Genomic DNA, 57,671 nt, shown 5'->3' on the forward strand with positions numbered 1-57,671 from the left:
GGATTATCAATCGTTGTATAAACGGATTGTGTCTCAAGTGAACCGACAAGCTCATCCATATCATGAAATCGCGTCAGTAAATTAGCCTTACAAGATAATTCCCGGGCATGAAGCAGCCTTGAAACAACTCGATTCAACCCTTCATCCTCGCTTTCCCTGCTGCTTGTTTCCAATTGTTCCTGAACGAGCTGTAACAGGGTTTTCTCTGATACTAATCCTTCCGTACCAAAATTATTGATTAAGCCTAATAAGTGATTGAAAAAGAAGTAGTATTGAAGTCTTTCTTCAGCGACTTCATCAGAACAAGTCGTGAAGCTTTTTTCACTTAGTTCAGGCAGGATATTCAACAACCTGTCTACTTTGGACTCGCAATAGTAATACCCTTGATTATCACGATAATAAAAAGTGGATGGATAGCCATCTTGAAGTTGAATGATTGAATTTTGCTGGTGGGCTTCTAAAACAATTCCATACTCTTCAAATAGCCAAAGCATCGGTTTTAATGTCATTGAAAGATAAATTTTGAACCATTCCTTACTTACTTCTTCGGTACTGCGGTTTTCATCAGCTGCCAATTTGCGGATGATCGCTCCAAGCCTTGATGGTGCACCATAGGCATTATCCTGACATAAGCCTGCAATCAGGCTTGCTTGTTTATCATTTTCATAAAAAGGGTTTTCCCGAATATCAACATCGAAACCTGATTCTTGTTCAGTTGTTTTAATCGTTAGATAAGCAGGGTCCTTAATAACACGGAAGGCGGGATGCTGTTCTTTTAGATCATCGCCCACTTTTGAATCTATTAATTTAGCAATTTCCACACCGCGATCTAGTTCTTTTTGCAAATTCGCACGTAATGAATTCGTGATCTTAACCGGAACGGAAAATTTGTACATATATCTCGATGTGGCACTATATACCGTTCTAAATGAAGAGGTAGCCGTGAATTTTTTTCCAAGCGGTCCTGCATAAACTAGTGTTCCTTGCTCGATTAGCCTCTTAACCTCTTCTTTTTCGATAAGCACTTTTGCCTGGAGCGGATGTGCCGGGATAATGCTGTATCGGCTTTCCTTTTGGCAATACGTGTCACGAAATTCACTGGAAATCTCCAAGTCACCAGCTAATTCTTGTTTAATGATCTCACTTGCCGATCGGACTTCACTAGAATCCTGGATGACGATCGAAGGCTCTGCCAGGAAATAGTGCAGCTGAAACTCCCCTTTTAATTCGGGTGAATAGATCCATTCATCTTTTTCTGAAATGCCCTGCTTACTTTTCGGTGTCGGGTGGAACAGGTGGCCGAATAAAAGCGACTGCTCTGCTTCGATGTATGTAAAATCAGGACTTTGAAGTGCATCAGCGTCTTCTGTCCTCGCTTCCACATAACGTTGAATATTTTGGCTGCTAAGGATGACACGCAGCATCAATTCATCTTCACTATCCGTCCGGCCCTGCTCATTCAATAACTCTTTAGAAACAATCGAGACCATTGTCACATAATCTAATTCACGTACTTGTTTGGATGCTGTTTGGTAGTAAATCGGGAAGGTGAAGATATGACGCCCCGTTACCGACCAATATTTAAGTGGAACAAGCAATGCAATATCTTGGGATCTGAGATTACTGACTAATAATGAATCCGGAATGGAACCCTCCAAATCTGGCCAGTTTCTCGTTTCTTCTAAACTGCAATTCCCGGTTTCCCGGAAATAACAGTTCAGAAAGCTTTGCATCGTTGCCCTTTCAGCTATTTGCTTACCATTCATCTTCATTCCTCCATCATCTTGAACATTTCACCTAAAACTCGAATTTCGTCTAAAATTTCCTCTATGTGTTCAAGCCTTGTCATTGGATTCAATAGTGTCATTTTTAAATATACCTGTCCGTCAAAACGCGTTTTTGCTAAAAATGCCCGTCCGCTTTTCAGTAATTCCTGCTGAATCTGTTTATTTAATAGATTTACTAGCTGATCACTTTCTCCCGAGGGATTATAACGGAATACAACTGCATTCAATTCAGGATCTTTATTTAATACTGTGAATCCATCCGCTTTTTCGATCTTCACAGCCACTTCACGTGCAAGATGACAAGTATAGTCGATCATTTCAGCAAAGGTGTCCAGTCCAACCACCTTCAATGACATCCAGAGTTTCAGTGCATCGAACCTTCTCGTCGTTTGAACCGATTTATTGACTAAATGAACCATGCCCTCCGCTTCATCTTCCTGTGGATTCAAGTAATCGGCGTGATGCTGGATATATTGAAATGAGTTGCTGTCCGAGACAAGAAAAGCACCACAACTGATGGGTTGATAGAATAATTTGTGAAAATCAACCGTAATCGAGTCGGCCCGTTCAATTCCGCTGATTAACTCTTTGTAATCCTTGCTTAAAATCATCGCACCGCCATATGCAGCGTCCACATGCAGCCATATCCCATTCTTCCTAGCAGCTTCGGACAATTCATGTAATGGATCGATTGAACCAAAATCCGTCGTTCCACAAGTTGCAACGATAGCAAATGGAAGTAAATCCTGTTCCTCTAAAAGCAGCAACTGATGATTCAAATCATCCATGGACAGACGATGATTTGAATCCGTTTTAATCGTGATCACTGCCTGTTCACCAAGCCCCAGCTGTGCCGCTGATTTACGAACCGTAAAGTGGGCAGCCTCGGAGCATAGGATCCGCAATTTTTTCGCCTCGACTGGCAAGCCGTGCTGTTGAACGTCCACATCCCAGAAACGCTTACAATAGGCGTCCCTTGCCAATAGCAGTCCCATGTAATTAGATTGGGTACCACCGCTTGTGAAAATCCCATCGGCTTGTTCCGGTAACCCTACCTGACTGCACAGCCAATCTATTAAACGCTCTTCAACGAAAGTTGCCGTCGAGCTTTGGTCCCATGAATCCATGGATTGATTCAACGTACCGATAATCATTTCGGCTGCCACGGCTGGAATTAGTGTCGGGCAATGCAAATGCCCGATACAAGTAGGACTGTGTACATTGATGCTGTCATCAATAATAAACTCTGCCAGCTCAGCCGCAACTGCTTCAATCGTCTCCCCTTTTAGAGAAGCGAGGGTCAGTCCGTTTAATCTTGCTTCTATTTCATACGGATTTTTCCCAGAGTATGGTGAATTGTTCCCTTTTAAAAAGGCCATCAGCTTCTTTTCCATGATTTTTAATGACTGGCTGTAGTTATTGAAACCTTCTTCGTTATTCAAGAACAATGGAGAATAAGCAAAATCCGTTTTATTTATCATTTCAATCATTGATAATTCACCCTCTAGCTACAGCTGCACGAACAGCCTGTTCAAAAATGGCAGTGGCTTCGCGAAGCTGGGATTCCGTTACGATCAATGGTGGCAGGAACCTCACTACACTTCCATGTCTGCCGCCCACTTCCAGAATCAATCCTCTTTGAAAACATTCCTGTTGAATGGTACTGGCAAGTTCCGAATCAGCTGGATAGCTTCCATTCGGATTTTGAGGTTCTTCATGCTTGACCATTTCGACACCGACCATCAATCCACGGCCTCTAACATCCCCGATCTGCTGAATATCTTTTTGCAAATCTTTAAGAATATCCTTTAAGATTTCACCCATTTTAGCGGAATGCTCCACAAGATTCGTCTCTTTCATATACTTTAAAGTCGCTGTTCCTGCTGCCATCGCCAATTGATTTCCCCGGAACGTACCGATATGTGCACCTGGAGACCATAGGTCCAACTCTTTGTTATAAATTACCACCGATAATGGAAGACTTCCGCCAATTGCTTTAGATAAGACAAGAACATCCGGAATGATTCCTGCATGTTCGAAGGCAAACATTTTTCCTGTACGGCCGATACCGGATTGAACTTCATCGATAATTAGCGGAATGCCCTTCTCTTTTGTAATTCTTCTGATTTCCTTAAGCCAAGGAATTGGAGCGGGAATGGAACCTCCTTCACCTTGTACTGCCTCTAAAATCATTCCTGCAGGTGCCAATAATCCAGATTCAGGATCGTTCAGTAGATTTTCGATATACTGGCTACTGATTTTATGACTTTCTTCTCCGCCTATTCCAAAAGGACAGCGATATTGATAGGGATACGGAAGGAAATGTACGTCTGGCATTAACCCTTGTATCTTTTCCTTTGGTTTTGTATTGCCGCTGATTGACATGGTTGCATGGGTTGCCCCGTGATAAGCTCCTTGGAAGGATAAAATGCTTCTGTTGCCTGTGGCTGTTTTTACTAATTTAAGTGCTGCCTCAATGGCATCCCCTCCAGTAGGACCACAGAATTGAATTTTTGCATTTTTCCTGAATTCTTCAGGCAGGCTTTCAAAAATTTCATCAACGAACTGCTCTTTGATTGGCGTCGTAAAATCCAATGTATGTAACGGCCGTTTATCCTTAAGAACTTTTTCCATTGCTTCAAGCACAGCCGGATGATTGTGACCGAGCGCTAATGTTCCAGCCCCGGCAAGAAAATCAATATATCGTTTTCCATCCATGTCTGTTAGGTAAATTCCCTCCGCTTGATCGATGGCTATCGGTAATCTTCTAGGATAAGATCGGGCATTTGATTCCCTTGTATTTTGTTGTTCCAGTAATTGATCATTTTTTGTAAGAGTATTCGTTACCATAGTGAGCCTCCATGTATTGAATTAATTGAGAATAATTATCATTATCATGAGATTCATTTTACTGATAATGATAATTATTCTCAATGAGTAAATCCACTCATTTTTCTTCTAATAAATTCCAATAAAATTAAGAAAAGGTTAAAACTGGGGCCTATTCTCTATTTATCTATTAAACAGAAAATTGCTCTTAAGGTTTTATTAAGATTGTGTTTATAAGCTGAACCTAGTAAAAACATAAAAAAGGAGGAACAACAATGAATGATTTAAAGGGCAGGCGGGAACTCAAGCATGCAATCACCAGAGCAGATTGTTATTTATTAAGAAATAATCTGAAAAACTTCATGAGGCTTGATCCCCATGGGCTGGATGGGAAGTATTTAATTCGAAGTGTCTATTTCGATAACTTTGACAATAAAATCCTGCGGCAAAAAACGGAGGGGTTCTATCACAGGGATAAGTTCAGGGCTAGACTTTATGATCATAATACTGATTTCATCAATCTAGAAAAAAAGAGTAAGCGGGATAACCTTACCTATAAACAGAAGTGCAGGCTGTCTGCCGAAGAATACGAACGAATTCGTTCAGGGGATATAAATTGGATGTCCGAAGACTCAAGGGATATCCTTAGGGACTTATACATTCAAATGACCCTTTTCCAAATCAAGCCGACAACAGTCGTCGACTATGAAAGGGAGGTATTTATCTATGAGTATGGAAATGTGCGGGTCACCTTCGACAGCAATGTGAAAACCAGCTATCGGGATACGGACTTCCTGAATCCCGAATTAATCGTCGTCGATGCACTAGACCCGGATTGGGTCATCCTGGAAATAAAGTTTGATGAGTTTCTTCCGGATATCATCAAACAATTGTTATCCATCATCGATACTAGAAAAACGGCTTTTTCAAAATATCAACTAAGCAGAAGATACGGCTGATTTCAGCTAAACACATAATATTTGGAGGAATGGCACATGGATACGACGACTACTAGCACTTTTAATGATATTTTCAAATCAAGCTTTTTAGACAAGACAGAGAGCTTTTCAATCATTGACTCCCTAATTGGGTTATTGTTGGCATTTGCCATCGGTTTGTTTATTTACGTCATTTATAAGAAGACCTTTTCCGGTGTGATGTACTCACACAATTTCAATATTTCCCTCATCATCATGACAATGGCAACGGCTTTGATCATCATGGGTATTTCAACTAATATCGTTATCTCCCTTGGTATGGTCGGTGCTCTCTCCATCGTTCGATTCAGAACGCCAATTAAAGATCCCATGGACTTGATCTTCCTATTCTGGGCAGCCGCTTCCGGGATTTTATGCGGGGCAGGACTAATTCCACTGGTTATCATCGGTGCTATTTTAATAGGTATTGTCATGCTCATATTTGCGAACCGGATCACTGTAGAAAATCCTTATTTATTTATCGTTAAATATACAGATGCCTCAATTGAAAAAACGTTAGACGAAATGATATCCAATAAAGTGAAAAAGCATTCCATCAAATCAAAGTCGGTCATGCCGGATAATAATCTTGAAGTGACATATGAAATTCGATTAAAAGATAATAATGCGGAATTCATTAATCAAGTCAAGGACATGAATAGCGTTCATTCTGCCATCATGTTGAGTTATGATGGCAACTTCACTGCTTAAGATAGATGGCGGACATAAGATTCCATGGCTTGTCCGCTATATAAGAATGCAGAAGAAAGGAGCCTGGCATGTTAAAGACAAGATACGTCGTAGCGTCGATTGGGTTACTTATCGCCATCTTTATAGCAGTGATGTCTTTCCTTCCCAATCTGACAATTGAAAAGGCCACTAAAGGAAATACATATACGGGGTCCGTGTTTGACCAAAGCAAAGTGACAACCGTTGATATAACATTGGCTGATGATGATTTGGATTCAATCCTGGATAACCCCTCTGAAAAGGAAGTTGTTGCATCAGATGTGACCATTAATGGGGAAAAAGTTGAAAATGTAGGGTTTCGAACCAAAGGGAACCTTTCCTTAAACTCTGTTGTCCAAATGGAAGATTCGGAACGCTACAGCTGGAATATAGATTTTAATTACTATCAGTCAGATCAAAATTTGCATGGCCTGAAAGAATTTGATTTAAATAATAATTATAGTGACCCCACGTATATGAGGGAGTACCTTTCATATGAGCTAATGGAAAAGATGGGCATAGCAACTCCCGGACATTCCTATATGTATGTGACCATCAATGGAAAAGAATGGGGCTTATATTTAGGCGTTGAATCTATTAATGAAACATTTTTGAATAATAACTTTCCATCTGGCAACGGTGACCTTTATTATCCTGATGGCACCGGAAGTGATTTAAAATGGATTGGTGAAAATATTGATGATTATACAGGGTTGAACTTAAAAACAAATGAAAGTTCTGATCAATCTGCGATGATCAAGATGCTTGATGCCATCAATAATGGCGGGGATTTAGAAGAAGTTTTGGATGTAGATGAAACATTGCGCTACTTTGCAGCCAATACAGCCCTCGTCAACCTCGATCATTATCAAGGCACATTAAAGCATAACTACTATCTATATGAGGAAAATGGCGTCTTTTCCATGCTGCCCTGGGACTATAATATGTCATTTGGAGGCTTTTCCGGAGGCGGGGGACGCCAGGAAGGCGCATCCGATAAAGAAAATGAAGTGGCAGCTGAGAGTAACGATACTGCTAACAAGGATGACACGGAGCCCCTTGGAGAAGCACCGAATAAGAACGGTGGCGGAATGATGGATATGAGTTCAAATTTCATGAATGAAAGTAATATCAACTTCAGCATTACCGAACCTGTATCAGGTACAACCCTTGAAGATCGTCCTTTATTGAATACCCTGCTTTCCAACGACGGGTACCGTGAAAAATATTATGATTATCTAGACGGCATTGCCACAGATTTTTTCTCTGAAGAAAATATGACAGCAATGACAACTGATATTTCTACATTAATCACACCATATGTGAAAAAGGACCCGACTAAATTCTATACAATTGAAGAGTATACAGAAGCGACGTCAGGCGAGGAAACCCTGGTTGACTTCGCTGCCCAACGAGCTGAGTCTATCTTAGCACAGCTTTCTGGAGATCTGGTTGTGGAGGCTGAAACAGAAAGCAGTATGGGCGGCAGAGCTCCTAATAGGGGCGATAACGCAAATGCAGGCCAGCCACCACCAAACATGGGCGGCGGCGAGAATGGGGCTGCCTTGCAGTCCCCTACCATGGTGAATGACGAGAATGGAGCACCTCCTGGTATGAACGGGAACATGGGGCAACAAGGGACAGATAACAGCAGCTCATCCAAAAATACGATCATTCTATCTTCCGTGCTCCTACTCTTATTATTTGGTGCAATGGTCTTTGCCCACTTCTTTAAACGGAGAGGTAAAAAAGGATAGACCATGCCCTTCCAATACGAAAAAGGTATCCCAAAATATTCGGGATACCTTTTTTATTGCTTTGGCGTAAAGCCATCCATTATTTTCGTCGATGACTTTAGACCAAGAACTTAAACTATATCGTTTTTCCGCCTTCCTAATACTTTAACCCGGTTATTCCTCCACCTTTTAATAATTTTTAATTGCTAATCAATATAAAATACCCTTATTTGGTATAAAATAGTAAAATAGAGAGGTAAATGAAACTCTATTCAGAGGGATTTGTTTACTTGTTTATCATTTGAAATTAGAGGGTAAAGATTTCCACTATTACTTTATCCGATCGTTCTGCTTCAATTTTATCAAAACGTGTCGGTGTCAGGGGGGGAACGGATGAAAAGAAATCATACGATGATGCAATTTTTCGAGTGGCATCTTGAGGCAGATGGTTCTCATTGGGAAAGATTGAAATATGCAGCCTCCAAGTTGAAGGATATAGGAATTGATTGCGTCTGGCTTCCGCCGGTTACCAAAGGGCAATCCATTGGGGATAACGGGTATGGAATATATGATGGATACGATTTGGGGGAATTTGACCAAAAAGGAACCGTTCGTACCAAATACGGAACCAAAGATGAATTGCTTCAAGCAATAGCCACCTGTCATAACTACGGACTTTGCGTTTATATCGATTTAGTCATGAATCACAAGGCAGGAGCAGATGGAACCGAAAAAATAGAAGTCATTGAAGTCAATCCAGACAATCGTATGGAAGATATTTCAGAACCTTTTGAAATTGAAGGCTGGACAACATTCGATTTTCCAGGCCGTAAAAATAAATACTCTGATTTTAAGTGGAACCATACTCATTTTAATGGGACTGACTACGATGCCGAAAACGACAAAATGGGTGTATATCGAATCACAGGCGAAAATAAACACTGGAGTAAGCATGTCATCGATGAATTCGGAAACTATGATTATTTAATGTTTGCCAACATCGATTACAGTCTGCCAGAAGTTCGTCGGGAAATGATTAACTGGGGAAAATGGATGGTTGATACGTTAAAGTGTGATGGTTTTCGTTTGGACGCCGTTAAACATATTGATTATGAATTCATCAATGAGTTTCTACAAGAACTCATTCCTTATACAAAGGAACATTTCTTCATGGTCGGCGAATTTTGGAAGGCGGATGTTAAAGCATGTCAAACTTACTTAGAGCAAACCAATCATGACCTCAACTTGTTCGATGTTTCCCTGCATTATAAATTTCATGAGGCTTCAAAAGCAGGAACTGACTTCGACCTCTCAACCATCTTTGATGATACCCTCGTCCAAACCAATCCGGCGCAGGCCGTCACTTTTGTCGACAACCATGACTCCCAACCTCATGAATCACTGGAATCCTGGGTAAAGGACTGGTTTAAACCATCGGCATATGCCCTTATCCTGCTTAGACTTTGCGGTTATCCCTGTGTCTTTTACGGGGACTATTATGGAATCGGCGGGCCTTCTCCGGTACCTGGTAAACAGGATATTCTCGATCGCCTCTTATATGCAAGGTATGAAAAAGCTTACGGGGAACAGACGGACTATTTTGATGATCATAATACGATTGGCTGGGTCCGGCTCGGGGTTGAAGAGCTAGAAGGCTCGGGGTGTGCCGTCGTTATCTCCAATGGTGATCACAACAGTGAAAAAAGGATGTTCGTCGGTAAACAGCGGGCTGGTGAAATCTGGAGTGATTTAACCTGTCATCGAGATGACCACATTACCATTGAAGAAGATGGTTACGCGACCTTTCCCGTTCATGGGAAAAGCGTATCCGTATGGGCCTTGAATGATGCACCGCTTAAAGCAACACCACTCTAAAATGACATAGCACCGGAACAGCATGTCGATTGGAGATATGCTGTTCTTTGCTGGTGACAAAGATCTGAATTCCTCCACCATCCTAGTGAAAGATAATTTTTCCATCACGACCAATCATGGTAAGATAAGGGAAAAAGGAGTTGAAGGAAAGTGAAAAATGAAATCATTGAAAGATTCACTTCTTATGTTAAAGTGGATACCCAATCGAATGAGGCAAATCCATCATGCCCCTCTACACCCGGACAGTTGACCTTGGCAAATACATTGGTCCAGGAACTTCAATCCATTGGGATGAAGGAAGTGACAATTGATCAGAATGGCTATGTCATGGCAACCTTGCCAGCCAATTCAAAAAAGGATATTCCGACAGTTGGATTTTTGGCTCATGTCGATACAGCAACGGATTTTACCGGGAAAGATGTAAAACCACAGATCGTTGACAACTATGATGGCAAAGATCTTACTTTACATGAAAAATTGGATGTCATCCTCTCACCTAATGATTTCCCTTCGCTCAAGAACTACAAAGGGCATACCTTGATTACAACGGATGGAACAACCCTGTTGGGAGCAGATAATAAGGCTGGCATTGCCGAAATCATGACTGCCATGGATTATTTGATACAGCATCCGGAAATCAAGCATGGAAAAATTCGTGTTGCCTTCACTCCCGATGAGGAAATCGGCAGGGGACCACATAAGTTTGATGTAGATGCTTTTGATGCCCAATTTGCCTACACCGTGGACGGCGGCCCACTTGGGGAACTTGAATATGAGAGCTTCAATGCTGCATCGGCCAGGATCCTGATCAAAGGTACGAACATTCACCCTGGTACGGCTAAAGGAAAAATGGTGAACTCGGCTAAAATCGCCATGGAACTCCATAATAAGCTCCCAGTGGCAGAAGCACCGGAATATACGGAGGGTTACGAAGGATTTTATCATCTTCTTTCTTTTCACGGCGATGTGGAAGAGACCAAGCTCTCTTACATCATCAGGGATTTCGACCGCCAAAAATTTAATGAACGTAAGGAATATATAACGAAAGTCATCGAAGATTTAAAAGAAAAATACGGGCAGAATCGTATCCAACTTGAATTACAGGACCAATATTTCAACATGAAGGAAAAAATTGAACCCGTGAAGGAAATCGTGGATATTGCCCATGAAGCAATGGAGAAACTCGATATAAAACCAAAAATCTCGCCAATACGCGGTGGTACGGACGGATCTCAATTATCGTATATGGGACTGCCAACACCCAACATATTTACGGGCGGAGAGAACTTTCATGGCAAATATGAATTTATTTCCGTCGATAATATGGTCCTGGCCACAAAGGTGATTGTTGGCATTGCATCGCTTCTTGAAGAAAAAGCGAAGTAGCTTGATACGAACTGTCTTTATTGAAAAAAAAACCCAGACTCCAAGTCTGGGTTTTTTTTTCAAAATTAAGCGCGTGTCCAGTGACGGTGCTTGGCAATTGCCTCGATAAAGGCAGCTACACCATTTTTCTCCGAAACAGCTACAATGCCTCCGGCTGGCTCAATGGAACCTATGCCTGCCTTCGTTAAAATCTCGGCTCCTTCTTTTCCTGCACCAATCGCCTTGAAATGATTGTAAGCTTCATCAACAAAGTAAATTGGTTCCTTGGATGCCTTTAGCGTATCGACACTCTCCTGGCCTCCTGCCACATATACAGCATCGAAAAGTACCGAATCGGCTGTCAGGAATGTCTGATTCACCTCAACTTGCTGTCCTTTTGAACTTGTAATCACTCCACGATTATTACTGATGATTTCAGCAGTTATACCTGTTGATTTAAAGGATTCCAAAACTTGATTAACCTCTGATCCGTTGAAACCATCGGCAGCCAAGATTGCCACTTTTCTTGTTGCGGCCGTGTTCACTTTCATTTGCTCTTGGCTTAAAGCCGGAGAAGCCAAATCCATTTTGACTTCACTCTTGTTTGTTGGAGGATTCACCCCCACTCCAATAGCGATTGTTTCTGCCAGTTCTACATCAACATTACTGAACATCTCGACAATTTGCTGCTGAACGTCCTTACTTTTCACTTTTCCCACTTCAAAGTGGAAAGCTTGAATAATATGCTCCTTCTCCACTTCCGTCATGCTATTCCAGAATAGTTTTGCTTGGCTGTAATGATCCTTGAAACTTTCACTACGTTGACGGACCTTCCTGCCATCGACTTTTTCCTGGTAATGTGCATAGCCGCCTTCCTCTTCTGAAGCAGGTTCAGGAGAGTTACCTGCAAGGGAGTTTTTATGATAACTGACCGGCCCTGGATTTATTGACATTCGGTGCATGCCATCGCGTTGATTATTATGAACGGGGGCAACCGTCCTATTAATGGGAAGCTCGTGGAAGTTCGGGCCTCCCAATCGGGATAGCTGGGTATCGGTGTATGAGAATAAACGACCCTGAAGCAGCGGATCATTTGAAAAATCAATACCCGGTACAACATGCCCCGGATGGAAAGCTATCTGTTCCGTCTCTGCAAAAAAGTTATCCGTATTTTGGTTCAAAACCATTTTCCCGATTATTTTCACCGGGATTTGTTCTTCCGGCCATAGTTTAGTGGGATCAAGGATATCAAAGTCGAATTTGAATTCATCTTCTTCCTTAATCATTTGCACGCCAAATTCAAATTCAGGATAATTTCCAGTATCTATTGCTTCCCACAGATCTTGGCGGTGAAAATCAGGATTTTTCCCTGCAATTTTCTGCGCCTCATCCCAAACAAGGGATTTAACTCCCAGTACAGGCTTCCAATGGAATTTAACGAAATGGGCCACACCTTCTTCATTCACAAATCGGAATGTGTGGACACCAAACCCTTCCATCATCCGGAAACTTCTTGGTATGGCCCTATCAGAAAGATGCCACATGACCATATGTGCCGTTTCTTCATTGTTGGCGACGAAATCCCAAAAAGTATCATGGGCAGACGCAGCCTGAGGTATTTCGTTATGAGGTTCAGGTTTAACGGCATGAATTAAATCAGGGAACTTAATGGCATCCTGGATAAAAAATACCGGAATATTATTTCCCACCAAATCATAGTTTCCTTCCTCGGTATAAAACTTTGTCGAGAATCCCCTGACATCACGAACCGAGTCTGCCGATCCGCGGGAACCCGCTACCGTGGAGTAACGAACGAATACTGGCGTCTTGACTGTAGGGTCTTGTAGAAACTTGGCCTTTGTATATTCGGTCATCGGCTCATATACCTGAAAATATCCATGTGCTCCAGACCCACGTGCATGCACAATCCGCTCAGGAATACGCTCATGGTCAAAATGAGTCATTTTTTCACGAAAATGAAAGTCCTCCATCAAAGTGGGACCGCGGGTTCCCGCTTTCAAAGAATGTTCATCCTCGGAAATACGCAAACCTTGGTTAGTCGTCATCTTTTTCCCATTATCGTCCACTCGATATTGTTCCAATTGCCGTTGCTTACTTTGTTCATCGATTCTTCCGCTTTCATTTGCTTTTGTCATCCCTGTTCATTCCCCTCCATGTTCAAAAATTTCAGTTTAATTCGTGTGGTATGTATTTACTTTAAATTCGTATAATTGCGTTATCCTTCCTCATATACCACTCTATTTTGACGGGTAAACAGAATTCAGAAAAAGAATCTTCCCGTCATCATAAAACAAAAAAATGATTCCAGTGAGGACGGGACCATTTCGAGGGGAGGTTATCAAAACATATAAAAAGCTAAGTCTATCTAAGAGTTTTCCAATTATTATCATTATGAAAGAGCAATTTTATATAGACTAAATACCTAATATTAATATTTTTCATTCATATTTTTATTGTAAATAGAAATCCAGATCCATTTTTTAGTCCAAATGGATTATTATAGTTATTGTAATTTAATAACCTAATTTATTAAAAAGGAGGGTATTATCATATGAGAAAACTCTTTGTACCAAAAGTTATAATTTTCACTATTTTTATTTTTTTATTTCCAACGGTTGGTGAAACATTTTTAGCCTTTGCTAATACAACTGATTCATTAGAAGATTTTAGAGAAAATTTTGAGGATGAATCATTATTAGAAGATTTAACTTATAATGATTTAGATAAGTTAAGTGATACAGAGATTGAAGATTTAGGAGTAAACACAGAAAATGGTGCTGATCAATTTAACCATGAAATACTAGATGAAAATTTTGATTTTGAAGCTTCAGTTGATAATTTAGATATATCAAAAATGAATGAAGTTGAAAAAAAGGAATTTATAAAAACAATTGAAGAAGCAGCAGCTATTTCTGGTACTGAGGAAGTAGAGTTATTAGAAAAAGCACTTATAGGTATTTTTGATGGAAATTCAGAAACATTTAATGATCTAAAGGCTGCTCAAGAGCAATTAGAAGAAAACTATGTAGAAAAGTCAGAATCTGAAGAATTAGCTTTCTTCTCTAAGGCAAAAAAAATTAATTTTTGGCTCAGAAAAAGTATATGCATCTAATAAACAAAAAGGAAAAGTAAGAGTTGGTGTTTACTTTGCAGGTTCTGTTTTCAATGTAGCAATAGGTGGAGTAGTTGGTGGGGGTGTAAGTGCAGTAAAAAGTTATATTAAGAAGAAAGGAAAAAAGGCAGCTACCGAAGGAATATCAAGGGTAGCTACAGCTCAAGCAAAGAAGCTTGGAATTCAAACGGTAAGAGGAGTGGCTATAGCAACAGTAATTGGTGGTGCTGTCAGTTTTGCTTTAGACTATGCAGATGTTGGTGTAGCAATAGCAAAATTTTTAGATTCTAAGGATTGGTATAAAAATAATGGGTGGATTGATATAACAAAATGAAGTATTTAAGATATTTATTATATTTAATTATTACGAGTGTAGCGTTCTATTATGTATCTATGTCCATAACTAAGGATAAAAGTTTGGTAGGAATAATAATAGGTTTTATAATAATGTTTATAATTGTTTTCCCAATGATGTATTTAGAATTTATAAAGTTTCAAAAAAAATAAAAGAAGCTTTTTTTGAAATGAAATATAAGTTAGCAATAAAAAAGTGGTGGAAGTTTTTCTCTCAAAACTTCACCACTTTTTTTGTTCCAGGTATAGAAGTTAACCAATTTTAATTGGTTAACCTTGGTTAGATAAGCTCCCGCTTCTTTTCCACTCAACACCTTTAGTTCTTAAAGGCCTCTGAAACCTTCAAAAGTTTGCCTTTTACTTTCGTATTTTTCATCACTTTCAAGACAAGCGGTCCCTTTTCATTCAATATTTCCACATAAGAAACATTATCCTGAATTGTAATGATCCCGATGTCCTCGGCATTCACACCATCAATTTTTGCGATAGTTCCGACAAAATCAACAGCCCTGATTTTCTTTTTCTTTCCGCCATTGAAATACAGCTTCATGATTTGTTTATTCAATTTTTCACTTTTATCTTTTTTTATCTTTGGACGAGCTTCCAGTTTCGCTTCGAAATCCATTTTTTTATTGGAGACATCCTCTTTTGTCGGAACAGGCATCTTAGGGATTTCAAAGCCGATATAGCCTTGAATCTCAGTAAGGAATTTGTCTTCGTACGGCGTCACAAAAGTAATGGCTTTTCCTTTTTTCCCGGCACGGCCCGTTCTTCCAGTTCGATGTACGTAACTTTCCTTTTCCAATGGCAGGTCATAATTAATCACGTGGGTTATATTATCGATGTCAATTCCACGTGCAGCAACATCCGTCGCAACCAAATAGCGGAATTCTCCTCTTCTGAATTCATTCATCACTGCAAGGCGATCTTCCTGAAGCATGCCGCCGTGAATCATATCACAAGGATATTCCAGATCCATTAGCTGTTCGCATACTTGGTCCACCCGATCTTTCGTCCGACAGAAAATGATGCAGCTATCGGGGTTTTCCGTGATGGTGACGTCTCTAAGCAGGGAAAACTTATCATCCTCTTTCACTTCAATAAGTGCATGTTCTATTTTCTCCGTCGTTAAACCCTTTGCTTTGATTTCAATATCCAAAGGATCTTTCATATATTGCTTACAAAGCTTTTTTATACTCTCAGGTAATGTGGCAGAGAACAGCATCGTTACCCTATCTTTCGGAAGCTCTTTAATAATGGCTTCCACTTGTTCAATGAAGCCCATATTCAGCATTTCATCCGCTTCATCAATAACTAAATGAGTTAAGCGTTCCAAGGCGAATGTCCCTTTCTCGATATGATCTAGAACACGCCCCGGTGTTCCAACGACTACATGGCTTTTTTGTTTCAATTCCGCTTTTTGCAGTGCGAATGGATGTTTTCCATAAACCGCAGTAGCCTTTATCCTTTTGAATCTTCCTATATTCGTGATATCCTCTTTTACCTGTACAGCAAGCTCACGTGTCGGTGTTAAAATAAGCGCTTGAGGCTTATTCTCCTCCCAATCGACCATTTCGCATATCGGTATGCCGAATGAAGCGGTCTTGCCACTTCCCGTTTGGGATTTAACGACAAGATCCCGCTTTTTCAGCGCCACTGGAATCACTTCACGCTGTACTTCGGTTGGATGTTGATATCCCAAGCTTTCTAATGCCCTTACAATTTCATCGCTTAATGTATAATCAGTAAAACTTAATTCATTCATATAACAGCCTCTTTTGTTGTTTAGTATGTTGCTTTATTGTTTCCATAATCGTAATTTCCTTATACAAGGTTCTATTATACGCGATATACATCGATAAACCTTGTAATAACCAAATTCAATTGCCTTATTTCAATATAATGAAACTTCATTATCATTAAAAAGGATGCTAATGATCTTGATTAATCAAAATGGACCATGCTTCTTTCAATATGCTAAAATATGTATGAGATTAAAGCGGAAACAGGGTGTAGATTAAAAACCGATGTCCAAAAGGAGTGCTGATTTATGATAATCGTAACGAATAGAATCAGAGTCAAAAAAGGGATGGGGGCAGTCATGGCCCCAGGATTTACTGCACCAGGTCCACTTGATACAACGGAAGGCTTCGTAAAAGTTGAAGTATTATTAACGCAGAACTTATCGGATCACGATGAATTGAGCGTTAATATGTATTGGGAAAACCTTGATAACTTTACTGCTTGGAGAAATAGCGATGCATTCAAAGCTGCACATAAACGTCCTGAACCTAGTTCCGGTGAAGCTAAAAAAGAATCTCCAATTCTAGGCAGCGAGCTTACTACGTATGAAGTCGCCTCAGTAAAAGAAATAGCTAAATAATAAAATTACACCAAAAGAGGCCGCAAAATATGCGGCCTCTTTTTGATGGAGTTTATGGCTTGGGTCTCTCTTAGTAAATTATTGGGCTTCAGCTTTCTTGATTTGTTTGCTTCTAAGCTGGCCGCAAGCAGCATCAATATCCGTTCCATGTTCTTGCCGGATTTTGCAATTTACGCCTCTCTTTTTCAGCGTATCATAGAACGAGAGAACGGACTCTTTTTCACTTCTTTGGTACTGACTATGTTCATCTACAGGATTATATGGAATCAGGTTGACATAGAGACGATGTTTTTTGTCATCAAGAAGCTCGGCAAGTTGCTCGGCTTCTTCTTGATGATCATTGACATCTTTCAATAGGATATATTCAATCGTAATTCTCCTATTCGTTTTCTCTAAATAATAATCGAGTGATTTCATAAGTTTTTCAATTGGAATACCTCGGTTTATTTTCATAATCCGTGTCCTGAGCTCATTATTCGGAGCATGTAATGAGATTGCCAGATTCACCTGTAATTGAGTATCGGTGAATTCATAAATCTTATTCGCAAGACCGCTCGTCGAGACAGTAATACGCCTTGCAGCGATAGCAAGACCCTTATGGTCCATGATCACCTTCAAAAAGTCTATCATATTTTCAAAGTTATCGAACGGTTCGCCAATCCCCATTACAACAACATGGCTTACAGCATCTTCTTGTTCCAATTTATCCAGATGCAGTTGTACGTTCATGATTTGTTCCACTATTTCCCCGCTGGATAAATCACGGCTTTTGGCCAATAATCCACTTGCACAGAAACTGCAGCCAATATTGCAGCCCACTTGGGTGGTGACACAAACCGAAATCCCGTATTTATGCCTCATCATAACCGTTTCGATAAGGTTTCCATCCTGTAATTTAAACAAGAACTTAATCGTACCATCAGCCGATTCTTGCTTAACGTGCTCAGTCAAAGTCTGGATGACAAAGTGATCTTCAAGTAGTTGTAGGCACTCTTTATTAACATCAGTCATTTCAGAGAAACTCGTCACACGTGTCCTATAAAGCCACTCCCAGACTTGTGAAGCTCTGAATTTTTTATGGCCATGGTCCAAAAGCCATGCTGTCAATTGTTCGAATGTTAAACCATAAATGGACTCTTTACTCATTCGTTACCCTCTTTTCATTACATTAAGATTTAATATGTTAACCTTACGGGGAATTTCCCCGTAATCAGTTCTTTCATTTATGATATGGTTCATTTCTATTTATCCGAAAAGCCCGATATATTTGCTCCACTAGAACCAGTTTCATCAATTGATGCGGAAAAGTCATTTTCGAGAAGGAAAGGGCATAATCACTTCTTGATAATACCTCGTTGCCAAGCCCAAGCGACCCGCCAATAATAAAGGCAATTTTGCTCTTTCCATAAGTGGCGAGCTGATCCATATGAGTGGCCAGCTGCTCTGAGGTAAGTTGTTTTCCATTGATCTCAAGCGTTATCACGTAGGTGTCCGGGCTGACTTTAGCCAGGATCCGTTCACCCTCCTTTTGCTTTACAATGTCCATGTCCGCTGCACTCAGGTTCTCCGGAGCTTTTTCATCAGGTACTTCAACAAGTTCTATATTAGCATAGGCACTTAACCTTTTTGTATATTCAGCAATACCTTGCTTTAAGTATTTTTCCTTTAGCTTGCCAACAGTAATAATCGTTATTTTCATATATATCCTCTAACTTTCATTATGGTTTTACTATCAGTTGTCGGATTTGCCTACCTATTATCATACCTTAGAGTGACCTATAAGCAAAACAAGCATATCCTTTCCAATTTTTAATGAAGGGGTTCCATGACCCTTCAAATAAAAACCGCTGCCCCTGAAAGCGGCAACGGTAAAAAATTTGGATCGATCAAGTTCAGATCCGATAAAGAATAATGGTGGATTTCCAAGAATCCACTTTCCAACAGAGCTATTATTTTGAACAACAAAAAGCTTGAATCTAAACAATTCCACCCTCAGGTTTATTGTTCGAAAAATGTTAAGAACAAGTTAAGAACAGGTTACAAACATGTTATCCACAATAGTTATCCACATATCCACAAAATCTATCCACATCTTGTATGGGAATATTAGTTCCCTACTAGATATATTGCCACGTTTCGACAATATTCACAGGTTGTTGATAACTGATTTTCTTCAGGAACCAGCGTTAAAACAGGATAGGTTTCACATTCGTATACCACTTCATCCAGCGCCATGTCAACATGCTCCTGACAGCAATATAATTTCATCTTTCATATCTCCTTTCTCTCTCATTATTCCAAGTACTTCTGTTCCCAATTATCCACAGGTTGGGTGAACTCAATTAATTTCATTATATATCCACAGGTAATCGTAACAAAAAATAAGAAAATCGCAAGGAAATATAAAGGACAGGAAGCATTGCCCGCCCCCTGTCCGTTTGCGTTTTAGATTTCGCTGCTTGAAAGCGTGACTTCCGTAGTTGCCTTCTTTCCGTCACGGTAATAAATGATTTTAACTTTATCACCGATTTTCTTTTCATTGTAAAGGTATTTTCTTAATTCGACGACATCATGGATTTTTTCATTATCCATTCCAACAACTACATCAAATTCCTTCAATCCTGCTTTTGATGCTGGAGAGTTGCTTTGAACGCCTGTAATTGCAACGCCTGCAGTAACTTTCCTTGGCAACTTTAATGTATTTTGCTGATGGTATTGGGAAATTTCTTCTACAGATGCCAAGTTTACACCCAAGAAGGCACGTTTCACTTCACCAAATTCTTCTATATCATTAATGATTGGAATAACTGAATCAATTGGGATGGAAAGACCGATTCCTTCCACTGCATTTTCTGCAATCTTCATGGAATTTATTCCAATGACCTGCCCTGACATATTAACGAGTGCTCCCCCGCTGTTACCTGGGTTAATCGCCGCATCGGTCTGGATGACCTCCGCATTCCAATCGACTTGTCCGTCCTCATTGATATCCACCTCTATCGTACGCTCCAAACCAGAGATGATCCCTTGTGTGATGGATCCAGAGAATTGGAGGCCTAATGGGTTACCAATGGCAATCACAGGCTCACCAGGTTTCAATTTGCCGGATTTTCCGAATTCTGCAATGGTTTTGATTTTATCACCACTAACGACAATGACGGCTAAGTCTGTCCATGGGTCACTGCCTTGTAGTTCTGCTGGCAATTTAGTGCCATCACTTAATGTCACTTCCAGTTCATTGGCACCTTCAATGACGTGATTATTCGTGACAATATAGGCCTTGCCACCATCTTTTTTGTAGACAACACCAGAACCAGTGCCAGCTTCAGCTGAACTGTCCTCGGCATTGCTCCCTTGACCCCAGAAGTTCGTTTCCTGAATGTTCGTGATGCCTACCACTGCGTCGCTGGCTTTATCAACGGCATTGGTGACGGCACTTGTTACATCAACTGTAAGGTTTTGCTGGGACTGCTCCGTGGACTCACCTCCCGTTGATTTTTCCGTTTTAATTTCGTTATCCTCGTTAGTTAAAAGTCCACTTCCTGGAAAGGCTAATAAAATAAGTAAGGCCCCGATGATGGCGCCTCCCAAGCCAGCTAGAAAATAGCTCGTATGGCTCTTTTTCCGTTTATTTTGGTTCTCCTCATTCTGATCATAATAACCCAAGACCGCTCCATCCTCTCATTTTAGGATTGAATTATAGCAATTCTATTGTTTGGTATCCTCCCTCAATTATACTCAATTACCGAAATTTTTCTAAAAAAAAGCATGCCTTTATTTTAGGGAAAACTTAAAATACTTTTCTTTTTCCTATACAGTTCTAACCAAACGATACCCCTTTTAATCCGAATAGTAACTTACGAATCGAAATTTTAAAAATAAAAAAGAATGAACAAGGTATCCCTCATCCATTCCTTTTTTTTTATAAGGTAACAAGTTCAGTTGGTCTTTTCGGGTCAGTATCATATAAGGAAAATTGATCACCAACGATGATCCCCTTTGTCTTTAACGTCTGTTCTACCGACATTCTCGCTAGATCCTTCATATTGTTATCAAGGCTTAAGTGGGCCAAGTAAATCCGCTTGGTCTTATCACCGGCCACTTCACTCATTGCAAGGGCGGCATCTTCATTACAAACATGTCCGACATCACTTAAAATCCGGCGCTTAATGCTCCATGGATATTTTCCCATCCTGAGCATGGACACATCATGGTTACTTTCGAATACATATGCATCGGCATTCGAGATGATTCCTTTCATGCGATCACTTACGTACCCTGTATCAGTAATGACCACGAGTTTCTTATCTTCATGATGAAAGACGTAAAACATCGGCTCTGCCGCATCATGTGAAACGCCGAAAGATTCTATATTAAGACTGCCGAATGTTTTGACCTGTTCCATTTCAAATGTGAACTTTTGATCGGTTGCAATTTCACCGATTGATCGATCCATGGCATTCCATGTCTTTGCATTAGCATATATCGGGAGTTTATGTTTTCTGGCAACCACGCCAAGTCCTTTAATATGGTCGCTGTGTTCATGGGTAACAAGGATACCGGATAACTTCGACATATCACGGCCTATATCCTGAAACAATGCTTCCAAGGCCTTACCGCTTAAACCGGCGTCGACAAGGAATGATTGATCCTCCGTTTCCACGAATAAGGCATTTCCTGTACTCCCGCTTGCGAGAACACTAAAATGCATAGTCATCTATACTCACTCCAGTATTTTTTCTTCTGTATTCAATTCAATGACCTCTCCATCAAAAGCATTCACGAAGAGATCTGTTTCATCATCAATGACCACCCACCATGTTGGCACAAGTAAATGTGACACAGATGTCGTCTGCAGCGAATTATAAAAACCCAGTTCTACATTCGTGACTGTGTTTTTGGGATTAATATCACCATTTCTATACAATGCTCCAATAGCATTTAAGGCAGATACCAATTCTTTAGGTTTATTGAATTTTTCAATTCCCTCTAAATACATCTGTTCATAGGAAACGATTTCACCCTTCTTGTTCAGATATAGAGTGACCTTCCCCTTACTATTATTATAAAACATCTTTTTATCTGCCACCTGATAGCAGGTGATGGTCTGGTTGATTTGATCATAGCTCCAAAAACGATACTCATTTCCATTTAATATATACTCCTTCAGGAATATATCAACGTCTGCTGCATGAATTTCCGCTTTCATGCCAACTGGTGTTTTAAATGTACCTACAAGCTTCTTATCATCTATGATTTTTGCTTTTTGATTTTTCAGGTACTGTATATCTTTCTTCTCGAAAGTCTTGCTGTTGGCAATCAGGAATTGATCCTTCTTTTGTTTCGGAAGTGGGGTTTCTATTGAAATCTCATCTTCCTTCAAGAGTTCTTCCGTTGTGGACTCTGTGAAATTTTCAATTTGGTAGTCATTTATCTTTTCCAGAAATTGATAAAGAAGAAAAATATTCAAAACGAAGAAAACCATGATGAATATTGATTTTGTATTATTCCAATCCACTTTGATCGCCTCCCGTATCTTCTTCAAAAGGCACAATAAACCATTTATCGCCGATACGATAATACCAAGTGGGTTCAAGCGTAACTAGTGTGACAAGTTTGGAATCAAGGGATTTATGCAGTTTATAGCCAATCGAGATGTCCTCCACGCTCTTGAAGTCGATATTATCTTTCGATTTCAACTGATTCAAGACTTCTCTACCACTTTTTAAAGTCATTTCCGACCCTTCAGACGGAAGGACTGAGGCAAGTGAAAAGTATGGGCGCTCGTAGCTATAAATTTCTTCTTTCCCCCAAATTTGCTCGATTTCGGTCATTCCGGATTCATTGAAGGCCGGATAACCATTTACGAATAAGCGGAATACCACTCGTTGCTCATTCTCCGACATATAGGCAAAGCGGTAATTGTTATCTTCCCAACCAGCATGATCATTGATGAACTCTATTCCTTTTTGGAGAAGGTCACTGGAACTGCCAAATAACTTTCTCTTTTGTGCCGGATTGATATAAGAAATTAGGTAATTCTCTTTATTGACCGTCATGAGTCTTGTTCCATCCGTGTATTCCTCACCGACCGAAACGGAGTCCTGTCGTACATACTTCGGATTATTAAATAGAGCGTTTTTAAGGTCTCCAATATCCAAAGAGTCGATATAATATTGAAATTTGCTGATCGTCACTGGTTTTTCAGGAACGAACAATGTCCTTTTGCTGTTTATGGTTTCGGCCGTATATTCAGGGTGCCTATCGTAAGAACCCGTATAAAACAAATCCATAAAACGCCTTAGTCTTTTAGAGTCGACCATACCTTGATAGATCTTCCCTTGATCGTAGGAAACAAAATAAACGGCAGATTCATTACCACTGATATCCTTTTGTTTAATGATGATTCTATCGAATGAAAATCCAGGCACTTCCGTATCCGTAATACCCAATACCGTTTTATAGAGGGAGATGGGAACCTCATCGGAATATTCGATTTCAATCGACCCATCTTCGTGGACAAAATCATCAAATTTCCTTTGCAGCCTTTTTACGGATATCTCTTTTACGCCGGTAAAATTCCATTGCGAAAATTCTTTTTCCATTCTATTTATCTCTACCGGATTGGAAGTCTGGAAATGTCGACCATTTCCATGAAAAAGGATACTGACAGGTTTAATGACATCACTAACAATCTGGACATCGCTTTTAATCTTTATATAATTCGATTGGTCACCAAATTTATCATATTCAGGCTCGTACGTCCAAATGCTCCAAGTCAAAAAAATGCTTGTCCCAACCAAAATAATCAGTATGATGCTTTTTGCACGTTCAAAATTCATGACCAATCATCCTCTTCTTCCTGTTCGTAAGGAAGTGTAAAGAACACGGTAGTTCCTTTTCCATCCACACTTTCCGCCCATATTTTCCCGCCATGCGCCACGACCATTTCTTTTGCGATCGCTAAACCAAGCCCGGTCCCGCCTAAGTTCCGCGACCTTGCTTTATCCACACGGTAGAAGCGGTCGAATATTTTATCAATGACGTTTTTCGGGATACCCACTCCTTGATCTGTAATGCTCACAATGATAAAGCCATCCGATGCCCTGACACGGAAAGTCACTTGACCCCCTTCAGGTGAGTACTTTAATGAGTTGGAGATTACATTATAGAGAACCTGGGTGATTTTATCCTCATCAATATCCACAAAATAAGCTTCCTTAGGCAAATCACGCTTAAACGTGATATCATCATTTTTCGTCATTTCAAAACGATCGATGATATGGTCATAGAATTTATTGAAATTCACCCAGCCTGTTTTAAGCCTGTAATCTTTACTGTCCATTTTCGAAAGCTGTAACAGATCATTAACAAGCCTGATCATTCGCTCTGTTTCATTTTGGGTCACACTTAAAAAGGATGGAGCGATTTCCTCGTCCTTCCATGCCCCTTCAGCCAATGCCTCCAGGTAACTTCTCATCGTTGTAAGCGGAGTTCGCAGTTCATGTGAAACGTTGGCAACAAATTCCCTGCGTTCACCCTCGATCTTTTCCTGCTCTGTAATATCATGCAAAACAGTAATCAAGCCATTAACGAATCCCGTTTCCTTTTGAATGACCGAAAAGTTTCCCCTCAAAATGAATGGCCGATTTTTTTTGCTGTAATCAAGGATCACGGACTCTCGCTCTTCCAGTAAATCCTCGAATTTATATTCTTCTTCAAGACCCAAAACCTCAATGATTGGTTGATTCATGACGGTTTCACGCGAGACATTCAATAATTGTGCCGCCGGTTCATTAATCAAGTTCACCCGACCGCGCCTGTCCGTTGAAATTACGCCATCCGTCATATTGGCAAGGACAGATGAAAGCTTACGCCGCTCTCCTTCTGTACTTGATTGCGATTCTTGAAGCTTTTTGGTCAAATTATTGAAAGTGACGGCAAGCTGACCAATTTCATCATCGCCATATACCCTAACTTTTCTGGAGAAATTCCCTTTCGCCATCACCAGGGCCTGTTTTCTCATATCAGACATGGGCCTGGTGATCGTTCGTGCGAGCAGGATCCCTAAGATGGCCGTAATCACTAGGGCAATGGCTGTGCCCGTCATGAAGATACTATTGATTTCATCCATCTGCTCAAAGACATTTTCCATCTCTGCAATTACATAAACGGCACCAATGACCTCCTCATTTGCTTCAATGGGTGTCGAAAGGACCCAGAGCCGCCTGCCGGTTTTCTGATCTCGAAAAACATCACTATCTTCTTTTCCATAAATCAGCGTATTTTTAATAAGGGCTTCCGTAGTCTTCTTTCCTACGATACCTTGGTTACTTGGGACTGAAGTTCCGATCACACGCCTGCTGCGGGTGTCGATGACACGTACTTCCGAAATATCATTCGATGAGTTATCCCGGTCTTTCAATATCGTATAAATCGCTTCTTCGAGGGTTGGATCTTCCTCTCCCCTCTCTTTTTCCATTTCTTCACCAATACTGTAGGTAAGAAGGTTAACGTGACCTTTTATTGATTTCGTGAAGTTCCCGACAAGATTTTCTTCCAATTCCCCAACAAAATATACCCCGATTATTTGCATCGCTACGAAAATGAGCAAAACATAAATCAGAACAAATTTAAAATGAATTGAGCGAAAAAAACCAACCTTTTTCATAAGGACTACTCCTGTTCAGGGTTACGCAGGTAATAACCGACCCCTCTTCTAGTTACAATCCAACCAGGATGGCTTGGATTGTCTTCAATCTTCTCACGAAGACGCCTGACCGTTACATCGACTGTCCGTACATCACCAAAATAATCATAGCCCCACACGGTTTGTAATAAGTGCTCCCTTGTCATGACCTGACCGATATGCTTCGCCAAGTAATGAAGCAATTCAAATTCGCGATGCGTTAATTCAATCGTATCGCCCCGCTTGGATACCACATAGGCATCCGGATGGATAGTGAGCGTTCCTATCGTAATTTCCTTCGGTTCATTTTCTTGATCTGGGACCGGGACAGCTTGCTGACGTCTTAAGTTCGCCTTAACGCGGGCAATTATTTCCCGGGTACTAAATGGCTTTGTCACATAGTCATCTGCTCCAAGCTCTAAGCCTAAGACCTTATCTATCTCTGAATCCTTAGCCGTTAACATGATGATTGGCGTTTCATACTTCTTCCTTACTTCCCTGCAAACTTCCATCCCATCGCGCTGCGGTAGCATGATATCAAGTAAAATCAAATCAGGTTGCCGTTCTTCTACCATCTTGAGGGCTTCATTGCCGTCATAAGCACAAAAAACTTCATAGCCTTCCTTTTTTAGATTGAATTGTAATATGTCAGCAATTGGCTTTTCGTCATCCACTACCAAAATCTTCTTATCCATGTACTTATCTCCTTTTTAATAACTAAACTGAATCTATTAAAAACCGTGTCCTTATCCGGGACCTTATTCACTTTTCCTTCTGTTTGCACCAATCTAACAACCTGATTCAACAAAATTATATATATATACCCAATAAAAGGGGCTGAACACCGGAATGAAAGCAAATTGTATCTATTCTACTTTATCATTTTATAGGCATTAAATCACCTTTTTCCTATTATTCTCATCTATATATGAAGAAGAAGTCTTCGAATATTTTTCGAAGACTTCCATCGATTACTGACTTATATAGTTTAGCGGATTTACAAGAGACCCATTTTTATATATTTCAAAATGGAGATGGACACCGGTTGAGTGCCCTGTTGAACCCATCATGCCAATTTTCATGCCTTTTTCAATCTTTTGTCCTGCTTTTACATCTATTGAATCCAAATGGGCATACACTGTCTTATACCCATTATTATGATTGATCGTTATCTTATTTCCATACCCTCCGGAGTTTCCGGCAGTTTCGATTATTCCATGATCTGCTGCCGTTATGGTTCTGGTGGTTGGCCGGGCGATATCAATACCTTTATGAAGTTTCCCCCAACGCTGGCCCTGCTTACTGGAAATATAACCCCCGTCTGCAGGCCATGAATATGTACCGCTTCCCTGTGAAGGAATGACCTTCGTGCCTTTTCTGGTGATTTCTGTTTTGGCTTTTTCCGTGACTTCCTTTTTTACGATCGTTTCGCTGATTTTCTTACCGTTTGTTTCAGATACTGCGTAGGTGTATGCCCGAATCCCCTCATTGCCTATTTGTTCAGTAATGAGTTCGCCCTTTGGAAGTTCGTCATCCTCCTTCACTTTCTTTTCAAAAGGAATCCTCTCTTCCTTAAAAACTTCTCTTTCTACCATTACGTTCACATAGGGCGTACGCTGGGTCACATAGAGACGCTCTCCCTCTTTAATACCTTTGTCCTCTTCCTGTTCTGGATTCAGCTCCAACAGTTGATCCAGGTCCATATCATGCCTAGTGGCAATTGATTCAAGATCCTCATCTTCCTTAGCCTCATAAATCGTCTTTTCTTCCTTTCCTTCTTCAATCATGGAAAGGGTTTTATCGACGGTCTTGATTTCATCTGGATCGACCATTGTTTCTTTAAACGTGACGGGAACTGAAAATTTGATGTCCAGAATTCTGCTTCCCGGTTCTTTTAACGCTCCCGCGTCCGTTTCGCTTTCTTTTTTAACTGATTCATATTCGGAGAATTCCTCTTCATTTACATATAATAAAGTGATTTTCTCCAAAACGTCCTCAGCATCATCCTTTGACGCAACATAGGCTACCGCCTGATTATCTATATCGATTTCATACGCCTCTGCCTTCACATTCAACTGATCTTGAATACCCTTTACAGCCTGATCCTCTTTAACCTCTACATCGAATACCTCTTCAGGTACAAACGTCAGCTGTGTCTCCCTATCGAATGTAAAGTCAGGATAATCTTCCTGTGCTTCTTCTACCTTTTCGGCTACGACCTTCTCTATTTCCGTTTCATCCGTCACACTTCCGACGAACTCATCGTTAAGGTAAACATGCTGAATGGTGTTAGTTTCCGATATCCCTGCAGCCGTTGCCCGATTTCCTGCAAGCAATAAAATGACGGAAACCATCAACAGGATGATCCCCTTACCTTTTGAGCTAAACATATATTGTCCTCCTTAACGGCTCAGTCACCAATTAAGAAACTAATCAAATTTATTTTGAGATTTATTAGTCCATTTTAAATATCTACATACATATGACTGATTTAATGATTTTTCCACTCATAACTCTACCATAATAAGAAAAAAAACAAGAAATAGACTTCATAATGTAATAGAACTGTATAAATGGTGACAACAAGTACCAATAAATATGTTAATGAGGATAGTTCGGTAAATTACGAAAAAAGGAGTGGATATAAGCCCCGTATGGGTAAAAGCGAGTTATATGACAAATTGGCCAAAATTGGTATGTTACAAATCGTTAACAATCTATTAACAAGATTTCATTTAAAATACTTCTGATGTAAAACAAAAAAACGCCTTAAAGGAAAGGCGTTTTTAAAAAGGATGGCTCAGGACGGAATCGAACCGCCGACACAAGGATTTTCAGTCCTTTGCTCTACCGACTGAGCTACTGAGCCAAATATTCTATTTTAGAACAAAAAAATAAAATGGCGGTCCCGACGGGAATCGAACCCGCGATCTCCTGCGTGACAGGCAGGCATGTTAACCGCTACACCACGGGACCAGTAAAGAATTTATATAAAGAAGTGACCCATACGGGATTCGAACCCGTGTTACCGCCGTGAAAGGGCGGTGTCTTAACCGCTTGACCAATGGGCCGAAAAAAATGGTGAGCCATGAAGGATTCGAACCTTCGACCCTCTGATTAAAAGTCAGATGCTCTACCAACTGAGCTAATGGCTCGTTCTAATGAAATGTAACTTCGCCGGATGTAAACTTAACATCTCCAATGCAGCTACTCGCTTGCTGTTGTTAACGGCTTGTTCTATTGTGACGACGCTTTTGATAATATCATGGTTAATATAGTTTAGGCAATAGTTTTTTGAAAAAAAATTAAAATTTTCTTATCTTTTTCATTTTTCACTACTGTTTCACTCCATTAACTCTGTATCCCATGCCTCACGAACGTGACATCAGGATGCATGCACCCTAATAAAGAAAGAAGAAGCTGGCAAAAAAATCCAGCTCCTTTTTCATGAATTACGCTAGACGCCAAGGGCTTCTCACGACATTTGTTTGGTTACGGTCAGGACCGACAGAGAAAGTAGTCAAAGGAATGCCTACCAATTGGGATACGCGCTCTACATAGTGGCGTGCGTTCTCTGGAAGCTCATCCAATGATTTGCACCCCGTGATGTCTTCTGGCCAGCCTGGTAGCTCTTCATAGACTGGTTTACATTCGCCAATCGCTTTCAAGGTCGCTGGTACCTCATGAATGATCTCGCCTTTGTATTCATAAGCTACACAAATTTTGACCTTATCAAGACCTGATAATACGTCAATCGAGTTCAATGATAAATCGGTAATCCCGCTGACACGGCGAGCATGACGGACGACAACAGCGTCAAACCAGCCGACACGGCGCGGTCTGCCTGTAGTTGTACCATATTCACGGCCAACTTCACGGATTTGGTTACCGATTTCATCATGCAATTCTGTAGGGAAAGGACCATCACCCACACGGCTTGTATATGCTTTACATACTCCAACTACATGGTTGATTTTAGTAGGGCCTACGCCAGAACCGATGGTAACCCCACCTGCAACCGGGTTAGATGAAGTGACGAATGGGTATGTTCCTTGATCGATATCAAGCATGACACCTTGTGCCCCTTCGAATAATACCCGTTTTCCTTCATCAAGTGCGTCATTCAATACAACGGATGTATCACAAACATATTTCTGAATTTGTTGTCCGTACTCATAGTATTCTTCCATGATATCTTCAATCTTGAAACCTTCCGTTTCATAGAAACGTTCAAACATACGGTTTTTTTCGACAAGATTTTGAGTCAATTTTTCCTCGAAAATTTCACGATCCAAAAGATCTGCCATGCGGATTCCGTTACGAGCAGCTTTGTCCATATAAGCAGGGCCGATACCCTTTTTTGTCGTTCCGATTTTGTTGGCGCCTTTACGGTCTTCTTCGACTTCATCCAATTTGATATGGTAAGGAAGAATGACATGTGCACGGTTTGAGATACGAAGATTATCCGTACTTACACCGTGACTATGTAAATAAGCAAGCTCCTCTACAAGAGCTTTTGGATCAACCACCATACCATTTCCAATGACACAAATTTTATCACTATAAAAAATCCCTGACGGAATTAAATGCAGTTTATAGGTAACGCCGTTAAATTTTATTGTATGCCCTGCATTATTCCCACCTTGATAACGAGCGATGGCTTCCGCATTCTGGGATAGAAAATCTGTTATTTTACCTTTACCTTCGTCTCCCCATTGTGTACCGACTACTACAACTGATGACATCTGAATAAAGCACCTCCAAAGGTTCACGTAATACCGATTTTTAACCGGTTCTTATCAAACAAACCTATTTTATCAATAATCCAAACTGGAAGTCAATACAAAATCCGAACAATACACATTTTAATAAATTATTTGTTCGTAAATATGAAAAATCCTTTCCGTTTTAAAATTGGTTTTGGATTGTCAATCATTATTCTGCCCTTTGATTTCTTTAATTATTATCACCAGCCCCTTTCTTTTTCCCAAAATAAAAATAGCCTGCCATTCCATGAATGGCAGGCTGTTCTCTATGCCCCGGGAGACATCGAATCATCATCGAAGCGACGTTCGAGGTTAACGAATTTATTGTATTCTTTTACGAATGCAAGCGAAACCGTTCCTACTGGACCATTACGCTGTTTCGCTATAATGATTTCAATGATGTTTTTATTCTCGGATTCCTTGTCATAATAATCATCACGGTATAAGAATGCCACGATATCAGCATCTTGCTCGATACTCCCTGATTCCCGGATATCGGACATCATCGGGCGCTTATCCTGGCGCTGCTCCACTCCCCGCGATAGCTGGGAAAGGGCGATGACGGGCACTTGAAGTTCACGGGCGAGCGCTTTGAGTGAACGTGAAATCTCGGATACCTCTTGCTGACGATTGTCGCCTGAACGACCATCGCCTTGAATCAACTGCAAGTAATCGATCAATATCATGCCAAGGCCATGTTCCTGCTTCAAACGACGGCATTTTGAACGGATTTCGCCAATCCTCACACCCGGCGTATCATCGATATAAATGCCGGCATTCGACAAGCTTCCCATCGCCATCGTCAATTTACGCCAATCCTCATCAGTTAAGGAACCTGTCCGTAAATTCTGGGCGTTGATATTTCCTTCAGCACAGAGCATACGCATAACGAGCTGCTCTGCACCCATTTCAAGACTGAAAATCGCTACATTCTCATCCGTTTTGGTTGCAACGTTTTGTGCGATATTCAATGCAAAGGCGGTTTTACCAACCGAAGGACGGGCGCCCACTATGATGAGGTCATTACGTTGGAACCCGGCTGTCATTCGATCCAGTTCAGCAAACCCGGTCGGTATTCCCGTGACATCCCCTTTACGGGTAGTCAAAACTTCAATGTTATCGTACGTCCGCACCAATACATCCTTAATATTTTGAAAAGACCCGGAATTCTTACGCTGGGCCACTTCCATGATCGTTTTTTCTGCTTCCCCGAGCAGCTCCTCGACCTCGTCCTCGCGACTGTAGCCTTCCTGGGCGATGTTGGTCGCTGTCCTGATCAAACGGCGAAGCAATGACTTCTCCTCGACGATGCGGGCATAATATTCAATATTGGCCGCGGTAGGTACCGATCCGGCCAATTCACTTAAATAAGAAACTCCGCCAACTTCTTCAAGGTTTTTGGTCGCAGCCAGTTCCTCTGTCACCGTAATCAAATCGACAGCTTTTCCTTCGTCATTCAATTTAAGCATCACATTAAAGATTTTTTGATGAGAGCTTCTGTAAAAATCCTCCGGAATCAAAACTTCCGATGTAACGGTCAATGAAGAGGGCTCAAGAAAAATGGCTCCTAGTACAGCCTGTTCGGCTTCTATATTTTGAGGGGGAATCCTATCCTGAAATTGTTCTATCATATCTTAAAACCTCCCATTCTAAGAGGATACCTTTTATATGTTTCTAGTGAAAAAGAAAAAAGTGAAAGGACAACATGCCCAATCACATTTTTCGTCTACCTCTATTTTATCAATTTTTCACAGATATGAAACAACTAAAATTAGTTAATTTCTTTCACATGCACAGTAAGTGTCGCTGTGACTTCAGGATGAAGCTTGACTGGAAGCTTGGTGTGTCCTAAAGAACGGATACCGTCAGCAAGCTCCATTTTGCGTTTATCAATCTTGATACCATGTTTCTTCTGAAGCTCTGATGCAATTTGTTTAGTCGTGATGGAACCGAATAAACGCCCGCCCTCACCGGCTTTGGCAGATAGCTCAACCGTTAATTTCTCCAGTTGGACTTTCAATTCTTCAGCATGTTGCAGTTCCTCGGCAGCAAGTGATTCTTCTTTATTCTTCTGTGCTTCCAAAGTTTTCACATTTGTATTATTTGCTTCAACAGCCAATCCTTGTTTAAGCAGGAAATTATGTGCATATCCATCTGCAACATTTTTAACTTCCCCTTTTTTCCCTTTACCTTTAACGTCTTTTAAAAATATTACTTTCATTCTTTTTGTCCCCCTTCTAAATATTCATCAATAGCTACTTTCAATCGACTTTCGGCTTCATCAATGGAGCATACCTGTTGAGTAGCGGCATTTGTCAAATGGCCGCCCCCATTCAACATTTCCATGATCACCTGTACATTGATATCACCAAGAGAACGCGCACTTATGCCTACTGTATCATCAGATCGCTTAGCCATTACAAAGGAAGCAACAACGCCATCCATGGTCAATAGGGTGTCAGCAGCCTGAGCTATGAGCACCTGATTATGGACCTGATCGGTTTTTGCCGAGGCAATGGCAATTCCCTTTTTATAAAAGATTACCTCTTCAATGAGCTTTGACCGTTTAATATAGGTGTCCACGTCTTCTTTTAAGAACTTCTGGACAAGTACCGTATCAGCTCCATGTGCCCTAAGATAGGAGGCTGCATCGAAAGTACGTGAACCCGTCCTTAAGGTGAAGCTTTTCGTATCGACGATGATACCCGCAAGAAGCGCCGTCGATTCCAGCATATCAATCTTGCTGCGTTTCGGCTGATATTCAAGCAGTTCGGTTACAAGTTCAGCTGTTGAAGACGCATATGGCTCCATATAGACGAGCAACGAGTTTTTGATGAACTCTTCACCCCGGCGATGATGGTCGATGACTACAACTTTATCGATCCTATTCAATAACCGCTCTTCAATTACCATGGAAGGTTTATGTGTATCGACCACAACCAGCAATGTCTCATCCGTAATCATTTCAAATGCATCATCAGGAGTTATAAACCGGGCATAAAGCTCTTTTTTATTTTTGATTTCCTCCATTAAACGGAGGACACTGCTATCAAGTTGCTGGGTGTTTATAACAATATAGCCTTCACGTTCATTCATTTGGGCAACTTTCAAGATGCCTATCGCTGAACCGATTGCGTCCATATCCGGGTTTTTATGGCCCATGACAATGACTTTATCGCTATCAAGGACTATATCCTTCAATGCATGGGAAATCACACGTGCACGGACCCTTGTGCGTTTTTCCATCGGATTGGTTTTACCGCCATAGAATTTCACTTTACCATTCGCTTGCTTTATTGCTACCTGATCACCGCCCCGACCTAGAGCGAGATCCAAGCTGGACTGTGCAAGCGTACCTAGTTCCGGTAAGGATGACACGGCCGAGCCGACCCCGATGCTCAAGGTCAATGGTACATTTTGCTTGGCTGTCGTTTCCCTGATTTCATCCAAAATCGAGAATTTCCCCTTCTCAAGCTGCTGAAGGATATGCTCATTAAAGACAGCGATGAATCGTTCAGAGGAAACCCGTTTAAAGAAAACGCCATTATCCCTTGCCCATTTATCAAGAAGTGAGGTGACCAGGCTATTAATGCTGCTTTTACGCTGATCATCCATACCCTGTGTCAAATCATCATAGTTATCAAGGAGAATGATCGCAATTGCCGTTCGCTCATCTTCATATAATTTCTCAATTTCAACTTGCTCCGTCACATCAAAAAAGTAAAGAAGCCTTTCCTCACGCTTATGGACCACTTTGAATTTCCTATCGTGGAGCGTAAGTGTCTCTGTCTCGATCTCTTGCTTAATTAATGGAACGATCGAGTCCGCGACATCATAGAGCGATCTTCCTGCCAAGGAGTCTTCACTAAAACATGAAGCCAGGAATGGATTGGTCCATTCAATGTAATAATCCTCATTAAAGAGCATGATCCCAATTGGCATTTCCAATAACGCTTCCTCGCCGACCTTCTTTAATCGGTAAGATAAAGTCGTTATATACTCTTCTGTCTTACGTTGCTTTTTTTCTACCATTCTTAATGTTAAATAAAATAAACCAGCAAGAATCAATAGTCCAACAAGTGCAATAACCCAATTATAATAAGCCAGTACGCCCAAAAGTAAAACGCCCGCGGCCAGCATCCCATACAACGGGGACTTAATCGAGTATTCTTTCAAATAAGATGGCATAGTTTCAGCTCCTAAAAGCATCTGTTTTACAAAAAAGTCTATTCCTTTTTCTTGATTGTCTCCCTAAAAGGAAAGCCTAAATCTATTATACCTAAAAATCGTACGGCTGTTGTAATAATCGGAATCGGCAGCAGCAAAGAAAAAACCACGATTATAACAGGTATGGCTTTAGCCCATGACTTCACATGAGCGATATAAAATATCAGGGAATATCCTTGTAATAAAATGAAGAACTGCAAGATGAAAAATATGTTCGTTATGGCCATATATACAAAACTGTTCTTGTCCGTATTCACAAAAAGAGCAAGAAGCATCGTAATTAAATAATACCATAAAAGACTTTTCGGGAGTCGCAGATCTCGAAAATGGGGCCATTTTAACGTTTTATCACTGAACCTCTTCACAATTGGATGCGCAGCGAAGAAAATCAATAAAACCATAATGACTGACATCAGAACGAACAAACTTGGCATCAGTGTGTTTAACATATCGACAGTTTCATACACCTGCTTTTTGACTTGTTCCGTCGGTGCCTGGCCAAAAGAATCCATGATGCCCACTGTATTTTCAACGGACTCTTCAACCATATCCATCGATTCTTCTATGTAATTAACATCCATTATCAACACTGAAGCTGCATATATTAATAAAATGCCTCCCAGGAAGACAAGTACTGCACTTATGAACATAGTTGCCATCGATTTGTCCCTTTTCAAAAAATAACCGATCGCAATTCCGGTTGCCCCCATAAGTAAGGTAAGCGGAACAGACAATAGCGTCCCAATGAGGATTGACAACAGCGAGGCTATAAATAAGTAACCCAGGCTCCACGATAACTTTTGTTTGGCTGTGAACAGTATGAATGGAATGGGTAAAAAGAAAGTGGTGAAGATATTCACTAATGGTACTTGAATGGTGATGAACAATAAAATGCAATATAGTGCCAAAAGGGCTCCACCCTCCGCAATTCGTCTTCCGCTATTCATCTTTGTTTTTCACCCCCCTGTTTTGATTAAAATTAATGTCTTATCTCCATCTTTATATTGTATCCGTTACGGCTAGGATATTTCAAACATCACATTCTTTTTTAGGATATGATTACTTTTTCTAAGGAAAATGGCCATATGAATTACTTTTGAAAATAAAAAAACCGCAATTCAGCGGTTTTCAGACATAAGAGCGCGATTTTATAAAAAAGGCACATTAAGGAAAACTCCTCAATGTGCCAATTTATTATTCACCAGATACATATGGAAGTAATGCCATAGTACGTGAGCGTTTAATAGCAATCGTTAATCTACGTTGATATTTAGCGCTAGTGCCAGTTACACGACGTGGTAAAATTTTACCGCGTTCTGAGACGAATTTTTTAAGAAGATCTACATCTTTGTAATCAATTTTAGTGATTCCGTTAGATGTGAAATAACAAACCTTTTTACGCTTACCGCGTCCTTTACGTCCACCCATTGCCATAATAAATTTCCCTCCCTGCTTTTTCAATTTTCATTTTAAACGGCTGTTTAAAACGGAAGATCGTCATCTGAAATGTCGATTGTTTTACCGTCATTTGCAAATGGATCATCATCTACACGAGTGTAGTTGTTATTGCTCCGTTGATTCTGATTAGGATTTTGTCCATACGAATTGTTGTCATTTCCGTTATTATTATTGCTATAACTTTTTTGACCTCCACCGTAAGAACCGCCTTCATTTCTTTCACCCGCTGAACTGCTTCGTGGTTCAAGGAATTGAACGCTCTCAGCCAGAATCTCCGTCACATATACGCGTTTGCCGTCTTGTCCTTCATAATTACGTGTTTGGACACGTCCATCCACGCCAGCTAAACTGCCCTTTTTCAAGAAGTTAGCTACATTTTCTGCCGGTTTACGCCAAACAACACAGTTAATGAAATCCGCTTCACGGTCACCCTGCTGATTCGTAAAACTACGGTTCACAGCTAAAGTAAAGGTAGCTACGGGAACTCCATTAGGTGTATATCGTAATTCAGGATCTTTAGTTAAGCGTCCTACCAAAACTACGCGATTCATCATCAGAATCAACCCCTAGGTTTCAAGCCTGTTTCATGTGAAACAAGATTAGAATTTATATTAAATATGTGATTATACTTCTTCTCTAGTAGCCATGTGGCGAATAATGTCTTCACTGATTTTAGCAAGACGATCGAATTCTTGAATCGCAGCACTTTCAGCGTTAACTTTAAGAAGCATGTAGTAACCGTCACGGAAATCATTGATTTCGTATGCAAGACGGCGTTTACCCCATTCTTTTGCTTCTACTTCCGCACCATTATCAGAAAGGATTGTGTTGAAACGTTCAACTAAAGCTTTTTTAGCTTCTTCCTCAATGTTTGGACGGATGATATACATAATTTCGTATTTTCTCATCACTGTCACCTCCTTTTGGTCTAAGCGGCCCAATTGGGCAAGGAGCAATTATTTATAATTACTCACAAGATAAAATTATAGCATAGTTAAAGAGGCTTTGCAACGAACGGTTCGACTTATTACAATTAATTGAAATCTAATGATTAAAGGCTCAAAAAAGACCCTACATATGGAGCTGTAGGATCTTTCAGACTGGAGTTGAATCTTAAACGTTAAAACGGAAATGGATTACATCGCCATCGTTAACGATGTATTCTTTTCCTTCCAAACGAACTTTTCCTGCTTCTTTTGCAGCACCATGACTACCCGCTTCAAGCAAATCGGTATAAGAAACGATTTCGGCACGGATGAAACCACGTTCGAAGTCCGTGTGAATGACGCCTGCACATTGAGGGGCCTTCATACCTTTCCGGAATGTCCATGCACGCACTTCCTGTACACCAGCCGTAAAGTATGTTGCCAATCCAAGCAGATTATATGAAGCACGGATCAACTGGTCAAGACCTGACTCCTCGATGCCAAGTTCAGATAGGAACATTTCCTTTTCTTCACCTTCAAGCTCTGCAATTTCTTCTTCGATTTTGGCACAAATTACGATTACTTCGGCATTTTCCTTAGCAGCATATTCACGAACTTGCTGAACATATTCATTATCGTCAGCATTAGCCACTTCATCTTCGCTCACATTCGCCACATAAAGCGTCGGCTTCGCTGTAAGTAAATGCATGCCCTTCACGATTTTTTGCTGTTCTTCAGTGAATTCAACTGAACGGGCTGGTTTTTCATCTTCCAATGCCTCTTTTAAAGCCACAAGGATTTCATGTTCTGCCACTGCGCCTTTATCTTTTTGCTTGGCCATTTTTCCGACACGGTCGATGCGTTTGTCAACGGATTCCAAATCGGCAAGGATCAATTCAAGGTTGATGACTTCGATATCATCGATTGGATTTACTTTTCCGGAAACATGAGTAATGTTATCGTCTGCGAAACATCGGACGACCTGACAAATGGCATCCACTTGACGGATATGGGAAAGGAATTTATTACCCAGTCCTTCTCCTTTACTTGCTCCTTTTACAATCCCGGCGATATCCGTGAATTCAAATGCTGTCGGAACCGTCTTTTTCGGTTTAACCAATTCAGTCAATTTTTGCAGACGGTGATCCGGCACTTCCACAATCCCGACGTTTGGATCAATGGTACAGAAAGGATAGTTGGCAGATTCCGCACCTGCCTGAGTAATTGCATTAAATAAAGTGGATTTACCTACGTTAGGCAAACCAACTATACCAGCTGTTAAAGCCATTTATATTTCACTCCTTCAAGATAATTCGTACATATGGAAAAAGACTGATCTTCTATAAAGACCATCCAATTACCTAAACCTTTCCCAATTATAGATTTCGCTCCCTAAAAAGACAAGTAAATCATTGAGATGGCAGGACTACTTTCATTCCAAAAAAAAAGCATGATCACTCCTCATGCTTTTGCAGAACTTTTTTCATTTTCTTCGCGAATTCACGTCGAGGCAGCATTACGCTATGACCGCAACCTTCACATTTTATCCGGATATCCATACCAAGCCTAATGATTTTCCACTTGTTTATTCCACAGGGATGCGGCTTTTTCATTTCCACAACATCCTTAAGCCCAAATTCTTTCTCCTCCATAACCATGAGCCCCCCTAATTCCTATGACTCGCTGCCATTGTACGTAGATTTAATCCCACTTAAATCAAGCGCAGCACTTATTTCTTTTCTTAATATCCTACTGATTTCGATGTGATGCATTGGCTTTGTTTCCGCTGTAATCCGAAGGACGATTTCTTCAGCACTTATTGTTTCGATTCCCAAAAATTCAGGTGCTTTAATCAAGGCTTCATATTTGCCTTCCATACTGCTTAAGAGTTCAATCAGCACCTTCTCAGCAAGCTCGACCGACCCATCGTTAGGTATGGTCACATCAACCACAGCCATACTGTTTAAAATGGAATAATTCGTAACCTGGATGATGCTGCCGTTGGGTATGAAGTGCAATTCCCCTGCACCACTTTTAATTTTCGTAGTACGAAGCCCGATTTCAATGACTTCCCCTTCAAAATTATTTATTTTAATATAATCCCCAACCGAGAAATGATCTTCAAAAATGACGAAAAACCCTGTAATTATATCCTTGACCAAACTTTGAGCACCAAACCCAACTGCCAAACCAAGAATACCAGCTCCAGCCAGTAAGGCCTTTACATCGAATGAGAAAATTTCAAGAATCATTATCAAGGCAATGAAATTGATAACGTAAGTTACAATATTTTCCAGCAACTTAATGAGTGTCGTTTCTCTACGCTCTGAAACACGAATAGGACTTCTTAAGCGAACCGCGAAAAATTTACTTATAACCGTCTTTCCTATTGAAATAATAATACGCGATAATAACAGAACAAGGAAGATTTTAATAATGCCCTCGCCCATCAGCAGCCATACCTTTTCATCCAATATCTCTTTTGTAACGTTATCATACATGCGATCCATCTTTTCCTCCTGCCTAATGCAAACTGCAAAACTTTTATATCTTCTCTATGACTTTTCCATATAGACGTAGTCCTCTACCCCTACTGCTGTGAGATAACCCTGAATAAGAGAAGTTTTCTCTATTTTATCAATAAATAAGGGTTTCTGTACAAAAAAAATATGGGTATATAGGTAAAGGAATTAGAAGTTTTTTCCGAATTAATCAAGTATTTTTCTAATAGAATGTATTAATGAAAGCAATTGGTAGAGGAAGAACGTCAATCCATTTCCCCTTCACCTGTTTGCATGTTCTACAAAAAATTCCCTCATCCATTACGTTAAATACCGTATATTTTTCCCTTATTATCCGTATACTGTAATACCAAATAAAGTAAAGGAGTGGAGCCGATGAATCTGAATTCTAGTCTATTTAATAATAATAAAAATAGATTGAGTCGCATCCTGCATGAAGATACGGATGCATCCAAACAAATTTCCCAGGAATTAATCAACCTTCTACCAACTGGAAAGCTTCAACCAATCGTCATCGTCTGTATAGGCACAGACCGTTCTACAGGCGATTCCCTCGGACCACTTGTCGGCACTCTGCTTAGTGAAAAAGCTGGAAGCGGTTCTTCTACATTCCATGTGTACGGTACTCTGGATGACCCTATTCATGCGATGAATTTACAGGAAAAATTAAATGAAATAAAAAAGATTCATACCAATCCCTTTATTGTCGGAATCGACGCTTGTTTAGGCAAAATGAAAAGTGTGGGTATTGTTCAAATCGGTCAAGGACCAGTGAAACCAGGTGCTGGAGTCAATAAAGAACTTCCTTCCGTTGGAAATGCCCATATTACAGGAATCGTGAATGTAAGTGGATTCATGGAGTTCATGGTTTTGCAAAACACTCGTCTTAATCTGGTTCTGAAGATGGCCAAAACCATCGCCGAAGGAATTTCCGAAGCACAAGATCATTATCCAGTAAAACCTTCCATCACTCCTTTCACATGGTCATTCAAGCAAGAAAAATCCCTTTGATTGGTATTTCTGATCATAAAAAAGAAGGAAGGGTTTACCCCTTCCTTCTTTTTTATACATAATACATGATAGTAACCAGAATGACGGTAATCATTATGCCTGGAAGCAGATTGGCCACCCTTATTTTGGTGACACCGATAATATTCAAACCAATGGCTAAAATCATGACTCCTCCAGTTGCCGTCATTTCCAATATGAAGGAATCCATTAAAGCGGTTGGGATCATCGTATTGATTTGTCTTGAAAAAATTGCTAAAAATCCCTCATAAAGAATGATTGGAAATGCTGAAAAAAGTACACCTATGCCAAGCGTACTGGCGAGGACCAGCGCTGTAAATCCATCGATGATCGCTTTTGTTATCAAAACGTCATGATCATTCCGGATACCACTATCCAGGGCACCGATAATGGCCATCGCCCCAATGCCAAATATGAGCGTAGCCGTTACAAACCCCTGAGATATCGAAGTTCCTTCAGTCGCTTTCATCCTGCGTTCAATCCAATTGCCTAAAGAATTAAGCCTTGCCTCAAGATCCATCCATTCGCCAAGGACTGCCCCTCCAACAATACTTAAAATGACAATGAGGAACTGATCACTTTTCAGCCCCATCTGCAAGCCTAAGACCATGACGGCTAAACCGATCCCGCTCATGACCGTTTCTTTTATCTTTTCAGGTATATGTTGTAAAAATCTTCCCAAAATCGAACCGATTAAAATACAGGCACCATTCACCAAAGCCCCTAATAATACCATCTCATCCACCTAATTTTCTACAGTGAAAAATAGATCTAACTTCTGTTGCCACTATCTTTTCATAAAGGCAATCTAAGAGGAAAGGTTCTCTTGATCGATCAAGTCCAAAATTCTCTCTAGATCTTCTTTTGAAAAGAATTCGATTTCTATTTTCCCTTTTTTCTTACTTTGTTTTATCGTTACACTCGTTCCTAGTCTTTCACGCAGACTTGACTCCCGCTGCTTTATGAATATATCCTTTTTCTCTTGTTTCTTAGTTTTGGTTTCACGTGAAACGGTATCATTCAATTGATGTATATATTGCTCTAGCTGTCTGACATTCATTCCTTCTTTGAGGATTTTATCCAATACTGGCTTTAGCATCTCTTTTTTCTTTAAACCCAGTAATGCTCGGCCATGCCCCATGGAAATTTCCCCATCGGAGATATAACTCCTAATCCCTTCAGGCAAAGACAGTAATCTGACATAATTCGCGATATGGGGTCGGCTTTTACCCAAGCGATTGGCCAACTGCTCCTGGGTAAATTCCAATTTTTCAAGAAGTGTTTGATAAGCAGCCGCTTCCTCAATCGGATTTAAATCTTCCCGTTGCAGGTTTTCCAAAATCGCCAGTTCCATCATCTGCTGTTCATTCAATTCCCTCACAACAACCGGAACTGTCTTTAAACCCGCTTCCTTAGCAGCACGATAACGCCTTTCCCCTGCCACGATTTCATATCCCTTAATGCTTTTCCGGGCAATAATCGGCTGTAATATCCCGTGTTCCATGATAGATTGCTTTAATTCCTCTATAGCTTCAAGTCGGAAGCTCTTTCGGGGCTGATAAGGATTTGGCCTTAATTCCCTTAATTTGATTTCGCGCACGATTTCATCTTTACTGATTTCCACATTGTTGAAAAGTGCGTTAAGTCCTTTGCCAAGTCCTTTAGCCATTTGATACCACTTCCTTTGCCAGTTCTAGATAGACCTCCGCTCCTCGTGACTTTGGATCATATATAATTATTGGTTCCCCATGGCTCGGTGCTTCACTCAAACGGACATTGCGGGGGATGATGGTTTGATAGACTTTATCCTGAAAGTATTTTTTGACTTCTTCTATAACCTGGATACCTAAGTTTGTTCTGGCATCCAACATCGTCAATAGCACACCCTCGATTTTCAAATCATGGTTCAAATGCTTTTGGACGAGACGGACCGTATTCAAAAGTTGGCTCAAGCCCTCCAGTGCATAATATTCACATTGTACAGGAATCAAAACGGCATCAGCTGCCGTTAATGCATTAAGCGTGAGCAAACCCAATGATGGAGGACAGTCAATCACAATGTAATCATATTGGCTTTGCACCTCTTCCAATGCCCTTTTTAATCGGACTTCCCTTGAGATGGTTGGAACAAGTTCAATTTCAGCACCTGCAAGTTGAATGGTCGCAGGTATAGCATATAAATTTTCTACCTTTGTTTCCATGATGACGGTACTGGCCTCGACATCATCAACCAATACATCATAAATACATTGTTCCACATCTGCTTTATCGATACCTGCCCCGCTTGTAGCATTTCCCTGCGGATCGATATCGACCATTAAGACTTTCTGTCCTATGTATGCAAGACAAGCACTTAGACTGACAGAAGTTGTCGTTTTTCCAACACCGCCTTTTTGATTGGCAATGGCGAGAATCTTACCCACGAATTCACCTGCTTTCAACTATCTTCATCACGCTATATCTATTAACTTTTACCGTAGATCCATTTATTTCTTTCTATTTTATCATGAATGTTACTGGAAGAAATCGTTTTCTTAAATTCCTCTTAAAAATTGAAATATATCTAAACAGCATTAAATACCGGAAAAATTGAAACCTTTTTGAGATGGCAAATGCCAGTGTTGCGACAAAATAAAAAAAGCTTGGTAATCAGAGACTACCAAGCAGGGTTAAGGATAGGGAATCAAGTTTTTTTCTTAGGTATTTTAATCGTGAATTGATAATACTCCTCGAATTCTTCTTCCTCTGCATCCAAATTTATTCCATTGTCTGTAACCATACTGAGTGATTGGCGTATAGTATTCACGGCAATCCTCATGTCTTTACTAAACGCTTTCCGCTTAGGTTTCGGCTTTTGCACAGTACCCGTTAAGAGCTTGACGACCTGCTCTTCGGTCTGCTTGACGTTTAACCCCTTTTCGATGATTTCCAAAAGCAGTTTAAGCTGCTTTTCTGGACTTTTTAACGGTATCAACGAGCGGGCATGGCGTTCCGTAATTTGCTTTTGAAGAAGTGCATCTTGAACCTCTTGGGGCAGCTTAAGCAACCGAAGCTTATTCGCCACGGTAGATTGTCCTATTCCCAGTCTTTGTGCCAGAGCTTCTTGGGTTAAACTATGCAGCTCCAATAGTTTACCGTAAGCCAAAGCTTCTTCAATCGGTGTCAGTTCTTCACGCTGAAGGTTTTCTATCAGCGCAACGGAAGCCGTTTCTGTATCGGTGAAATCTTTGATTATTGCAGGTGCCAATTCCCAGCCAAGCTTTTGCATGGCTCGAAAACGACGCTCACCAGCAATGATTTCATATTTCCCCTGTCCATAAGCCCTTACTACAATTGGTTGAATGATTCCATGTGTATGAATCGTTTGAGCCAATTCAGCAATTTTATCGTCATTAAAAACGGTCCTTGGTTGAAATCGATTAGGCACAATATCAGAAATGGAAATTTTTCTTATCTCTTCATTATTATTGCTAGGTGTCTCCATCTCTAGTTGCTGTTCTTCTTTTTCGCCAAACCCAAAGAACCGCGAAAAAGGATGCTTCATCTTCCTACACCACCTTTTAAAACTCCCAAATAACATATTCTCTATTTAAAGGACAAGTCCTGCATACATTTCCCGACATGGTTATACATATGGCCCTTCACTGTGAAAAACATGTCGACTGGCGTCATCAAGGCAATAATGAGGAATTGACGGCCAGTTATTATAAATATCGCCGGCTTGCCCAAGATTATTTCCCTGAATCAAAAAGAAAAATCGCCGACTTTCTAGCCCAACTGTAAAATCTGGCACACGTTTGACATTGTACCGAAAAATTGCCTTTTGTTGGCAAATACAATATTGATAATAAGCTCGTACATTTATAGTAAAAGAAAATTAGGGCAAGTACCAGCCATATATCCGAATCATTTACGCTTAATATGAAACCATCTCCATATAATAGAGGTTATTCAATAGGCTGCTTATTCGGTGTCCCTGGTTTTCTTGGGTATTTTTTAGGAGTCTTCTTCACTTTTTTTACTGTAATGATGTTTCTTTCACTATTTTCCTCTGGCAATGTGAAAGGATGAATTTCTTCGATTTCTCCGCCTAATGTAAAAATGGCCTTTTTCCCTGTGTCCATTTCATCCTGTGCACTAGCCGCTTTCATGGCAATGAACGTCCCGTTTGGCTTAACAAGCGGCAAACATAGTTCACTTAAAACGGACATCCTGGCTACCGCTCTTGCCATGACAATATCATAGGATTCGCGATGCTCCGGTTTTTGGGCGAAGGTTTCCGCCCGGTCATGATAGAAGGAAACTCCCTTTAATTGTAAGGACTCAGCAAGGTGATTCAAAAAAGAGATTCGCTTATTCAAAGAATCCACAATCGATACGTGGATATCAGGGAAACAAATCTTCAATGGAATACTCGGAAATCCGGCTCCAGCCCCAACATCGCAAATTCGATATGACTTGTTAAAGTCGAAATAGAAGGCTGCGCTGATTGAATCATAAAAATGCTTTAGATAAACTTCTTCCTTATTAGTGATGGCTGTTAAGTTCATCTTTTCGTTCCATTCCACCAATAATCGATAATAAGTGTCAAACTGATCAAGCTGGTGAGGAGAAAGCTCGATCCCTTTCTCCTGCAGTGCTTGTTGGAACTGTTCAATATTCATGTTTTCTTCAATCCTTTTCGGGTATTTCCATTACTGAGATACTCTGGCAATTTTACCTTGTTCCAAATAAACAAGCAAAATGGAAACATCAGCGGGATTCACACCGGAAATTCTTGAAGCCTGAGCTACTGATAGCGGGTGGACCTGCTTTAATTTTTGACGTGCTTCCGTTGCTAGACCAGAAATTGCATCATAATCGATATTCTCTGGAATCTTTTTATTCTCCATTTTTTTCAGGCGATCGACTTGCTGTAGAGATTTTTCGATATAACCTTCATACTTGATCTGGATTTCGACCTGTTCCGTCACTTCATCGCTCAGTTCGACATCACTTGGCGCCAACTTCTGAATATGGGAATAATCCATCTCAGGCCGTTTCAATAAATCAGAGGCACGGATTCCATCCTTCAACTCACTGCCGCCACTTGCTGTAATGATTTCTTGTACCTCTTTAGTCGGTTTGATGAAATTTGATTTTAGTCGTTCCTTTTCCATTTCAACCGCTTCTTTTTTCAAAAGGAAACGATTGTAACGTTCTTCTTGGATCATTCCGATATTGAATCCAATTTCCGTTAAGCGCAAATCGGCATTATCATGACGCAACAATAAACGATATTCTGCTCGTGAAGTAAGCAATCGGTATGGTTCATTCGTACCTTTCGTTACAAGGTCATCAATGAGAACACCAATATAGGCATCCGAACGGCTTAAAATCAGTTCTTCTTTACCTATTGCATTCAATCCTGCATTAATACCGGCCATCAATCCTTGTCCTGCTGCTTCCTCGTAGCCGGATGTCCCGTTAATTTGGCCAGCAGTATACAGATTTTTGATTTTTTTCGTTTCCAGTGTAGGCCAAAGCTGCGTAGGAACGATAGCATCATATTCTATTGCATATCCAGCACGCATCATTTCCGCCTTTTCGAGGCCTGGAATGGTTTGTAGGATTTTCACTTGTACATCTTCAGGCAAACTGGTAGATAAACCTTGCACATAAACCTCCTTTGTATTGCGACCTTCAGGTTCCAGGAAGATTTGATGCCGTGGTTTATCATTAAAACGGACGACTTTATCTTCTATCGAAGGACAATAACGAGGTCCAGTTCCCTTTATCATTCCGGAATACATTGGTGAACGGTGTAGATTATCATCAATGAGCTGATGTGTTCCCTCATTCGTATACGTTAACCAGCAAGGTAATTGATCAGTAATGAACTTTGTGGTTTCATAAGAAAATGCACGTGGCACTTCATCACCAGGCTGAATTTCCGTTTTGCTGTAATCTATGGAAGAACTATTGACACGTGGTGGTGTCCCCGTTTTAAAACGGACCAAATCAAATCCTAACTGCTCTAAATGTTCAGATAGCCTGATGGAAGGCTGTTGATTATTAGGACCGCTTGAATATTTCAGTTCCCCTAATATGATTTCACCGCGTAAATATGTTCCCGTCGTTATTACGACAGTTTTCGCACGATACACCGCACCAGTTTTAGTGATTATACCCGTACAAACGTCATTTTCAACAATTAATTCTTCTACCATTCCCTGAATCAATGTCAAATTTTCTTGGTCTTCTATCGTCTTTTTCATTTCTTGTTGATAGAGGAATTTATCTGCCTGCGCCCGCAACGCTCGAACAGCCGGACCTTTAGCGGTATTCAGCATCCTCATTTGGATATGGGTCTTATCGATATTTTTTCCCATTTCACCGCCTAAAGCGTCAATTTCCCTAACAACTATACCTTTTGCCGGCCCACCAACGGACGGATTGCATGGCATAAAGGCGACCATATCCAAGTTAATGGTGATCATCAACGTTTTAGCTCCGACTCTTGCAGCCGCAAGGCCAGCTTCACTACCAGCATGACCAGCACCAATAACAATGACATCATAGCTACCTGCTTCGTATTGCATATCCTTTTCCTCCTTTTACGCTTATTTTCCTAAACAAAATTGTGAGAACAATTGGTTGATTAAATTATCCTGAACGCTTTCACCAATGATTTCCCCAAGAAGCTCCCATGCTTTCGTGAAATCAATTTGAACCAAATCAACCGGCGTACCCATTTCAATAGCTTCGATTGCGTCTTCGATTGACTGTAATGCCTGTCCTAGCAAAGCTATATGCCTGGCATTGGAAACATAGGTCAGGTCTCCCGTTTCTAAAGATCCCTCAAAAAATAGTGAAGCGATGGCTTCTTCCAATTCATCGACCCCTTTATCCTCAAGTAAAGAAGTGGAAACAACCTTATGGGATGCCGCCTTTTCCTTAACCTTTGCCAAATCGATTTTCTGTGGAAGGTCGGTTTTATTGATGATAACGATAACATCCATTCCATCAACCGCTTGGAATAGTTTTTCATCTTCCGTTGTAAAATCATCGGAATAGTTCAATACAAGTAATATTAGATCCGCCTCTTTTAATACTGCACGGGACCGTTCAACTCCAATTCGTTCAACGATATCTTCCGTTTCGCGTATTCCTGCTGTATCGACAAGTTTAAGCGGTACACCGCGAACATTGACATACTCTTCAATTACATCACGTGTTGTACCTGGGATATCAGTGACAATCGCTTTATTTTCATGAACCAAGCTGTTAAGCAAAGAAGATTTTCCGACATTGGGGCGCCCTATGATAACCGTCGCAAGCCCATCCCGCAAGATTTTCCCTTGTTGGGCCGTGTGAAGCAGTTTCTCTATTTCAGTCTTCACATAACTGCCTTTTTCCAAAAATAAACGATGCGTCATTTCTTCGACATCATCATATTCCGGATAATCTATATTTACCTCGACTTGAGCGAGGGTCTGTAAAATTTCTTGACGTAGGTTTTGGATTAATTTCGAAAGCCGGCCTTCCATTTGACCTAAAGCAACATTCATGGCTTTATCCGTTTTAGCACGGATTAAATCCATAACGGCCTCAGCTTGAGAAAGATCGATCCTGCCATTCAAAAAAGCCCGTTTCGTAAATTCACCAGGTTCTGCTAAACGAGCACCTTGTGAGAGAATGAGCTGTAATACCCGATTGACCGAAACTATTCCACCGTGACAATTTATTTCAACTACATCTTCTCTTGTAAATGTCTTTGGACCCTTCATGACCGAAACCATGACTTCCTCTATGATTTCACCTGTTTTAGGCTGGATTAGGTGGCCATAATGAATCGTATGTGATTTCACTTCAAGCAATCCTTTTCCACCTGGTCCTTTAAAGATCCTATCGGCTATTTCTATGGCCTCATCACCGCTGATTCTAACGATGGCGATTGCCCCTTCCCCTAAGGGAGTAGAGATAGCGGTGATTGTATCGAATTCCATGCTTTCACCTCTTATATATTGATGTTTCTATTTTTTTCTGATAATAAAATCGTCGAATCCCTAAATTACTACAATACCACAGTATATTCATGAAAAAAAGTAGATACTCCTTCCTTTCAAGGGTTATCCACATGCAATGAATCCATATTCTGTAACATTCATTTTAACTTATCCACATGTGAATAACAAATATCGCCAGCCTCCCTTTATTCCATTCCCTTTTCTTTATCATGGGAATATAAAAAGAGTTGTCAGTAATTGTTGAATTATCCTTTTATAAAAAGATATTCGACACACATCGATATTATGTCCTAAAAAAAAAGAACCCCTGCTTTAAAGCAGAAGGTTCATTTGAGTGGAGTAATGACCAAATGGCGATATGGTTCCGTCCCACTTGAAGTTGTTTTTATTTTTGGATAATGCAGGAGAGCATTATGGATGACCTTCCGTTCATAGGAAGGCATCGGCTCCAGTGAAACAGCCTTACCTGTTTTCTTGGCTTTAATTGCCATTCTATCAGCCAATTGGATTAAAGTTTCATTGCGGCGATTTCGATAATCTTCTGCATCCACAGTAATATTCAAAAACTGCTTCGAATATCGATTTGCAACCAGCTGCGCTAAATACTGAAGAGAATTTAGTGTTTGACCCCTTTTTCCAATTAATAATGCTATTTTCTCACCTGATAAATGGAATGTTACGTTCTTACCTTTACGGTGGACATCAATTTCTGCATTGACTCCCATTTCCACGCTGACATTCTTCAAAAATTCAAGTGTCTCTTCAATGGGATCGGCAGGCAATGTCACATGGACAATCGCCTTCCTTGCACCAAATAAACCAAAAAATCCTTTTTTGCCTTCATCTTCTATTTCTATCTCCACGCGATCCTTAGTGCTGTTCAGTTGAGCTAAAGCTAAATTTACTGCTTCTTCGACAGATTGTCCTGTAGCAGTTACCTTTTTCACTTTTTCTTTGCCCCTCCCGCGTTTTCCGCAGCTGCTTTTCTAAGATCCGGACCTTTAATGAAATATGTTTGAACGATACCAAAAAGGTTACCTACTACCCAGTAAAGAGAAAGAGCAGCGGGGAAATTAATAGCAAAAACAACAATCATAATTGGCATGATGTAAAGCATCATCGTCATTTGTGCCGCCATTTGTGGATTGGAGTTCATTCCAGCCATGGACATCTTCTGCTGGATAAAAGTCGTAATACCAGCAACCACCGGTAAAACATAAAAAGGATCCGGGGAACCTAAATCAAACCAAAGAAAACTATGTAAAGAAATTTCTTCCGTACGGCTGATGGCATGGTAAAATCCGATCAAAATCGGCATTTGCACCACTATCGGAAAACATCCCGCCAATGGATTCACATTATATTTTGAAAATAAAGCCATTGTTTCTTGCTGTAGTTTTTGTTGTGTGGCAGCATCTTTTGAGCTGTATTTTGCTTGAAGTTCTTTCATCTCAGGCTGAATGGCCTGCATTGCTTTCGAGCTTTTCACCTGTTTGATCATTAGTGGAAGTAATGCTAAGCGAATGATTAATGTAACACCGATGATTCCCAAACCATAATTCTCGCCAAATGCTTCAGAAAGCCAAATGATCAGGGCTGATAATGGATAGACAATGTATGAATTCCAAAAACCTTCACTATCCGCAGTAATAGGTTCTTTAATTTCCGTACACCCTGCTAACAGCATCATTATCGAGGCTAGTCCAATAATGAGTAATATTCGTTTTTTCAACCGTAATTTCCTCCTATCTGCAATCAATCTTTTTTGAAACAATTGTGAACTGTTTATTAGCAGATTTCAATAATAAGTAATCCACATTTTTCTACAGTTCCAATAGGAATTTTCTATATTATCTTTTCTCAAGTAACTACATGATCCGAGGAATGCTTAGTATTCGATATAAAGGGGACTTTATTGTTTTTTCATTTTAAAGTTTAGTGATTTAGAACGTTTCAGGACGTGGATCAAGCTGCTTTTCACCTGGAAAAAGTCCATCTCCGCCACTGGTTTTCGAGCAATCACAATATAATCCTTACCCTCTTCTATATCTTCTTTCAATTCCAAAAACGCTTGCCGTATGTATCTTTTAATTTGGTTCCTTACAACGGCGTTCCCGATTTTTTTACTGACTGAAAGGCCGATCCGAAAATAATCCTGATCTGGCTTTTCAAGGACATAGACAACAAATTGCCGATTAGCAGAAGATTCACCTTTTTTAAAAACAAGCTGAAATTCATCCTCTTTCTTAATCCTTAACTTTTTTTTCATTTTTACACCTTCATTACATGAATTGAGTCTCAGTAAATCCCTTATTTTGCGAAAAAAGACCACTGAGACTTTTCAGTGGTCTATGCAGATAATACTTTTCTGCCCTTACGGCGACGTGCTGCGATTACTCTACGTCCGTTTTTCGTGCTCATACGTGCACGGAAACCGTGAACTTTACTATGTTTGCGGTTATTCGGTTGATAAGTTCTTTTCATTATATGACACCTCCCTGAGGAATAACAGTTAAAGACAGTCTTTACAATTATATAGATGGAGGTTTCTACTTGTCAACCTCATCCAAAAAAATATTTCTTTTTAATGCTCAATGTCCAGTAGGTCTTTTTTTACTACCTAGCCTATTGTAAATGATTTTGCTCCGAACTGATATAGAAATTTTTGGGGAGAGGAAAATTTCATCGATTCCTCCACGAATAAATATATGAGATTCCCGAGGTATCTGCAATTGATCGACTAGCATCCGACATAATTTGGACGAACCTAAACCATCTTCAATATGTATCATTCGATTTTTATCAATGTAGGTTTTCCAGCTTGAACAACTTGGTTTATCCAAAAATAAAATTAAATTAATCCAATTCATAATCATGGTCTGTGGATAAAATTCGACATGTTTTTTTCTATCCACAACCCAATTTATAGACTTTTGCACATAACAATAGCCTGTGGAAAAGTTTTTCCCACAAGCTCGGTAAGTTGTGGATAAAGTTTTCTAACCCATTGCAAGACGCCTGAATTTCTGATATTATATTTGTGTTTTCACTCTGAATAACTTTATCAACGGGTAATGGTTATCCACAGACTGTGTATAACATGTGGATAGCTTATTCGACCTGTGTATATTAATTTGTCCACAGATGGTGGATATTGTCGAAAAACCTTTTTTCTTCTTTATTATATATTTCTCAAAATACCTGTTGATGAATAAACATCCAAATCTACACCGGCTTACCAGATGTAGTCTGTACAAAGGTTGTACAGCGCAAGATATAGTTTTAGGGACATCACATTACACAACACAAAAATCCCTTATACAGCTCACCGAACCTTTGCTGTCAAAATTTATATAAAGACGGCAATCGATGAGTTTATTTGTGCCTATACATTTTAGAAACTATTATTAAAAATATTTTGCAAAGGAGGGATAAGTTTGGATAATATCGATAGCCTCTGGAACCAGGCGCTCGGAAAAATCGAAAAAAAAATCAGTAAACCAAGCTTTGAAACTTGGCTTAAATCCACCAAGGCCTATTTACTGCAAGGTGATACATTAACAGTCACCGCTCCCAATGAATTTGCCAGGGATTGGCTTGAAGAACGCTATTCCCATCTTATTTCTGATGTATTGTTTGAGCTTACAGGTGAGGAATTGGAAGCAAAATTCATCATTCCCCCCAATCAAGAAGATGATGATTTTACCGTTCCTGTTCAGCCTAAAAAGATTAAGAAACGGGATAAAGAGCATGCTGCATTTCCACAGCATATGCTGAATGCGAAAAATACCTTCGATACATTTGTCATCGGCTCCGGCAATCGGTTTGCCCATGCCGCGTCTCTCGCTGTCGCAGAAGCTCCAGCCAAAGCTTATAATCCCTTATTTATATACGGAGGCGTAGGCCTTGGGAAAACTCATTTAATGCATGCAATCGGGCATTATGTTCTTGAGCATAATCCAAATGCAAAGGTCGTTTATTTATCGTCTGAAAAATTCACGAATGAATTCATAAACTCCATCCGGGATAATAAAGCTGGGGAATTTCGAGATAGATACCGGAGTGTAGATGTTTTATTAATTGATGATATTCAATTTCTTGCGGGAAAAGAACAAACCCAAGAAGAGTTTTTCCATACATTCAATGCGTTGCATGAAGAAAGCAAACAGATCGTCATTTCCAGTGACCGTCCACCAAAAGAGATCCCTACACTTGAGGATCGCCTCCGTTCCAGGTTTGAGTGGGGTTTGATCACGGATATCACACCTCCTGATCTAGAAACGCGGATTGCCATTTTGCGTAAAAAGGCAAAAGCTGAGGGTCTTGATATCCCGAATGAAGTCATGCTCTATATTGCCAACCAAATCGATTCCAATATTCGTGAGCTTGAGGGTGCACTTATTCGTGTCGTCGCTTATTCTTCATTAATTAATAAAGATATAAATGCCGATTTGGCAGCTGAAGCATTAAAAGACATCATCCCAAGCTCAAAGCCTAAAATAATCACCATCTTAGAAATCCAGAAGACGGTTGGTGAACATTATAGTGTCAAACTTGAGGATTTCAAGGCGAAAAAAAGGACTAAATCCGTAGCCTTTCCAAGACAGATTGCCATGTATCTTTCCAGGGAATTAACGGACTCATCCCTGCCTAAGATAGGAGATGAATTTGGAGGTCGCGATCATACGACCGTTATCCATGCGCATGAAAAGATTTCTAAACTCATGCAAACGGATACCCAGCTTCAACGCCAGGTTAAAGAAATACAGGACCAGCTGAGGGTATAATCGATTCTGGATATTGTGTATAACTGACGACTACTTACACACAGTCTGTCCACAAGTGGATAGACTGTTTTTCCTTAGGTTAAGTGGACTTATCCACATATCAACAGGCCCTACTACTATTACTACTATCTTTTTTTAATAAAAATTATTAATAAATATGCCTATTCGGCAATAAAAAAATTGGAGGATGAAACATGAGATTTATAATCCAAAGAGATCGATTAGTTCATAGTGTCCAAGAAGTAATGAAAGCAGTCACATCAAGGACGACGATTCCGATTCTGACGGGAATAAAAATAAGCGTTACTAGTGAGGGTGTCACTCTAACAGGAAGTGACTCAGATATCTCCATCCAATCATTCATCCCAGCTGAAGTTGACGGAGATGAGATTGTTGAAGTTAAAAGTAGCGGCGGTATTGTACTGAATGCCCGTTTTTTCAGTGAAATTGTCAAAAAGCTACCGATGGATACTGTAGAAATTGAAGTGGAAAACAACTTTCAAACGATTATCCGCTCAGGTAAAGCTGAATTTAATCTAAATGGACTAGATCCTGAGGAATATCCACATCTTCCGATCATTGAAGAAGAAAATATTTTCAAACTTCCAACGGATCTTTTAAAGACCCTTATTCGCCAAACGGGTTTTGCAGTGTCCACGTCAGAAACACGTCCCATCTTGACAGGTGTAAACTTGAAGGTTCAAGATGACGAATTGACCTGTATTGCAACAGATAGTCATAGGCTGGCCATGAGAACAGCCAAAATAGAAAATAAAATTACAGGGACTTATAGCGTTGTAATCCCAGGTAAAAGTCTGAATGAGTTAAGTAAAATCCTTGATGATACAAACGAACTCATTGAGATCGTCATTACCGACAATCAAGTACTTTTCAAAGCTGAAAATTTACTATTTTTCTCAAGACTTCTTGAAGGGAATTATCCTGATACATCACGCTTGATTCCATCAGATAGTAAAACGGATGTAACTGTTCATACTAAAGATTTTCTCCAAGCTATCGATAGGGCTTCTCTATTGGCGAGAGAAGGAAGAAATAATGTCGTCAAATTGACAACCCTGGAAGGCCGTATAATCGAAGTCTCTTCCAATACCCCTGAAATTGGTAAAGTAATTGAAGAGGTTCAGGCAGAAGCCATTGAAGGTGAAGATTTGAAAATCTCATTCAGTGCCAAATTTGTAATGGATGCTTTAAAGGCATTGGAAGGTTCCGATATAAAAATTAATTTCACCGGTGCAATGCGACCGTTTGTCATTCGTCCACTACATGATGATTCCATGCTGCAATTAATTCTGCCGGTAAGGACTTATTAAGCAAAAATAATATTTCAAAAAAATTAAAGGCTTGTTTAGCAGGCCTTTATTTTTTTTATTTTTAACATAGGTTCCCAATGGGTTTTTAGGATTTTTTAAATTCCGTACGGAACTCAGAACCGCTAAAAACAAGAGCTGAAAAAGCTATACTTTGTCTTAATGGGATTAATTTAGTAAAATGAAGTATTAAAAGACTACTTGGAAATGAGTGAAGCATGAAATGGACTCCATAAAAATCAGCACAGAATATATTACACTAGGACAATTCTTGAAATTGGCCGATTTAATCCAAAGCGGCGGAATGTCAAAATGGTTCTTAAGTGAATACGAAGTTTACATTAATGGCGAATTAGACGTGAGAAGAGGCAGAAAATTAAGATCAGGTGATAAAATAGAAATTCCTGGATTTGGCACCTACACAATTACAAGCTAAAACATAAGGGAAGAGCGGAATATGTATATTGAAAATATAAGTTTGAGAAATTACCGCAACTATACCGAACTGAATCTGACTTTTGAAAATAAAGTCAACGTAATCCTCGGCGAAAATGCTCAAGGGAAAACAAATGTGATGGAATCCATTTTCGTTTTAGCAATGGCAAAATCTCATCGTACCTCAAATGATAAAGAACTTATTCGCTGGGATGAAGAGTATGCTAAAATAGAAGGAAGAGTTAGAAAGAGAAATACCTCAATACCACTTGAGCTGACCATTTCAAAAAAAGGGAAAAAGGCGAAGTGCAACCATATTGAACAAAGAAAGTTGAGTCAATATGTCGGAAATATGAATGTGGTCATGTTTGCGCCTGAGGATCTTAACCTTGTAAAGGGGAGTCCTTTAGTCAGACGCCGTTTTATAGATATGGAAATTGGCCAGGTTTCTCCCGTATACCTTCATGATATGAGCCAATATCATAAAATACTTCAACAAAGAAATCATTACTTAAAGCTTCTGCAGACCCGGAAACAAACGGATACGACGATGCTTGACGTGCTAACTGACCAATTTATTCAGTATGCAGCGAAAATTGTCGAAAGAAGGTACGAGTTTCTTTTAAAGCTCCAGCAATGGGCAGAGCCGATTCACTCGGGGATCTCCAGAAATCTAGAAGTATTGAAAATCCAATATAAACCGTCGCTTGATGTATCAGAATCTATGGATTTGACGAAAATGATAGAAGTATACACAGAAAAATTTGATAAAATAAAAACAAGGGAAATTGAACGGGGTGTAACACTGGTAGGTCCTCATCGTGACGACCTGGTTTTTTTTGTGAATGACCGTGATGTCCAGACATATGGTTCACAGGGACAACAACGTACAACTGCCCTGTCATTGAAACTTGCCGAAATTGAGCTGATCCATGAAGAAATCGGCGAGTATCCCATTTTATTATTGGATGATGTGTTATCGGAACTCGACGATTTCCGTCAATCCCATTTACTGAATACGATACAAGGGAAAGTGCAAACATTTGTGACGACACCCTCCGTTGATGGAATCGATCATCAAACTCTAAGAGAAGCGTCCACCTTTTATGTTAGTCAAGGAAGTATAAAAAAGGTTAAATGATGAGGTGAATGAATGTATCTCCATATTGGTGAAGACATTCTTGTGAAAACGGACGATGTCATAGCCATTTTAGATAAGAAGCTGCTCCAGGCTTCTCCAATCATGAGTGAATTTCTGGAGAAAAAGTCTGATGTAACTTACCATTTAGCAAAAAACTCGGTTAAATCGATTGTGGTAACGGATAAACAGGTCTATTATTCACCGCTTGCATCGTCCACTTTAAAAAAGCGTTCAATGCAGCCATCGTTCTTAATCGATGATATAGATATTCTTTGAATTGTAGCCATAACGTAATAATTACTCTTGAAAAATTGATAAATGCCAAAAGAAAAGTGTAGGTGATACGTATGACAATGGAACAAAAAGAAGTACAAGCTCAGGCATACGATGAGAATCAGATACAGGTTTTAGAAGGCTTAGAAGCAGTTCGTAAACGTCCGGGGATGTATATCGGTACTACCTCTGCAAAAGGACTTCACCATCTTGTTTGGGAAATTGTCGATAATAGTATCGATGAGGCACTAGCTGGTTTCTGTACTGAAATCAAAGTGACGATCGAAGAAGACAATAGCATAACAGTAGTCGATAATGGTCGGGGTATTCCAGTAGGTATCCATGAAAAAATGGGACGGCCAGCTGTAGAAGTAATCATGACGGTCCTTCATGCGGGCGGTAAATTTGGCGGCGGAGGTTACAAGGTCTCCGGTGGTCTGCATGGTGTGGGAGCTTCAGTAGTAAATGCTTTATCCACGGTATTGGAAGTTTATGTTCATCGTGAAGGTAAAATCCATTATCAGCAATTCAACCGTGGGGTTCCTAAAGAAGATTTGAAAGTTATCGGGGAAACCGATCATACAGGTACGACTGTACACTTCATTCCTGATGGTCAAATTTTCACGGAATCCTTGGAATATGATTTTGATACATTAGCCACACGTATCCGTGAGCTTGCGTTCCTGAATAAAGGCTTGAAACTGATCATTGAAGATAAACGTGAAGAGGAAGAGAAAATCAGGGAATACCACTATGAGGGCGGCATCAAATCTTATGTGGAGCATTTGAACCGTTCAAAAGAGGTCCTTCATGAGGAACCGATTTTCATGGAAGGCGAGAGAGATGGAATCTCTGTTGAATTAGCATTGCAATATAATGACAGCTATATCAGTAATGTCTTTTCTTTTGCTAA

The 57,671-nt window shown here is 40.2% G+C and carries 54 protein-coding genes and 4 tRNA genes (2 of these 58 only partly in view); 17 read left to right on the forward strand and 41 right to left on the reverse strand.

Annotated elements, in window-relative coordinates:
• The 3 genes in view from ABIE66_RS27625 to ABIE66_RS27635 are tightly spaced (at most 7 nt apart) and all read right to left on the reverse strand, a layout consistent with a single transcriptional unit that may run on beyond the window.
• Positions 1-1,766, reverse strand: the 5' portion of a protein-coding gene (locus ABIE66_RS27625) for an IucA/IucC family protein (RefSeq protein ID WP_289327174.1). The gene continues 37 nt to the left of window position 1, outside the view; 1,766 of the gene's 1,803 nt are visible here — the first part of the coding sequence; the start codon lies at positions 1,764-1,766; the stop codon falls past the left edge of the window.
• A 2-nt stretch (positions 1,767-1,768) separates the two neighbouring features.
• A complete protein-coding gene (locus tag ABIE66_RS27630) occupies positions 1,769-3,277 on the reverse strand; it encodes a pyridoxal phosphate-dependent decarboxylase family protein (RefSeq protein WP_370016930.1) in 1,509 nt (502 codons plus the stop codon).
• 7 nt (positions 3,278-3,284) lie between these two features.
• A complete protein-coding gene (locus ABIE66_RS27635; RefSeq protein WP_289314169.1) occupies positions 3,285-4,637 on the reverse strand; it encodes an aspartate aminotransferase family protein in 1,353 nt (450 codons plus the stop codon).
• A gap of 254 nt (positions 4,638-4,891) precedes the next feature.
• Between ABIE66_RS27635 and ABIE66_RS27640 the strand changes: the two genes are divergently transcribed.
• The 6 genes from ABIE66_RS27640 to pepT all read left to right on the forward strand — a co-directional run bounded on the left by ABIE66_RS27640 (position 4,892) and on the right by pepT (position 11,319).
• Positions 4,892-5,575: a polyphosphate polymerase domain-containing protein gene (locus ABIE66_RS27640; RefSeq protein WP_289327177.1), complete on the forward strand. Its 684-nt coding sequence runs from the start codon at positions 4,892-4,894 to the stop codon at positions 5,573-5,575.
• 36 nt (positions 5,576-5,611) lie between these two features.
• Positions 5,612-6,304, forward strand: a complete 693-nt coding sequence (locus tag ABIE66_RS27645; protein ID WP_289314167.1) for a DUF4956 domain-containing protein — start codon at positions 5,612-5,614, stop codon at positions 6,302-6,304.
• Between the two features lie 68 nt (positions 6,305-6,372).
• Complete coding sequence (locus ABIE66_RS27650) at positions 6,373-8,079, forward strand: CotH kinase family protein (protein WP_370016931.1); 1,707 nt, start codon at positions 6,373-6,375, stop codon at positions 8,077-8,079.
• A gap of 372 nt (positions 8,080-8,451) precedes the next feature.
• Entirely contained in the window at positions 8,452-9,933 is a 1,482-nt protein-coding gene (locus ABIE66_RS27655; protein WP_370016932.1) for an alpha-amylase, read from the forward strand.
• Positions 9,934-9,955: 22 nt separating this feature from the next.
• Positions 9,956-10,087: a hypothetical protein gene (locus tag ABIE66_RS27660; RefSeq protein ID WP_370016933.1), complete on the forward strand. Its 132-nt coding sequence runs from the start codon at positions 9,956-9,958 to the stop codon at positions 10,085-10,087.
• Positions 10,084-11,319: a peptidase T gene (gene pepT / locus ABIE66_RS27665; RefSeq protein ID WP_370016934.1), complete on the forward strand. Its 1,236-nt coding sequence runs from the start codon at positions 10,084-10,086 to the stop codon at positions 11,317-11,319. The genes ABIE66_RS27660 and pepT overlap by 4 nt, the downstream gene beginning before the upstream one ends.
• Before the next feature lie 65 nt (positions 11,320-11,384).
• On the opposite strand, the gene ABIE66_RS27670 is transcribed toward pepT, so the two are convergent.
• The gene (locus tag ABIE66_RS27670) at positions 11,385-13,454 is read right to left on the reverse strand and encodes a catalase (protein WP_370016935.1); all 2,070 of its coding nucleotides are present in this window, start codon (positions 13,452-13,454) and stop codon (positions 11,385-11,387) included.
• Positions 13,455-13,870: 416 nt separating this feature from the next.
• On the opposite strand from ABIE66_RS27670, the gene ABIE66_RS27675 reads away from it, so the two are divergent.
• Positions 13,871-14,431, forward strand: coding sequence for a hypothetical protein (locus ABIE66_RS27675; RefSeq protein ID WP_370016936.1), 561 nt, complete (start codon positions 13,871-13,873; stop codon positions 14,429-14,431).
• A gap of 199 nt (positions 14,432-14,630) precedes the next feature.
• Positions 14,631-14,765, forward strand: a complete 135-nt coding sequence (locus ABIE66_RS27680) for a hypothetical protein (RefSeq protein WP_370016937.1) — start codon at positions 14,631-14,633, stop codon at positions 14,763-14,765.
• Between the two features lie 336 nt (positions 14,766-15,101).
• On the opposite strand, the gene ABIE66_RS27685 is transcribed toward ABIE66_RS27680, so the two are convergent.
• On the reverse strand, positions 15,102-16,550 hold the full coding sequence (locus ABIE66_RS27685; protein ID WP_289314161.1) for a DEAD/DEAH box helicase: 1,449 nt from the start codon (positions 16,548-16,550) through the stop codon (positions 15,102-15,104).
• 285 nt (positions 16,551-16,835) lie between these two features.
• Here ABIE66_RS27685 and ABIE66_RS27690 point away from each other — a divergent pair, with 285 nt between their 5' ends.
• Positions 16,836-17,168, forward strand: coding sequence for a heme oxygenase (locus tag ABIE66_RS27690; RefSeq protein ID WP_289314160.1), 333 nt, complete (start codon positions 16,836-16,838; stop codon positions 17,166-17,168).
• Between the two features lie 78 nt (positions 17,169-17,246).
• On the opposite strand, the gene rlmN is transcribed toward ABIE66_RS27690, so the two are convergent.
• From rlmN to ABIE66_RS27815, 25 genes are all read right to left on the reverse strand, one after another.
• Positions 17,247-18,314: a dual-specificity RNA methyltransferase RlmN gene (gene rlmN, locus ABIE66_RS27695; RefSeq protein ID WP_289314159.1), complete on the reverse strand. Its 1,068-nt coding sequence runs from the start codon at positions 18,312-18,314 to the stop codon at positions 17,247-17,249.
• Positions 18,315-18,387: 73 nt separating this feature from the next.
• On the reverse strand, positions 18,388-18,867 hold the full coding sequence (gene rlmH / locus ABIE66_RS27700) for a 23S rRNA (pseudouridine(1915)-N(3))-methyltransferase RlmH (protein WP_289314158.1): 480 nt from the start codon (positions 18,865-18,867) through the stop codon (positions 18,388-18,390).
• A 407-nt stretch (positions 18,868-19,274) separates the two neighbouring features.
• The gene (locus ABIE66_RS27705) at positions 19,275-19,436 is read right to left on the reverse strand and encodes a CxxH/CxxC protein (RefSeq protein ID WP_065310847.1); all 162 of its coding nucleotides are present in this window, start codon (positions 19,434-19,436) and stop codon (positions 19,275-19,277) included.
• A gap of 177 nt (positions 19,437-19,613) precedes the next feature.
• Complete coding sequence (locus tag ABIE66_RS27710; RefSeq protein WP_370016938.1) at positions 19,614-20,834, reverse strand: S1C family serine protease; 1,221 nt, start codon at positions 20,832-20,834, stop codon at positions 19,614-19,616.
• A 256-nt stretch (positions 20,835-21,090) separates the two neighbouring features.
• Positions 21,091-21,885: an MBL fold metallo-hydrolase gene (locus tag ABIE66_RS27715; RefSeq protein WP_289327187.1), complete on the reverse strand. Its 795-nt coding sequence runs from the start codon at positions 21,883-21,885 to the stop codon at positions 21,091-21,093.
• 6 nt (positions 21,886-21,891) lie between these two features.
• Entirely contained in the window at positions 21,892-22,686 is a 795-nt protein-coding gene (locus ABIE66_RS27720; protein ID WP_289327188.1) for a two-component system regulatory protein YycI, read from the reverse strand.
• On the reverse strand, positions 22,673-24,010 hold the full coding sequence (locus tag ABIE66_RS27725) for a YycH family regulatory protein (protein WP_370016939.1): 1,338 nt from the start codon (positions 24,008-24,010) through the stop codon (positions 22,673-22,675). The genes ABIE66_RS27720 and ABIE66_RS27725 overlap by 14 nt, the downstream gene beginning before the upstream one ends.
• Positions 24,007-25,839, reverse strand: coding sequence for a cell wall metabolism sensor histidine kinase WalK (walK, locus tag ABIE66_RS27730; protein ID WP_289327190.1), 1,833 nt, complete (start codon positions 25,837-25,839; stop codon positions 24,007-24,009). The genes ABIE66_RS27725 and walK overlap by 4 nt, the downstream gene beginning before the upstream one ends.
• A gap of 5 nt (positions 25,840-25,844) precedes the next feature.
• Entirely contained in the window at positions 25,845-26,552 is a 708-nt protein-coding gene (yycF, locus tag ABIE66_RS27735; protein WP_034316131.1) for a response regulator YycF, read from the reverse strand.
• A gap of 276 nt (positions 26,553-26,828) precedes the next feature.
• Positions 26,829-28,247, reverse strand: a complete 1,419-nt coding sequence (locus ABIE66_RS27740; protein WP_370016940.1) for a peptidoglycan DD-metalloendopeptidase family protein — start codon at positions 28,245-28,247, stop codon at positions 26,829-26,831.
• A 406-nt stretch (positions 28,248-28,653) separates the two neighbouring features.
• Positions 28,654-28,726 (reverse strand) — tRNA-Phe (locus ABIE66_RS27745).
• A 31-nt stretch (positions 28,727-28,757) separates the two neighbouring features.
• Positions 28,758-28,833: transfer RNA gene (locus tag ABIE66_RS27750), tRNA-Asp, on the reverse strand.
• A 23-nt stretch (positions 28,834-28,856) separates the two neighbouring features.
• Positions 28,857-28,928: transfer RNA gene (locus ABIE66_RS27755), tRNA-Glu, on the reverse strand.
• Between the two features lie 8 nt (positions 28,929-28,936).
• A tRNA-Lys gene (locus tag ABIE66_RS27760) sits at positions 28,937-29,012 on the reverse strand.
• Between the two features lie 297 nt (positions 29,013-29,309).
• Positions 29,310-30,602, reverse strand: a complete 1,293-nt coding sequence (locus ABIE66_RS27765) for an adenylosuccinate synthase (RefSeq protein WP_370016941.1) — start codon at positions 30,600-30,602, stop codon at positions 29,310-29,312.
• A gap of 287 nt (positions 30,603-30,889) precedes the next feature.
• The gene (dnaB, locus tag ABIE66_RS27770; protein WP_289314149.1) at positions 30,890-32,254 is read right to left on the reverse strand and encodes a replicative DNA helicase; all 1,365 of its coding nucleotides are present in this window, start codon (positions 32,252-32,254) and stop codon (positions 30,890-30,892) included.
• 140 nt (positions 32,255-32,394) lie between these two features.
• The gene (rplI, locus tag ABIE66_RS27775; RefSeq protein WP_289314148.1) at positions 32,395-32,844 is read right to left on the reverse strand and encodes a 50S ribosomal protein L9; all 450 of its coding nucleotides are present in this window, start codon (positions 32,842-32,844) and stop codon (positions 32,395-32,397) included.
• Positions 32,841-34,811: a DHH family phosphoesterase gene (locus tag ABIE66_RS27780; protein WP_289327192.1), complete on the reverse strand. Its 1,971-nt coding sequence runs from the start codon at positions 34,809-34,811 to the stop codon at positions 32,841-32,843. Before ABIE66_RS27780 ends, rplI begins: the two co-directional genes overlap by 4 nt.
• 38 nt (positions 34,812-34,849) lie before the next feature.
• Positions 34,850-35,797 (reverse strand): YybS family protein, encoded by a 948-nt coding sequence (locus tag ABIE66_RS27785; protein ID WP_370016942.1) that lies wholly within the window; start codon positions 35,795-35,797, stop codon positions 34,850-34,852.
• A 247-nt stretch (positions 35,798-36,044) separates the two neighbouring features.
• A complete protein-coding gene (gene rpsR, locus ABIE66_RS27790) occupies positions 36,045-36,284 on the reverse strand; it encodes a 30S ribosomal protein S18 (RefSeq protein WP_230161608.1) in 240 nt (79 codons plus the stop codon).
• A gap of 47 nt (positions 36,285-36,331) precedes the next feature.
• Complete coding sequence (gene ssb, locus ABIE66_RS27795) at positions 36,332-36,862, reverse strand: single-stranded DNA-binding protein (protein WP_370016943.1); 531 nt, start codon at positions 36,860-36,862, stop codon at positions 36,332-36,334.
• A gap of 69 nt (positions 36,863-36,931) precedes the next feature.
• On the reverse strand, positions 36,932-37,216 hold the full coding sequence (gene rpsF, locus ABIE66_RS27800; RefSeq protein WP_034316153.1) for a 30S ribosomal protein S6: 285 nt from the start codon (positions 37,214-37,216) through the stop codon (positions 36,932-36,934).
• 205 nt (positions 37,217-37,421) lie between these two features.
• The gene (ychF, locus tag ABIE66_RS27805; protein ID WP_289314144.1) at positions 37,422-38,522 is read right to left on the reverse strand and encodes a redox-regulated ATPase YchF; all 1,101 of its coding nucleotides are present in this window, start codon (positions 38,520-38,522) and stop codon (positions 37,422-37,424) included.
• Between the two features lie 166 nt (positions 38,523-38,688).
• Entirely contained in the window at positions 38,689-38,886 is a 198-nt protein-coding gene (locus tag ABIE66_RS27810) for a DUF951 domain-containing protein (protein WP_289314143.1), read from the reverse strand.
• Between the two features lie 21 nt (positions 38,887-38,907).
• Positions 38,908-39,744 (reverse strand): mechanosensitive ion channel family protein, encoded by an 837-nt coding sequence (locus tag ABIE66_RS27815; protein ID WP_370016944.1) that lies wholly within the window; start codon positions 39,742-39,744, stop codon positions 38,908-38,910.
• 387 nt (positions 39,745-40,131) lie between these two features.
• Here ABIE66_RS27815 and yyaC point away from each other — a divergent pair, with 387 nt between their 5' ends.
• The gene (gene yyaC, locus ABIE66_RS27820; RefSeq protein WP_289327196.1) at positions 40,132-40,767 is read left to right on the forward strand and encodes a spore protease YyaC; all 636 of its coding nucleotides are present in this window, start codon (positions 40,132-40,134) and stop codon (positions 40,765-40,767) included.
• A 52-nt stretch (positions 40,768-40,819) separates the two neighbouring features.
• Here yyaC and ABIE66_RS27825 read toward each other — a convergent pair whose 3' ends face one another.
• From ABIE66_RS27825 to noc, 4 genes are all read right to left on the reverse strand, one after another.
• Positions 40,820-41,521, reverse strand: coding sequence for a DUF554 domain-containing protein (locus ABIE66_RS27825; RefSeq protein ID WP_289314140.1), 702 nt, complete (start codon positions 41,519-41,521; stop codon positions 40,820-40,822).
• A gap of 72 nt (positions 41,522-41,593) precedes the next feature.
• A complete protein-coding gene (locus tag ABIE66_RS27830; RefSeq protein ID WP_370016945.1) occupies positions 41,594-42,454 on the reverse strand; it encodes a ParB/RepB/Spo0J family partition protein in 861 nt (286 codons plus the stop codon).
• Complete coding sequence (locus tag ABIE66_RS27835; protein WP_289314138.1) at positions 42,447-43,208, reverse strand: ParA family protein; 762 nt, start codon at positions 43,206-43,208, stop codon at positions 42,447-42,449. Before ABIE66_RS27835 ends, ABIE66_RS27830 begins: the two co-directional genes overlap by 8 nt.
• A 260-nt stretch (positions 43,209-43,468) precedes the next feature.
• On the reverse strand, positions 43,469-44,329 hold the full coding sequence (noc, locus tag ABIE66_RS27840) for a nucleoid occlusion protein (RefSeq protein ID WP_289314137.1): 861 nt from the start codon (positions 44,327-44,329) through the stop codon (positions 43,469-43,471).
• A 77-nt stretch (positions 44,330-44,406) separates the two neighbouring features.
• On the opposite strand from noc, the gene ABIE66_RS27845 reads away from it, so the two are divergent.
• A complete protein-coding gene (locus tag ABIE66_RS27845) occupies positions 44,407-44,568 on the forward strand; it encodes a hypothetical protein (protein ID WP_289327198.1) in 162 nt (53 codons plus the stop codon).
• Between the two features lie 164 nt (positions 44,569-44,732).
• Here the strand turns inward: ABIE66_RS27845 and rsmG are convergent, their stop codons facing one another.
• The 7 genes from rsmG to rpmH all read right to left on the reverse strand — a co-directional run bounded on the left by rsmG (position 44,733) and on the right by rpmH (position 51,278).
• Entirely contained in the window at positions 44,733-45,449 is a 717-nt protein-coding gene (gene rsmG, locus ABIE66_RS27850; RefSeq protein WP_125159987.1) for a 16S rRNA (guanine(527)-N(7))-methyltransferase RsmG, read from the reverse strand.
• Between the two features lie 30 nt (positions 45,450-45,479).
• Positions 45,480-47,366, reverse strand: coding sequence for a tRNA uridine-5-carboxymethylaminomethyl(34) synthesis enzyme MnmG (mnmG, locus tag ABIE66_RS27855; RefSeq protein WP_370016946.1), 1,887 nt, complete (start codon positions 47,364-47,366; stop codon positions 45,480-45,482).
• A gap of 21 nt (positions 47,367-47,387) precedes the next feature.
• Positions 47,388-48,773, reverse strand: a complete 1,386-nt coding sequence (gene mnmE / locus ABIE66_RS27860; protein ID WP_370016947.1) for a tRNA uridine-5-carboxymethylaminomethyl(34) synthesis GTPase MnmE — start codon at positions 48,771-48,773, stop codon at positions 47,388-47,390.
• A 347-nt stretch (positions 48,774-49,120) separates the two neighbouring features.
• Positions 49,121-49,741 carry an RNA-binding cell elongation regulator Jag/EloR gene (gene jag, locus ABIE66_RS27865; protein ID WP_289327201.1) on the reverse strand — a complete coding sequence of 207 codons (621 nt, stop codon included), beginning with the start codon at positions 49,739-49,741 and terminating at the stop codon, positions 49,121-49,123.
• Entirely contained in the window at positions 49,738-50,526 is a 789-nt protein-coding gene (gene spoIIIJ / locus ABIE66_RS27870; protein ID WP_370016948.1) for a YidC family membrane integrase SpoIIIJ, read from the reverse strand. The genes jag and spoIIIJ overlap by 4 nt, the downstream gene beginning before the upstream one ends.
• 180 nt (positions 50,527-50,706) lie before the next feature.
• Entirely contained in the window at positions 50,707-51,063 is a 357-nt protein-coding gene (gene rnpA, locus ABIE66_RS27875) for a ribonuclease P protein component (protein ID WP_370016949.1), read from the reverse strand.
• Between the two features lie 80 nt (positions 51,064-51,143).
• Positions 51,144-51,278, reverse strand: coding sequence for a 50S ribosomal protein L34 (rpmH, locus tag ABIE66_RS27880; RefSeq protein WP_034316183.1), 135 nt, complete (start codon positions 51,276-51,278; stop codon positions 51,144-51,146).
• Positions 51,279-52,231: 953 nt separating this feature from the next.
• Between rpmH and dnaA the strand changes: the two genes are divergently transcribed.
• The 6 genes from dnaA to gyrB form a co-directional block, all read left to right on the forward strand.
• Positions 52,232-53,581, forward strand: coding sequence for a chromosomal replication initiator protein DnaA (gene dnaA, locus ABIE66_RS27885; RefSeq protein WP_289314130.1), 1,350 nt, complete (start codon positions 52,232-52,234; stop codon positions 53,579-53,581).
• A gap of 194 nt (positions 53,582-53,775) precedes the next feature.
• Positions 53,776-54,912, forward strand: a complete 1,137-nt coding sequence (dnaN, locus tag ABIE66_RS27890; protein ID WP_289323263.1) for a DNA polymerase III subunit beta — start codon at positions 53,776-53,778, stop codon at positions 54,910-54,912.
• 220 nt (positions 54,913-55,132) lie between these two features.
• On the forward strand, positions 55,133-55,345 hold the full coding sequence (gene yaaA, locus ABIE66_RS27895; RefSeq protein ID WP_289314128.1) for a S4 domain-containing protein YaaA: 213 nt from the start codon (positions 55,133-55,135) through the stop codon (positions 55,343-55,345).
• Positions 55,346-55,366: 21 nt separating this feature from the next.
• Positions 55,367-56,485 (forward strand): DNA replication/repair protein RecF, encoded by a 1,119-nt coding sequence (recF, locus tag ABIE66_RS27900; RefSeq protein WP_053348304.1) that lies wholly within the window; start codon positions 55,367-55,369, stop codon positions 56,483-56,485.
• 12 nt (positions 56,486-56,497) lie between these two features.
• Complete coding sequence (gene remB, locus ABIE66_RS27905) at positions 56,498-56,761, forward strand: extracellular matrix regulator RemB (protein WP_289314127.1); 264 nt, start codon at positions 56,498-56,500, stop codon at positions 56,759-56,761.
• A gap of 77 nt (positions 56,762-56,838) precedes the next feature.
• Positions 56,839-57,671 carry the 5' portion of a DNA topoisomerase (ATP-hydrolyzing) subunit B gene (gyrB, locus tag ABIE66_RS27910; protein WP_289327204.1) on the forward strand. 1,093 nt of this gene lie beyond the right edge of the window, so 833 of the gene's 1,926 nt are visible here — the first part of the coding sequence; the start codon lies at positions 56,839-56,841; the stop codon falls past the right edge of the window.

It is taken from the genome of Peribacillus sp. B2I2, assembly GCF_041261685.1.
Taxonomy (GTDB): domain Bacteria; phylum Bacillota; class Bacilli; order Bacillales; family DSM-1321; genus Peribacillus.

What these genes read in the sequence shown, in the direction of transcription:
- ABIE66_RS27630 (WP_370016930.1), bottom strand. Translation starts at nt 3,277, where the DNA reads ATGATTGAAATGATAAATAAAACGGATTTTGCTTATTCTCCATTGTTC.
- ABIE66_RS27635 (WP_289314169.1), bottom strand. Translation starts at nt 4,637, where the DNA reads ATGGTAACGAATACTCTTACAAAAAATGATCAATTACTGGAACAACAA.
- ABIE66_RS27640 (WP_289327177.1), top strand. Translation starts at nt 4,892, where the DNA reads ATGAATGATTTAAAGGGCAGGCGGGAACTCAAGCATGCAATCACCAGA.
- ABIE66_RS27645 (WP_289314167.1), top strand. Translation starts at nt 5,612, where the DNA reads ATGGATACGACGACTACTAGCACTTTTAATGATATTTTCAAATCAAGC.
- ABIE66_RS27650 (WP_370016931.1), top strand. Translation starts at nt 6,373, where the DNA reads ATGTTAAAGACAAGATACGTCGTAGCGTCGATTGGGTTACTTATCGCC.
- ABIE66_RS27655 (WP_370016932.1), top strand. Translation starts at nt 8,452, where the DNA reads ATGAAAAGAAATCATACGATGATGCAATTTTTCGAGTGGCATCTTGAG.
- ABIE66_RS27660 (WP_370016933.1), top strand. Translation starts at nt 9,956, where the DNA reads ATGTCGATTGGAGATATGCTGTTCTTTGCTGGTGACAAAGATCTGAAT.
- ABIE66_RS27670 (WP_370016935.1), bottom strand. Translation starts at nt 13,454, where the DNA reads ATGACAAAAGCAAATGAAAGCGGAAGAATCGATGAACAAAGTAAGCAA.
- ABIE66_RS27675 (WP_370016936.1), top strand. Translation starts at nt 13,871, where the DNA reads ATGAGAAAACTCTTTGTACCAAAAGTTATAATTTTCACTATTTTTATT.
- ABIE66_RS27685 (WP_289314161.1), bottom strand. Translation starts at nt 16,550, where the DNA reads ATGAATGAATTAAGTTTTACTGATTATACATTAAGCGATGAAATTGTA.
- ABIE66_RS27690 (WP_289314160.1), top strand. Translation starts at nt 16,836, where the DNA reads ATGATAATCGTAACGAATAGAATCAGAGTCAAAAAAGGGATGGGGGCA.
- rlmN (WP_289314159.1), bottom strand. Translation starts at nt 18,314, where the DNA reads ATGAGTAAAGAGTCCATTTATGGTTTAACATTCGAACAATTGACAGCA.
- rlmH (WP_289314158.1), bottom strand. Translation starts at nt 18,867, where the DNA reads ATGAAAATAACGATTATTACTGTTGGCAAGCTAAAGGAAAAATACTTA.
- ABIE66_RS27705 (WP_065310847.1), bottom strand. Translation starts at nt 19,436, where the DNA reads ATGAAATTATATTGCTGTCAGGAGCATGTTGACATGGCGCTGGATGAA.
- ABIE66_RS27715 (WP_289327187.1), bottom strand. Translation starts at nt 21,885, where the DNA reads ATGACTATGCATTTTAGTGTTCTCGCAAGCGGGAGTACAGGAAATGCC.
- ABIE66_RS27725 (WP_370016939.1), bottom strand. Translation starts at nt 24,010, where the DNA reads ATGAATTTTGAACGTGCAAAAAGCATCATACTGATTATTTTGGTTGGG.
- walK (WP_289327190.1), bottom strand. Translation starts at nt 25,839, where the DNA reads ATGAAAAAGGTTGGTTTTTTTCGCTCAATTCATTTTAAATTTGTTCTG.
- yycF (WP_034316131.1), bottom strand. Translation starts at nt 26,552, where the DNA reads ATGGATAAGAAGATTTTGGTAGTGGATGACGAAAAGCCAATTGCTGAC.
- ABIE66_RS27740 (WP_370016940.1), bottom strand. Translation starts at nt 28,247, where the DNA reads ATGTTTAGCTCAAAAGGTAAGGGGATCATCCTGTTGATGGTTTCCGTC.
- ABIE66_RS27765 (WP_370016941.1), bottom strand. Translation starts at nt 30,602, where the DNA reads ATGTCATCAGTTGTAGTAGTCGGTACACAATGGGGAGACGAAGGTAAA.
- dnaB (WP_289314149.1), bottom strand. Translation starts at nt 32,254, where the DNA reads ATGATAGAACAATTTCAGGATAGGATTCCCCCTCAAAATATAGAAGCC.
- rplI (WP_289314148.1), bottom strand. Translation starts at nt 32,844, where the DNA reads ATGAAAGTAATATTTTTAAAAGACGTTAAAGGTAAAGGGAAAAAAGGG.
- ABIE66_RS27780 (WP_289327192.1), bottom strand. Translation starts at nt 34,811, where the DNA reads ATGCCATCTTATTTGAAAGAATACTCGATTAAGTCCCCGTTGTATGGG.
- ABIE66_RS27785 (WP_370016942.1), bottom strand. Translation starts at nt 35,797, where the DNA reads ATGAATAGCGGAAGACGAATTGCGGAGGGTGGAGCCCTTTTGGCACTA.
- rpsR (WP_230161608.1), bottom strand. Translation starts at nt 36,284, where the DNA reads ATGGCAATGGGTGGACGTAAAGGACGCGGTAAGCGTAAAAAGGTTTGT.
- ssb (WP_370016943.1), bottom strand. Translation starts at nt 36,862, where the DNA reads ATGATGAATCGCGTAGTTTTGGTAGGACGCTTAACTAAAGATCCTGAA.
- rpsF (WP_034316153.1), bottom strand. Translation starts at nt 37,216, where the DNA reads ATGAGAAAATACGAAATTATGTATATCATCCGTCCAAACATTGAGGAA.
- ychF (WP_289314144.1), bottom strand. Translation starts at nt 38,522, where the DNA reads ATGGCTTTAACAGCTGGTATAGTTGGTTTGCCTAACGTAGGTAAATCC.
- ABIE66_RS27810 (WP_289314143.1), bottom strand. Translation starts at nt 38,886, where the DNA reads ATGGAGGAGAAAGAATTTGGGCTTAAGGATGTTGTGGAAATGAAAAAG.
- ABIE66_RS27815 (WP_370016944.1), bottom strand. Translation starts at nt 39,744, where the DNA reads ATGGATCGCATGTATGATAACGTTACAAAAGAGATATTGGATGAAAAG.
- yyaC (WP_289327196.1), top strand. Translation starts at nt 40,132, where the DNA reads ATGAATCTGAATTCTAGTCTATTTAATAATAATAAAAATAGATTGAGT.
- ABIE66_RS27825 (WP_289314140.1), bottom strand. Translation starts at nt 41,521, where the DNA reads ATGGTATTATTAGGGGCTTTGGTGAATGGTGCCTGTATTTTAATCGGT.
- ABIE66_RS27830 (WP_370016945.1), bottom strand. Translation starts at nt 42,454, where the DNA reads ATGGCTAAAGGACTTGGCAAAGGACTTAACGCACTTTTCAACAATGTG.
- noc (WP_289314137.1), bottom strand. Translation starts at nt 44,329, where the DNA reads ATGAAGCATCCTTTTTCGCGGTTCTTTGGGTTTGGCGAAAAAGAAGAA.
- ABIE66_RS27845 (WP_289327198.1), top strand. Translation starts at nt 44,407, where the DNA reads ATGGTTATACATATGGCCCTTCACTGTGAAAAACATGTCGACTGGCGT.
- rsmG (WP_125159987.1), bottom strand. Translation starts at nt 45,449, where the DNA reads ATGAATATTGAACAGTTCCAACAAGCACTGCAGGAGAAAGGGATCGAG.
- mnmG (WP_370016946.1), bottom strand. Translation starts at nt 47,366, where the DNA reads ATGCAATACGAAGCAGGTAGCTATGATGTCATTGTTATTGGTGCTGGT.
- mnmE (WP_370016947.1), bottom strand. Translation starts at nt 48,773, where the DNA reads ATGGAATTCGATACAATCACCGCTATCTCTACTCCCTTAGGGGAAGGG.
- rnpA (WP_370016949.1), bottom strand. Translation starts at nt 51,063, where the DNA reads ATGAAAAAAAAGTTAAGGATTAAGAAAGAGGATGAATTTCAGCTTGTT.
- rpmH (WP_034316183.1), bottom strand. Translation starts at nt 51,278, where the DNA reads ATGAAAAGAACTTATCAACCGAATAACCGCAAACATAGTAAAGTTCAC.
- dnaN (WP_289323263.1), top strand. Translation starts at nt 53,776, where the DNA reads ATGAGATTTATAATCCAAAGAGATCGATTAGTTCATAGTGTCCAAGAA.
- yaaA (WP_289314128.1), top strand. Translation starts at nt 55,133, where the DNA reads ATGGACTCCATAAAAATCAGCACAGAATATATTACACTAGGACAATTC.
- recF (WP_053348304.1), top strand. Translation starts at nt 55,367, where the DNA reads ATGTATATTGAAAATATAAGTTTGAGAAATTACCGCAACTATACCGAA.
- remB (WP_289314127.1), top strand. Translation starts at nt 56,498, where the DNA reads ATGTATCTCCATATTGGTGAAGACATTCTTGTGAAAACGGACGATGTC.